Origin of the sequence: Rhodoferax sp. U11-2br (assembly GCF_018619435.1) — a bacterium.
Classification (GTDB): domain Bacteria; phylum Pseudomonadota; class Gammaproteobacteria; order Burkholderiales; family Burkholderiaceae_C; genus Rhodoferax.
In genome coordinates this window covers 1-56,605 of record NZ_JAHFZF010000002.1, presented here as the reverse complement: position 1 = coordinate 56,605, position 56,605 = coordinate 1, and the positions used below count along the sequence as shown (strand labels likewise).

General features: G+C 60.6%; 52 protein-coding genes (1 of these 52 cut by a window edge). 25 read left to right on the top strand and 27 right to left on the bottom strand.

Annotation, left to right across the window (positions count from 1 at the left end; all coding sequences use genetic code 11):
* From KKO72_RS01565 to KKO72_RS01550, 4 genes are all read left to right on the top strand, one after another.
* Nucleotides 1-1,581: the 3' portion of a restriction endonuclease subunit S gene (locus tag KKO72_RS01565; protein ID WP_214934807.1), read on the top strand. Its footprint begins 117 nt before the window's first position; the window shows 1,581 of its 1,698 coding nt (coding positions 118-1,698); the start codon falls outside the window, past its left edge; the stop codon is at nt 1,579-1,581.
* Between the two features lie 67 nt (nt 1,582-1,648).
* Nucleotides 1,649-2,005, top strand: coding sequence for a DsrE/DsrF/TusD sulfur relay family protein (locus tag KKO72_RS01560; RefSeq protein ID WP_214934805.1), 357 nt, complete (start codon nt 1,649-1,651; stop codon nt 2,003-2,005).
* A 108-nt stretch (nt 2,006-2,113) separates the two neighbouring features.
* Nucleotides 2,114-3,238 (top strand): XRE family transcriptional regulator, encoded by a 1,125-nt coding sequence (locus KKO72_RS01555; protein WP_214934803.1) that lies wholly within the window; start codon nt 2,114-2,116, stop codon nt 3,236-3,238.
* Entirely contained in the window at nt 3,235-3,825 is a 591-nt protein-coding gene (locus KKO72_RS01550; RefSeq protein ID WP_214934801.1) for a hypothetical protein, read from the top strand. Before KKO72_RS01555 ends, KKO72_RS01550 begins: the two co-directional genes overlap by 4 nt.
* An 82-nt stretch (nt 3,826-3,907) precedes the next feature.
* Here the strand turns inward: KKO72_RS01550 and KKO72_RS01545 are convergent, their stop codons facing one another.
* The 4 genes from KKO72_RS01545 to dnaA form a co-directional block, all read right to left on the bottom strand.
* Nucleotides 3,908-5,515 carry a heparinase II/III family protein gene (locus tag KKO72_RS01545; RefSeq protein ID WP_214934799.1) on the bottom strand — a complete coding sequence of 536 codons (1,608 nt, stop codon included), beginning with the start codon at nt 5,513-5,515 and terminating at the stop codon, nt 3,908-3,910.
* A 204-nt stretch (nt 5,516-5,719) separates the two neighbouring features.
* The gene (gene gyrB / locus KKO72_RS01540) at nt 5,720-8,323 is read right to left on the bottom strand and encodes a DNA topoisomerase (ATP-hydrolyzing) subunit B (RefSeq protein ID WP_214934797.1); all 2,604 of its coding nucleotides are present in this window, start codon (nt 8,321-8,323) and stop codon (nt 5,720-5,722) included.
* A gap of 149 nt (nt 8,324-8,472) precedes the next feature.
* A complete protein-coding gene (dnaN, locus tag KKO72_RS01535) occupies nt 8,473-9,579 on the bottom strand; it encodes a DNA polymerase III subunit beta (protein WP_180126010.1) in 1,107 nt (368 codons plus the stop codon).
* Between the two features lie 69 nt (nt 9,580-9,648).
* Nucleotides 9,649-11,058 carry a chromosomal replication initiator protein DnaA gene (gene dnaA / locus KKO72_RS01530; RefSeq protein WP_214934795.1) on the bottom strand — a complete coding sequence of 470 codons (1,410 nt, stop codon included), beginning with the start codon at nt 11,056-11,058 and terminating at the stop codon, nt 9,649-9,651.
* 273 nt (nt 11,059-11,331) lie between these two features.
* Here dnaA and rpmH point away from each other — a divergent pair, with 273 nt between their 5' ends.
* Genes rpmH through yidC form a run of 4 tightly spaced genes read left to right on the top strand, consistent with a single transcriptional unit; the run spans nt 11,332 to nt 13,915 of the window.
* Entirely contained in the window at nt 11,332-11,466 is a 135-nt protein-coding gene (gene rpmH / locus KKO72_RS01525; RefSeq protein WP_006299042.1) for a 50S ribosomal protein L34, read from the top strand.
* Nucleotides 11,467-11,520: 54 nt separating this feature from the next.
* Nucleotides 11,521-11,925, top strand: coding sequence for a ribonuclease P protein component (locus tag KKO72_RS01520; protein WP_214934793.1), 405 nt, complete (start codon nt 11,521-11,523; stop codon nt 11,923-11,925).
* A complete protein-coding gene (gene yidD / locus KKO72_RS01515) occupies nt 11,922-12,206 on the top strand; it encodes a membrane protein insertion efficiency factor YidD (protein WP_078364899.1) in 285 nt (94 codons plus the stop codon). Before KKO72_RS01520 ends, yidD begins: the two co-directional genes overlap by 4 nt.
* Nucleotides 12,203-13,915 (top strand): membrane protein insertase YidC, encoded by a 1,713-nt coding sequence (yidC, locus tag KKO72_RS01510; RefSeq protein ID WP_214934791.1) that lies wholly within the window; start codon nt 12,203-12,205, stop codon nt 13,913-13,915. The genes yidD and yidC overlap by 4 nt, the downstream gene beginning before the upstream one ends.
* 59 nt (nt 13,916-13,974) lie before the next feature.
* Here yidC and KKO72_RS01505 read toward each other — a convergent pair whose 3' ends face one another.
* Entirely contained in the window at nt 13,975-14,433 is a 459-nt protein-coding gene (locus KKO72_RS01505) for an Lrp/AsnC ligand binding domain-containing protein (RefSeq protein ID WP_078364897.1), read from the bottom strand.
* Nucleotides 14,434-14,597: 164 nt separating this feature from the next.
* Here KKO72_RS01505 and KKO72_RS01500 point away from each other — a divergent pair, with 164 nt between their 5' ends.
* Entirely contained in the window at nt 14,598-17,603 is a 3,006-nt protein-coding gene (locus tag KKO72_RS01500) for an L-glutamate gamma-semialdehyde dehydrogenase (protein ID WP_214934789.1), read from the top strand.
* Between the two features lie 127 nt (nt 17,604-17,730).
* Nucleotides 17,731-19,356 (top strand): methyl-accepting chemotaxis protein, encoded by a 1,626-nt coding sequence (locus KKO72_RS21230; RefSeq protein WP_214934787.1) that lies wholly within the window; start codon nt 17,731-17,733, stop codon nt 19,354-19,356.
* Nucleotides 19,357-19,370: 14 nt separating this feature from the next.
* Here KKO72_RS21230 and rocF read toward each other — a convergent pair whose 3' ends face one another.
* The 3 genes from rocF to KKO72_RS01480 form a co-directional block, all read right to left on the bottom strand.
* Nucleotides 19,371-20,294 carry an arginase gene (gene rocF, locus KKO72_RS01490; protein ID WP_214934785.1) on the bottom strand — a complete coding sequence of 308 codons (924 nt, stop codon included), beginning with the start codon at nt 20,292-20,294 and terminating at the stop codon, nt 19,371-19,373.
* 18 nt (nt 20,295-20,312) lie between these two features.
* Entirely contained in the window at nt 20,313-21,860 is a 1,548-nt protein-coding gene (locus KKO72_RS01485) for a PAS domain-containing methyl-accepting chemotaxis protein (RefSeq protein ID WP_214934783.1), read from the bottom strand.
* Nucleotides 21,861-22,026: 166 nt separating this feature from the next.
* Entirely contained in the window at nt 22,027-22,491 is a 465-nt protein-coding gene (locus tag KKO72_RS01480; protein WP_214934781.1) for an Lrp/AsnC family transcriptional regulator, read from the bottom strand.
* Nucleotides 22,492-22,629: 138 nt separating this feature from the next.
* Here KKO72_RS01480 and KKO72_RS01475 point away from each other — a divergent pair, with 138 nt between their 5' ends.
* From KKO72_RS01475 to KKO72_RS01455, 5 genes are all read left to right on the top strand, one after another.
* Nucleotides 22,630-23,724, top strand: coding sequence for a saccharopine dehydrogenase family protein (locus KKO72_RS01475; RefSeq protein WP_214934779.1), 1,095 nt, complete (start codon nt 22,630-22,632; stop codon nt 23,722-23,724).
* Between the two features lie 114 nt (nt 23,725-23,838).
* Nucleotides 23,839-25,350, top strand: coding sequence for an aldehyde dehydrogenase family protein (locus KKO72_RS01470; protein WP_214934777.1), 1,512 nt, complete (start codon nt 23,839-23,841; stop codon nt 25,348-25,350).
* A 34-nt stretch (nt 25,351-25,384) separates the two neighbouring features.
* Entirely contained in the window at nt 25,385-25,783 is a 399-nt protein-coding gene (locus KKO72_RS01465) for a rhodanese-like domain-containing protein (RefSeq protein WP_214934775.1), read from the top strand.
* Nucleotides 25,784-26,142: 359 nt separating this feature from the next.
* Nucleotides 26,143-26,901, top strand: a complete 759-nt coding sequence (locus KKO72_RS01460) for a TSUP family transporter (RefSeq protein ID WP_214934773.1) — start codon at nt 26,143-26,145, stop codon at nt 26,899-26,901.
* Nucleotides 26,902-26,951: 50 nt separating this feature from the next.
* Entirely contained in the window at nt 26,952-27,974 is a 1,023-nt protein-coding gene (locus tag KKO72_RS01455) for a diguanylate cyclase (protein ID WP_214934771.1), read from the top strand.
* Here the strand turns inward: KKO72_RS01455 and mrdA are convergent.
* Genes mrdA through KKO72_RS01435 form a run of 4 tightly spaced genes read right to left on the bottom strand, consistent with a single transcriptional unit; the run spans nt 27,961 to nt 32,559 of the window.
* Complete coding sequence (mrdA, locus tag KKO72_RS01450) at nt 27,961-30,045, bottom strand: penicillin-binding protein 2 (RefSeq protein ID WP_214934769.1); 2,085 nt, start codon at nt 30,043-30,045, stop codon at nt 27,961-27,963. The genes KKO72_RS01455 and mrdA overlap by 14 nt on opposite strands.
* A 3-nt stretch (nt 30,046-30,048) precedes the next feature.
* Nucleotides 30,049-30,579, bottom strand: a complete 531-nt coding sequence (gene mreD / locus KKO72_RS01445; RefSeq protein ID WP_214934767.1) for a rod shape-determining protein MreD — start codon at nt 30,577-30,579, stop codon at nt 30,049-30,051.
* The gene (gene mreC / locus KKO72_RS01440) at nt 30,576-31,499 is read right to left on the bottom strand and encodes a rod shape-determining protein MreC (RefSeq protein ID WP_214934765.1); all 924 of its coding nucleotides are present in this window, start codon (nt 31,497-31,499) and stop codon (nt 30,576-30,578) included. Before mreC ends, mreD begins: the two co-directional genes overlap by 4 nt.
* A gap of 16 nt (nt 31,500-31,515) precedes the next feature.
* Nucleotides 31,516-32,559 (bottom strand): rod shape-determining protein, encoded by a 1,044-nt coding sequence (locus KKO72_RS01435; protein ID WP_078364883.1) that lies wholly within the window; start codon nt 32,557-32,559, stop codon nt 31,516-31,518.
* Nucleotides 32,560-32,761: 202 nt separating this feature from the next.
* Here KKO72_RS01435 and gatC point away from each other — a divergent pair, with 202 nt between their 5' ends.
* The 3 genes from gatC to gatB are packed head-to-tail and all read left to right on the top strand — an operon-like array spanning nt 32,762 to nt 36,036.
* The gene (gene gatC / locus KKO72_RS01430) at nt 32,762-33,061 is read left to right on the top strand and encodes an Asp-tRNA(Asn)/Glu-tRNA(Gln) amidotransferase subunit GatC (RefSeq protein WP_214934763.1); all 300 of its coding nucleotides are present in this window, start codon (nt 32,762-32,764) and stop codon (nt 33,059-33,061) included.
* Nucleotides 33,062-33,079: 18 nt separating this feature from the next.
* Complete coding sequence (gene gatA / locus KKO72_RS01425; RefSeq protein ID WP_214934761.1) at nt 33,080-34,552, top strand: Asp-tRNA(Asn)/Glu-tRNA(Gln) amidotransferase subunit GatA; 1,473 nt, start codon at nt 33,080-33,082, stop codon at nt 34,550-34,552.
* 11 nt (nt 34,553-34,563) lie between these two features.
* Entirely contained in the window at nt 34,564-36,036 is a 1,473-nt protein-coding gene (gene gatB, locus KKO72_RS01420; RefSeq protein ID WP_214934759.1) for an Asp-tRNA(Asn)/Glu-tRNA(Gln) amidotransferase subunit GatB, read from the top strand.
* Here the strand turns inward: gatB and KKO72_RS01415 are convergent.
* Nucleotides 36,033-36,719, bottom strand: a complete 687-nt coding sequence (locus KKO72_RS01415) for a DUF4124 domain-containing protein (protein ID WP_214934757.1) — start codon at nt 36,717-36,719, stop codon at nt 36,033-36,035. The two genes, gatB and KKO72_RS01415, sit on opposite strands and share 4 nt — an antisense overlap.
* Nucleotides 36,716-37,426 (bottom strand): orotate phosphoribosyltransferase, encoded by a 711-nt coding sequence (gene pyrE, locus KKO72_RS01410; RefSeq protein ID WP_214934755.1) that lies wholly within the window; start codon nt 37,424-37,426, stop codon nt 36,716-36,718. Before pyrE ends, KKO72_RS01415 begins: the two co-directional genes overlap by 4 nt.
* Before the next feature lie 10 nt (nt 37,427-37,436).
* Here pyrE and KKO72_RS01405 point away from each other — a divergent pair, with 10 nt between their 5' ends.
* The 4 genes from KKO72_RS01405 (at nt 37,437) to KKO72_RS01390 (ending at nt 40,353) form a co-directional block, all read left to right on the top strand.
* A complete protein-coding gene (locus KKO72_RS01405; RefSeq protein ID WP_214934753.1) occupies nt 37,437-38,222 on the top strand; it encodes an exodeoxyribonuclease III in 786 nt (261 codons plus the stop codon).
* A gap of 83 nt (nt 38,223-38,305) precedes the next feature.
* Entirely contained in the window at nt 38,306-39,052 is a 747-nt protein-coding gene (gene fabG / locus KKO72_RS01400) for a 3-oxoacyl-ACP reductase FabG (RefSeq protein WP_214934752.1), read from the top strand.
* 183 nt (nt 39,053-39,235) lie between these two features.
* On the top strand, nt 39,236-39,955 hold the full coding sequence (locus KKO72_RS01395) for a TerC family protein (RefSeq protein ID WP_214934751.1): 720 nt from the start codon (nt 39,236-39,238) through the stop codon (nt 39,953-39,955).
* A 47-nt stretch (nt 39,956-40,002) separates the two neighbouring features.
* Nucleotides 40,003-40,353, top strand: coding sequence for a phage holin family protein (locus KKO72_RS01390; protein WP_214934749.1), 351 nt, complete (start codon nt 40,003-40,005; stop codon nt 40,351-40,353).
* On the opposite strand, the gene KKO72_RS01385 is transcribed toward KKO72_RS01390, so the two are convergent.
* Nucleotides 40,324-41,937, bottom strand: coding sequence for a M48 family metalloprotease (locus KKO72_RS01385; RefSeq protein WP_371736802.1), 1,614 nt, complete (start codon nt 41,935-41,937; stop codon nt 40,324-40,326). The two genes, KKO72_RS01390 and KKO72_RS01385, sit on opposite strands and share 30 nt — an antisense overlap.
* A gap of 138 nt (nt 41,938-42,075) precedes the next feature.
* Between KKO72_RS01385 and moaC the strand changes: the two genes are divergently transcribed.
* Complete coding sequence (gene moaC, locus KKO72_RS01380) at nt 42,076-42,567, top strand: cyclic pyranopterin monophosphate synthase MoaC (protein WP_214934745.1); 492 nt, start codon at nt 42,076-42,078, stop codon at nt 42,565-42,567.
* 12 nt (nt 42,568-42,579) lie between these two features.
* On the opposite strand, the gene KKO72_RS01375 is transcribed toward moaC, so the two are convergent.
* The 4 genes from KKO72_RS01375 to KKO72_RS01360 all read right to left on the bottom strand — a co-directional run bounded on the left by KKO72_RS01375 (nt 42,580) and on the right by KKO72_RS01360 (nt 47,382).
* Nucleotides 42,580-44,157, bottom strand: a complete 1,578-nt coding sequence (locus KKO72_RS01375) for an O-antigen ligase family protein (protein ID WP_214934743.1) — start codon at nt 44,155-44,157, stop codon at nt 42,580-42,582.
* Nucleotides 44,158-44,324: 167 nt separating this feature from the next.
* On the bottom strand, nt 44,325-45,110 hold the full coding sequence (gene tfpZ / locus KKO72_RS01370) for a TfpX/TfpZ family type IV pilin accessory protein (RefSeq protein WP_214934741.1): 786 nt from the start codon (nt 45,108-45,110) through the stop codon (nt 44,325-44,327).
* A 55-nt stretch (nt 45,111-45,165) separates the two neighbouring features.
* Entirely contained in the window at nt 45,166-46,881 is a 1,716-nt protein-coding gene (locus tag KKO72_RS01365; RefSeq protein ID WP_251140390.1) for a PglL family O-oligosaccharyltransferase, read from the bottom strand.
* A gap of 6 nt (nt 46,882-46,887) precedes the next feature.
* Nucleotides 46,888-47,382 carry a pilin gene (locus KKO72_RS01360; RefSeq protein ID WP_214934739.1) on the bottom strand — a complete coding sequence of 165 codons (495 nt, stop codon included), beginning with the start codon at nt 47,380-47,382 and terminating at the stop codon, nt 46,888-46,890.
* A 346-nt stretch (nt 47,383-47,728) separates the two neighbouring features.
* Between KKO72_RS01360 and KKO72_RS01355 the strand changes: the two genes are divergently transcribed.
* A complete protein-coding gene (locus KKO72_RS01355; RefSeq protein WP_214934737.1) occupies nt 47,729-48,187 on the top strand; it encodes a MaoC family dehydratase in 459 nt (152 codons plus the stop codon).
* Here the strand turns inward: KKO72_RS01355 and KKO72_RS01350 are convergent.
* The 3 genes from KKO72_RS01350 to purB are packed head-to-tail and all read right to left on the bottom strand — an operon-like array spanning nt 48,132 to nt 50,948.
* Entirely contained in the window at nt 48,132-48,941 is an 810-nt protein-coding gene (locus KKO72_RS01350) for an enoyl-CoA hydratase (RefSeq protein WP_214934736.1), read from the bottom strand. The two genes, KKO72_RS01355 and KKO72_RS01350, sit on opposite strands and share 56 nt — an antisense overlap.
* A 56-nt stretch (nt 48,942-48,997) precedes the next feature.
* Nucleotides 48,998-49,558 (bottom strand): YaeQ family protein, encoded by a 561-nt coding sequence (locus KKO72_RS01345; RefSeq protein WP_214934734.1) that lies wholly within the window; start codon nt 49,556-49,558, stop codon nt 48,998-49,000.
* Between the two features lie 10 nt (nt 49,559-49,568).
* Nucleotides 49,569-50,948 carry an adenylosuccinate lyase gene (purB, locus tag KKO72_RS01340; protein ID WP_214934732.1) on the bottom strand — a complete coding sequence of 460 codons (1,380 nt, stop codon included), beginning with the start codon at nt 50,946-50,948 and terminating at the stop codon, nt 49,569-49,571.
* Between the two features lie 144 nt (nt 50,949-51,092).
* On the opposite strand from purB, the gene KKO72_RS01335 reads away from it, so the two are divergent.
* Nucleotides 51,093-51,707, top strand: a complete 615-nt coding sequence (locus tag KKO72_RS01335) for a glutathione S-transferase C-terminal domain-containing protein (protein WP_214934730.1) — start codon at nt 51,093-51,095, stop codon at nt 51,705-51,707.
* 116 nt (nt 51,708-51,823) lie between these two features.
* Here KKO72_RS01335 and KKO72_RS01330 read toward each other — a convergent pair whose 3' ends face one another.
* From KKO72_RS01330 to KKO72_RS01310, 5 genes are all read right to left on the bottom strand, one after another.
* Complete coding sequence (locus KKO72_RS01330) at nt 51,824-52,282, bottom strand: nuclear transport factor 2 family protein (protein ID WP_214934728.1); 459 nt, start codon at nt 52,280-52,282, stop codon at nt 51,824-51,826.
* Nucleotides 52,279-53,058 (bottom strand): SDR family oxidoreductase, encoded by a 780-nt coding sequence (locus KKO72_RS01325; RefSeq protein WP_214934727.1) that lies wholly within the window; start codon nt 53,056-53,058, stop codon nt 52,279-52,281. Before KKO72_RS01325 ends, KKO72_RS01330 begins: the two co-directional genes overlap by 4 nt.
* A gap of 72 nt (nt 53,059-53,130) precedes the next feature.
* On the bottom strand, nt 53,131-53,670 hold the full coding sequence (locus KKO72_RS01320; RefSeq protein WP_214934725.1) for a DUF3833 domain-containing protein: 540 nt from the start codon (nt 53,668-53,670) through the stop codon (nt 53,131-53,133).
* On the bottom strand, nt 53,667-54,953 hold the full coding sequence (locus tag KKO72_RS01315) for an MFS transporter (RefSeq protein ID WP_214934723.1): 1,287 nt from the start codon (nt 54,951-54,953) through the stop codon (nt 53,667-53,669). The genes KKO72_RS01320 and KKO72_RS01315 overlap by 4 nt, the downstream gene beginning before the upstream one ends.
* Nucleotides 54,954-55,347: 394 nt before the next feature.
* On the bottom strand, nt 55,348-56,589 hold the full coding sequence (locus KKO72_RS01310; RefSeq protein ID WP_214935114.1) for a cyclopropane-fatty-acyl-phospholipid synthase family protein: 1,242 nt from the start codon (nt 56,587-56,589) through the stop codon (nt 55,348-55,350).
* Between the last annotated feature and the right edge of the window lie 16 nt (nt 56,590-56,605).

The window sequence follows — 56,605 nt, the reverse complement described above, 5'->3', positions numbered from 1 at the left end:
GAGCCCGCGAGTGAACTGCTGAAGAGGATGGGAGCGGAAAAAGACGGGCTGATCGTTGCCAAGAAAATCCGACGCTCAAAACCGCTTGACCCAATTGACGACAACGAATGCGGGTTCGTCTTGCCGAGTAACTGGGAATGGGCACGTCTAGGCAATCTTGGTGATTGGGGCGCGGGTGCCACGCCATCCAGAACCAACAGCAATTACTACGGCGGAAAAATTCCGTGGTTCAAGTCTGGTGAATTAACTGCCGACTTCATTTCAGACTCAGAAGAGACAGTCACCGACGCAGCATTGCGTGACTGCTCGCTCCGATTAAATCAAGTTGGTGATGTACTGATCGCCATGTACGGGGCGACCATTGGTAAAACCTCAATCCTTTCCGTAGTCGCTACGACTAACCAAGCTGTCTGTGCTTGCACGCCTTTCGCGGGCTTATCCAGCGCGTATTTGCTTTTGCTCATGAAGGCGTTGAAGCCATATTTCATCAGCATCGGTGCAGGAGGAGCACAACCCAATATTTCGCGCGAAAAAGTCATTGCAACGGTTATCGGCCTCCCACCCCTCGTCGAACAATCCCGCATCGTCACCCGCGTCGAAGAACTCATGCGGCTGTGCGACGCGCTGGAGGCCAAAGGCCAGCTCGAAGCCGCACAGCACGCCCAACTGGTTGCCACCCTGCTCGGCGCGTTGACCGACAGCGACACCCCCGCCCAACTGGCCGAGAACTGGCAACGTGTGGCCAGTCACTTCGACCTGCTGCTCGACCGACCCCAAGCCGTCGACGCGCTGGAGCAGACCATCCTGCAACTCGCCGTGCGCGGCCTGATCGTCCCCCAAGACCCGCAAGACGAACCCGCCAGCGCCCTGCTGCAAAAAATCCGCGCCGAAAAAGACAAACTCATCGCCGAAGGCAAGATCAAACGCGACAAACCCCTGCCGCCGATTGCCGAGGACGACCAGCCGTTTGCCTTGCCGCCGGGGTGGTGTTGGGCGCGGTTTCCGGAACTTGGAGAGTTTGGTCGAGGCAAGTCCAAGCACCGACCACGCAACGACCCCGCCTTATTCAATCCACCGAAGTACCCACTCATCCAAACCGGAGAGGTTTCGCGCGCCAAGGGCGTTGTTCAGGAAGTCCACTCTTACTACAGCGACCTTGGGCTTGAACAAAGTCGAATGTGGCCGAAGGGAACGCTGTGCATCACGATCGCTGCCAATATTGCGGAGTCGGCCACCCTCGGTTTCGACAGTTGCTTCCCTGACAGCGTCGTAGGCTTTGTGCCTGCGCGCGCAATGGGCAATGTCGAGTACTTCTTGTTGTTTGTGGAAACGGCAAAAGCTGACTTGCTGGCATTTGCCCCTGCTACTGCTCAGAAGAACATCAACCTCGAAATTCTTAGTTCGTTACTCATTCCGCTCCCGCCACTGAACGAATTGGCCCGTATCGTCACCCGAGTCACCCAACTGCGCCAGCTGTGCGCCGAGTTACGCGCCCGCCTGTCGGCCAGCCAATCCACCCAGGCCCAGCTGGCCGAGGCACTGGTGGACAGTGTGGGTGCTGGCGAACCCGTCGTCACCTAGCCGACGCCTACTTTTGCCCAAGCATCCGAGACCACACTTCTGAACCCCGCAACTGTGGAGGAACACCATGCAAAACATCCTCATCATCGTCCACGCAGCGCCTTATGGCAGCGAGCGCTGTCTTTCGGCCCTGCGGCTGGCTACCGCGCTGGTCGGGCGGGAGGGTGACCGGCCGGAGCTTCGTCTGTTTTTGATGTCCGACGCCGTTGTGGCCGGTTTGCCCCATCAGGTGGACGGCAGTGGCAATGGCCTGCAGGGCCTGATGGAACTGCTGGTGAGTGAGGGTGTGCCCATCAAGCTGTGCCGCACCTGCGCCCTGGCGCGTGGCCTAGCAGAGCTGCCGCTGATTCCCGGCGTCTGCATTGGCACGCTGCCAGAGCTGGCCGACTGGACGCTGCAAGCGGACAAGGTGATCACGTTCTGAGCGCGGCCCGCATGTGCGGCTGCAGGATGTGGCATAGAGCATGAAAGCCCCTGGCATTAGCTTGATTAAACTTGATTTACGGCGTTTTGCACCGATAATCTGCTGCTTATGCACAAAGTTATCCACAGTGACAACGTTAAATCTGCCATCCAGAAGCTTGGCTGGACCCAGAAGGAACTGGCCGCGCAGCTTGGTGTTACCGGTCAGGCGGTGACCAACTGGATGAAGGGCACGGATTTCCCGCGCCCTGACAAGCTGCTCAAGCTGGCAACCACCCTGAAGCTGGGGTTTGCCGACCTGGTGCAGTTGCCCCAAGCCGAACAGCCGGTGGTGGCGTTCCGCAAAAAGGCGGGGGCCAAAACAACCGATGCGCATGTTTCCAATGCCATGGCAATGGGCGCCTTGCTCAAGGGGTTGGTTCCATTTTTGCCAACTCTGCCGCAGTTACGCCGACAGTTGATCAGTCCCCCCAATCTTGATTACGCCGCTTTGCAGTCAGTTGCTGCGCAGGTGCGAGCGACTCTGGGTTTGACGCAGGGTGCTGTGTTGCATTACGAGCATCTGTTGGGTGAGTTTGTGGAAAACGGCGCTGTGGTTGTGCCTGTGATGTGGGGCAGCCAGCAAAACCATAAAAATGCGCTGCATATCCTGCTGCCAAAAGAGCGCGTGACTTTTGTTTTGCTGAACTTGGACACGTATCTGGAGGATTTCAAGTTCTGGATGGCGCATGAACTGGCGCATGTGTTCACCCCTGATTTGGCTGGCAAAGAAGAGGGTGAGGACTTTGCCGATGCGTTTGCAGGCGCGTTGTTGTTTCCTGTGGAGTTGGCGCGCACCGTGTATGAAAAGGTGTCCGGCGGCAGCAAGGCCAATGAATCGAAGGTATTGCAAACCTTTGCAGCCGAGCATGGCATCTCGCTGTTCAGCGTGTTCAGTGAAACCAACCGTTTTGCCACAGCCAACGGTCTGCTGCCCTTAAAGCACCAAGCCATCGAGGTGCATGCCATTCGCAACGCGCAGCGCGGAAAGCTGATCAGTGAGCTGCTGTTCGCTCCGTTGCCGCCTGAGCCGTCGGTTTACGTGGCGGCGGCAGAAAAGCAGTTCAAGAGTCCGTTCTTTCAGGCCTTGCGGCGCATGGTGAGTGAACGGCAAACGGGTCCTGGCTATATTCAACAGGTGATGGATATTCCGATGCAGGATGCAGTCGCACTGCATAAGGAATTGATTCGGTGACAACCCAGGTCCTGCTCGACACCAATACCTACCTGCGTCTGGCAAAGCGCATACGCCCGGCGGTAGGGCGAGAGTTCGGGCAGGTACCTTATGTGTTGGTGATTCTGAAAGCGGTAGAGGACGAGGTGTATCGCAATGCACGGTTGCGGTTTCTGAACCCGTGGTTTGACGAACCTGAATTTGTGCAAGAGCGACTGGCCAAGCAAACCCGGCTCAACGCAGCAGAAAAGCAGGACTTGAAGCTGGTGCAGGAGGTGCTGCTGGGGACGGTTCAGCTGGACGTTGCCAAATACACAACGGGTCGTTCACCGCCGGGAGCCACGGATTGCTGGTTGCTGGCTTATGGTCAGGTTAAGGGAGCCATTGTTGTGACCGATGACCTGGGCATGCACACCCTGGCCGCAGATGCTGGGCTCAAGGTGTGGCATGGGTTCGAGTTGCTGGCCAAGCTTCGCACGGCAAAGATCGTCGACAACGATCTGGTTCGGCAGATTTATGACGCGCTGGAGCGCAACAACGACATGACAGACACTTGGCGCGAGGCTAAACACCGGGAGTTCTCAAGAATTTTTGGGAACAAGGATTAGCCCAGTCGGCCACAAGTCATTTCGGACCTGGGCCGACAACGCTGCCCCCTCAAACCCATGGCCCACAGCCTCCCCTCACCCATCAAGCGCGGGAAAATGTGGTGCTCAGTTTCCAGCTGCCATCTGCCGCTGCTTGCCCTGTGACGGTTAATTGCCTGACATTGGGGTTGGGCGCGTCATAGTCCCGCTGGGGGGCGGAGATGTCCGTCACCTCCAACTGCAGTCCGGTGCCTTCAAACTGTATGGCCAGGCGCTTACCTTTTTGTGAGAGAAACACCCGGTGGCCGTCGATGTGGACCTCGGCCTCGGTGTTGATGGCCCATCGGACCAGGGAGCCAGCCTGTGCGCCTTGAATCTCGTCACTCAAAAGCACCGCATCGTCCATGAAGCGGACGCGGCGCGTGGCCTGTTTGACTTGGCCGGGAAGCAGCGCGGGGGTGAGGTCGATCAGCGCTTCGCGCGCTTCAAGCATCCGCAAACTCGCCATGCCCGTGGCGTTGTGCGGCTGCCCCTGGAGTGTCAGCGTGTTGTGGGCTTGCGCTGACAGTCTGAACACTTGCCAGCGGCTGGCGTTTTGCTTCATGTTCCACAGGTCGATGCCTCGGGACTCCAAGCTGTTGTAGTCCTGCATGCCCAGGTCTTTGACCCATCTGACGCCGTCCAGATCCAGCACAAAGCTACCGGCATCCATGTGCGCATGGTTGTGCGCGGCACCCCCCGCCTTGATCGCCAGCCACAAGGCGTTGGGGTCTGTCCAGGACGAGCGCCAGATCGCCACGGGCTGGTCGCCTTGACCGGAAAAGTCCGTTGGAGAGACCTTTCCGGCTGTTTCCATGGGCCACCAGAGTGCGGACAAGGGTGCAAAACGGTCAGACATACCCCGCTTGGCCCGGATCATCTGCCGCATCGCGGTCAGCAGGGCAGGTTGCGCCAGTTCGCGCGCCAGATACACCAAAGCACAGGGGAATCCCGGTCCTTCATTGCTGTCTGCAAAATCAAAGGTTTTGCCCGATGGGCCAATCGCGTGGGCATAAAACTCTGCACTGCGCTTGAAGCCTGGCGCACTCAGAATGTCCCAATCGGTGCCCTTGGCGGTGCGCAGGGCTGCGATGAGCAACACCGAATAGCAGGTTCCGTAGTCCCAATACCCCGGGCCTTCGGGGTAAACGCCGTCGGGACGGTAGGCATGCAGACCAATGGAGACATCTCGTTTGGCCGCAGCAAGAAGGTCTGTCGCCAGCGAAGCCTGGTCCTCTTCTACCGCGAGCGCGCCAAGCGCCATGCCGCCAATACAGACCTGATTCCAGTTGTTTTTGGCCTTGAAGGTTGAATGGCCATGCCGGGCTTGTGTGATGCCTTTGTCGATGATGGCGCCGCGTAGGGTGGCGCGGTCTGCAGTCGTCAAGTCATCCCAAAGCCAGTCATAGGCCAAGGCCATGCCGGCCGTCATTTCAGCAACATCGAGGTAATGCGCTGGGTGCCAGTCGCTGAAGCTGGCCACGTTGAGCATTTCCTGCCGTGCGCGGTCAAAGAACACTGGTTCACCAGTCACCCGGTAGGCAAAGGCCCACTGCAGGCTGCGGCGGATGAATTCCCGGGAGACACCCAGAAGCCGACGGCCCTCCAGCTGACGCGCCAACGGCGCAAGACCGATGTCCTTGCGCGCCCGATCCAGCAAGGTCGTTGCCAAGCGATCCAGATCAGGATCTGCCCGGCGACGTGTGTCCAGAGAAGACCAGTCGTCCCGTGTTGTGAGCAGCTTAGGGTGAGGCGCAGACGCCGCCAAACTGGCAGCCATCACGCCCCTGGGCCTCGTCAGCAACAGGAGTAATGGGCCTGCCGTTGCCAGTAATTGCCGACGACAGAGCGCCACAATACTTGCCCAACAACGACATTAAATATCGATGTTGCCCGCCCGCAGCGCGTTGGTTTCGATAAATTCTCGCCTTGGCTCTACTTCATCACCCATCAGCATGGTGAACACCTTGTCGGCCTCGATCGCGTCGTCAATCTGCACCCGCAGCAAGGTGCGCACGGCCGGGTCCATGGTGGTTTCCCACAGCTGTTCGGGGTTCATTTCGCCCAGCCCTTTGTAGCGCTGGCGGCTGGTGGCGCCTTCGGCCTGGGTGATGAGCCAGTCCATGGCTTCGCGGAAATCCGCCACTTTTTGCTCTTTTTGGCGCTCGCCTTCGCCACGTGTGACCTTGGCGCCTACGCCCAGCAAGCCCTTGAAGGTTTTGGCGGCTTCGGCCAGCGCACCGTAGTCCGCGCCGTGGACAAAGTCTTGTGTGAGCACGCTGCTCTTGATGTTGCCATGTAAGCGGCGGCTGATGCGCAGAATCGGTTTGTCGGTGCGCGCGTCAAACTCCCCGGCCACCTCGGCATCGGGCAAGAAGGCCTGCATCGCGGCGGCAGAGACTTCGGCATCGGCCACGGTGTCGAGGTTGAGCGCCACGCCGTCGGCAATGGCGCGCAGGGCCGACACATCCATGAAGTTACCCAGGCGGGCAATCACGGTCTGCGCCACCTGGTGTTTGCGTGCCAGCTCGGTCAGGGTGTCACCCGTGAGCGATGTGTTGGCCTCACCACCGGTGTGGACGGTGGCGTTCACCAGGGCCACACGCAGCAGGAAGTTGTCCAGGTCGGTCGGGCCTTGCAGGTACAGCTCTTCGCGCCCGGCCTTGACCTTGTACAGCGGCGGCTGGGCGATGTAGATGTGGCCACGCTCCACCAGCTCGGGCATCTGGCGGTAGAAGAAGGTCAGCAGCAGGGTGCGGATGTGGGCGCCGTCCACGTCGGCATCGGTCATGATGATGATGCGGTGGTAACGCAGCTTGGCCACGTCAAAGTCGTCGTTGCCAGTGCTGCCCCCTGCTTTGCCAATGCCGGTGCCTAGAGCGGTGATCAGGGTCAGGATTTCGTTGCTGGTCAGCAGTTTTTCGTAGCGCGCTTTTTCCACATTCAGGATCTTGCCGCGCAGCGGCAGGATCGCCTGGAACTTGCGGTCACGCCCCTGCTTAGCGGAGCCACCGGCGGAGTCCCCTTCGACGATGTAGATCTCGCACATGGCTGGGTCTTTTTCCTGGCAGTCAGCCAGTTTGCCGGGCAGGCCCATGCCGTCAAGCACACCTTTGCGGCGTGTCATGTCGCGTGCTTTGCGGGCGGCTTCGCGGGCGCGCGCGGCTTCGATGATCTTGCCAACGATGATCTTGGCGTCGGCCGGGCGCTCTTGCAGGTAGTCGTACAGCAGCTTGGAGACGATGTCTTCCACCGGGCCGCGCACCTCCGATGACACCAGCTTGTCCTTGGTCTGGCTGCTGAACTTGGGCTCGGGCACCTTGACTGAGAGCACGCAGGTCAGGCCTTCGCGCATGTCGTCGCCGGTGACTTCGACCTTGGCTTTTTTGGCGATTTCGGTGTCGTCGATGTATTTGTTGATGACCCGGGTCATGGCGGCACGCAGGCCGGTCAGGTGGGTGCCACCATCACGCTGGGGGATGTTGTTGGTGAAACACAGCACTTGTTCGTTGTAGCCGCTGTTCCACTGCATCGCCACTTCCACACCGATGTTGGTGTTCTGGTCACTCTGGCGGTCACCCAGGGCGTGGAAGATGTTGGGGTTGAGGATGGTTTTGCCCTTGTTGATGAAGTTGACAAAACCACGCACGCCGTCCGCGCCGGAAAAGTCGTCTTCTTTGCCGGTGCGCTCGTCTTTCAGGCGGATGCGCACACCGTGGTTCAAAAAGCTCAGTTCGCGCAGGCGCTTGGCCAGCACGTCGTAGTGGAAGTCGTTGTTTTGCTGGAAGATGTCGGTGTCGGGCAAGAAGTGCACCTCGGTACCGCGGCGTTCTGTGTCACCAATGACCTTCATCGGCGAGACCTCGATGCCGTCTTGCACATCGGTGATGCGGTTTTGCACAAAACCCTTGCTGAATTCGAGCACATGCACTTTGCCATCGCGGCGCACCGTGAGGCGCAGCATTTTGGAGAGGGCATTGACACAACTCACACCCACACCGTGCAAGCCGCCAGACACCTTGTAGCTGTTCTGGTTGAACTTGCCACCGGCGTGTAACTCGGTCAGCGCGATTTCGGCCGCCGATCGCTTGGGCTCGTGTTTGTCGTCCATCTTGACGCCGGTGGGGATACCGCGCCCGTTGTCCACCACCGACACCGAGTTGTCGGCGTGGATGGTGACCAGAATGTCGTCGCAATGGCCTGCCAGCGACTCGTCAATCGAGTTGTCCACCACCTCAAACACCAGGTGGTGCAGGCCGGTGCCGTCGGATGTGTCGCCGATGTACATGCCCGGGCGTTTGCGCACCGCTTCCAGGCCTTCGAGGATCTGGATCGAGCCTTCGCCGTAGGCCTCGGAGGCGCCGGCCTGGTGCGCGTCGATGGTGGGCTGATAGTTGGAGCTGTCAGCGCTGCCTTCACCCGTGTGAACCCCGCTGTCGGTGGCTTCAGGGGCAGGGATGGGCTTGTTTTCTTCGGTCATGACACACTCTTGATCAGGTTAGACAGGCTTTTGGCGGTCAGCGCTGTCGCAAAACATCGTAAATTTGGGGGAGTCTGGAAACATCAAACCCGCAAGGAACAAGCTGCTCATCGCGGGTTTGGTGGGGTGCACGGGTGCAGCCTGTGCGTCTAGATTCGCATGGGCATCACCACGTACTTGAACGTGTCGTTGTCGGGAATGGTCAGCAAGGCCGAACTGTTGCCGTCGGAGAGTTCAATCTTGACCATCTCCTGGCTCATGTTGGACAGCGCATCAATCAGGTAGGTCACGTTGAAACCAATTTCGATGCTGTCACCGCTGTAGTCGATGTCCAGCTCGTCCACGGCTTCTTCCTGCTCGGCGTTGTTGGCGGCCACACGCAGGGTGCCGGGGTCGATGTTCAGGCGCACACCCTTGAACTTGTCGCTGGTCAGGATGGCGGTGCGCTGCAGGGTGGACAGCAACGCCGCACGGCCCAGGGTGATGCCGTTTTGGTGGTTGCGCGGGATGACGCGGTTGTAGTCCGGGAACTTGCCCTCCACCAGCTTGGTGACAAACTCCATGCCGTCAAAGCTGAATTTGGCCTGGTTGTTGGCAAACTGCATCTCGATGGCGCCTTCGGCATCACTGAGCAGGCGCTGCAATTCCAGCACCGTCTTGCGCGGCAGGATCACCTCTTGTTTGGGCACTTCCACATCCAGCGTGGCGCTGGCAAACGCCAGGCGGTGACCGTCGGTGGAGACCAGGCTCAGCTGCTGGCCTTCGGCCACAAACAGGATGCCGTTGAGGTAATAACGGATGTCGTGCACGGCCATGGCAAAAGACACCTGGCTGAGCAGGTTCTTGAGAGTCTTTTGCGGCACGCTGAACACCGGGCCAAAGTTGGCCGACTCCTGCACCAGCGGGAAGTCTTCGGCGGGCATGGTCTGCAGTGTGAACTTGCTCTTGCCACCTTTGAGGATCAGCTTGGCCGCGCTGGATTCAAGGGACACCACCTGGTCGCTGGGCATGCTGCGCAGGATGTCGATGAGTTTGCGCGCACCCACGGTGGTGGTGAAGTCGCCGGTATCACCGCCCAGATCGGCAGTGGTGCGGATCTGGATCTCGAGGTCGCTGGTGGTGAGCTGCACGCTGGCGCCGGTTTTGCGCAGCATGATGTTGGCCAGAATCGGCAGGGTATGACGCCGCTCCACAATGCCGGAGACTGCCTGCAGCACGGAGAGCACTTTACTTTGGGTGTCTTTGATCACAATCATGTTGTCTTCTTCCGGTCTGTTTCTAATGGATTGGTCGATGTGTTGCGGCTATTTTCCCACTCATTTGTTTCAACCTTTGAGGGTCTGCTCCAGCACGTGCAACTGCTGGTTGAGCTCCGTCAATTGTTGGCGTTCCCCCCCTATTTTTCGCACCGCATGCAACACCGTGGTGTGGTCGCGCCCGCCAAACAACTCGCCGATTTCCGGCAGGCTCTTTTGTGTCAACTCCTTGGCCAGGTACATGGCAATCTGGCGCGGCCGGGCGATGCTGGCCGGGCGCTTTTTGGAGTACATGTCGGCGATCTTGATTTTGTAGTAGTCGGCCACCGTTTTCTGGATGTTTTCCACAGAAATCTGCCTGTTCTGGATCGACAGAAGGTCGCGTAGCGCCTCGCGTGCCAGCGCAATCGAGATCTCTTTCTGGTTGAAGCGTGAATAGGCCAGAATTTTGCGCAGGGCGCCTTCAAGCTCGCGCACGTTCGAGCGCACATTCTTGGCGACAAAAAACGCCACCTCTTCCGGCATCACGATGCCTTCGGCATGTGCCTTGTTGATCAGAATCGCCACCCGCATTTCCAGCTCGGGCGGCTCGATGGCCACCGTCAAACCCGAATCAAAGCGCGAGACGAGTCGCTCGTGGATGTCGGCCAGGCCTTTGGGGTAGGTGTCGCTGGTCATCACGATGTGTGATTTGCGGGCCAGCAAGGCCTCAAAGGCGTTGAAAAACTCTTCCTGGGTGCGTTCCTTGTTTGCAAAAAACTGCACGTCATCGATCAGCAGCAGGTCCAGCGAGTGGTAACGCTCTTTGAACTCGTCGAACGCTTTGCGCTGGTAGGCTTTCACCACATCGGTCACAAATTGTTCGGCATGGATGTAGAGCACCTTGGCGTTGGGTCGCTCACTGATCAGCTGGTTACCCACAGCGTGCATCAAATGGGTTTTGCCCAAGCCGACACCGCCGTAAATGAACAGTGGGTTGTACAGATGGCCGGGCATACCAGCCACATGCATGGCTGCAGCGCGCGCCATGCGGTTGGCACTACCCTCGACCAGGGCGTCAAAGGTCAACGCGGCATTGAGCCGGCTTTTGAGGGGCTCGTTGCTGTTGCTGTTGTCCGGTCTGGGGGCGGCCGCCTGGCCCGGCGCATTGGCGGGTTTACCGAGCAGGGGTGCCCTGGGGGTCGGCTCACGTGCGGCCAAAGCCAGTTCAATGCTGACGGGTTGCCCGGTGAGGCGCTCCATCAGGGCGGCCAGGCGGGCGCTGTATTGCGCCCGGATCCAGTCCATCTTGAAACGGTTGGCGACAAAAATCGTGACTTTAGACAGGTCGTCAGAGACCTGTGCTGTCAGTGGTTTGATCCAGGTCTGGAACTGTTGGTCAGGCAACTCCTGCGCCAGTTGTTCGATGCAGGTCTGCCAAAAATCGGGGCTGGCCAGGACCTCGTGGGTGTCTGGCTGCGGTGGGGATCCCTGCGTCATGTGGTGTCAGCTTGGTGTGGATAGTTTTAAATTGTTGTGCCCTGTATTCTAATTTATCAAAGCCTTATCCACACCCCGTGGCAACCCGCAAATCTTGCTGCTGGCAGGCAGTTGCGAGCATCGATGAAAGTAGTAGTGAACCGCTGGTCACAAAAATTTGCGATAATCTGCGGTTCCCTGAACATTTCAGGAGAAAACCGAACGTCGGTTGATTTGGCACGGGCACTTGTTCCGTGGAGCAATCAGCTGCTTTAGCCTCTTAGGATTTCCAAAATGAAACGCACATACCAACCCTCCAAAATTCGTCGCGCTCGCACCCACGGCTTTTTGGTCCGCATGAAAACCCGTGGCGGCCGCGCTGTGATCAATGCGCGCCGCGCCAAGGGTCGCAAGCGTCTGGCTGTCTAAATCCCGTCGCGAGATGGGTCAGCGGCTGTCCAGCCTTCTCCACGCGGCCTGACCTTGCAGCGTCTTGCAAACCGCCCACAGTTCCAGGCGGTATTGGCTGGCTCCACTTTGGCGCGAACCCCTCACTTTGCCTTGCATTGCGTGGCCCTGCATGCCAACCAAACCGATGAAGCCCGTCAGCCACTGTTCGCGGTGGACGATGTCTGGCTGGGCGCCATGGTGCCCAAACGCTGGGCCAAACGTGCGGTCACCCGCAATACCATCAAGCGCCAGGTGTACGCCGTGAGTCAGGACTTTGCCTCTTCCCTGACGCGGTCTGCCCATGTGGTGCGACTGCGCAGCGGTTTTGATCGCCAGCACTTTGTCAGTGCCACATCTGAGGTGCTGAAAGCGGCGGTGCGCAGTGAGTTGCAGCAGTTGTTTGCTCGGGCCGTGGCAGCACGCCCGCAACAGCCATGATGGCGCGTCTGTTGATCGGCCTGGTCAAAGGCTACCGGCTGTTTTTGAGCCCGTCGCTGGGGTCGGCTTGTCGTTTTGAGCCGACCTGTTCTGCGTATGCCCTGCAAGCTTTGCAAACCCATGGTGCGGCCCAAGGCAGCTACCTCACGCTCAGGCGTCTGGGGCGTTGCCATCCTTGGTGTGAGGGGGGGCTCGACCCCGTCCCGCCGCCCAACACTGTTTCTCCGCGTCGCCTGTTGACCCGGTTGATCTCAACTTCCCCTGAAAAGAAGTCTTCATGAACGATATTCGGCGCACTATGTTGTGGGTGGTCTTTGGCATGTCTCTGGTCATGCTATGGGACCAATGGCAGGTCTACAACGGGCGAAAAACGACCTTTTTCCCGAGCCCGACCCCGGTGGTGGCCCAAGGTGCCAGCGCAACTCCGGCCAGTGGCGTGCCAAGCGCGGTACCCACTGCTGCAAATACTGCAGCTAATAGCTCAGATATAGCCAAGGCTACGAGCGGTTTGCCTGCACAAGATGTGGCGAAAGTCGCGCATGAGCAAGTGGTTGTCCAGAACGATGTGCTGAAGGTCACCTTTGACACCGAAGGTGGTTCGGTGGTGCGTACCGAGTTCCTCAAACACATCGACATGGCGGACAAGTCCCGCAACTTTGTGTTGCTCGATGACAGCCCATCGCGGGTTTACCTGGCCCAGTCGGGTCTGATTGCGGCCAACGGCGGCCCGGCTTTGCCCACCCACAAGGCCGTGATGACCCTGGCACCCGGTGAGCGCAGCCTCAAAGACGGCAGCCAGTCGCTCGAAGTGCGGTTTGAATCACCTGAGGTTGGTGGTGTCAAGCTGGTCAAGACCTACACCTTCCAACGCGGCAGTTATGCCCTGGCGGTGAAACACGAGATTGTGAATGTGGGTAACTCGCCCGTGGTGCCTCAGCTGTACCTGCAATTGGTGCGTGACGGTAACAAGCCGCCGGGTGAGTCAAGCTTCTACTCCACCTTCACCGGCCCGGCGATTTACACCGATGCCAAGAAGTACCAAAAAGTGACCTTTGAAGACATCGAGAAGAACAAGGTCGATGTCGAAAAAACCGCTACCAACGGTTATGTGGCCATGGTGCAGCATTACTTTGCCAGCGCTTGGCTGCTCGGTGATGGCATCCACCGTGACCTGTTCCTGCGCAAGGTTGACACCAATTTGTACTCGGTGGGCATGATTGCACCGCTGGCCGAGCTGGCACCGGGTGAACGCAAGACACTCGACACCACCTTGTTTGCCGGCCCGCAAGAAGAAGGTGTGCTGAGCTCCCTGACCCCGGGTCTGGAGTTGGTCAAGGACTACGGCTGGCTGACCATGCTGGCCAAGCCGCTGTACTGGTTGCTGGTCCAGCTGCACAGCGTGATTGCCAACTGGGGTTGGTCGATCATGGCGCTGGTGCTGCTGCTCAAGATCGCGTTTTACTGGCTCAATGCCAAGGCCTATGCCAGCATGGCCAAGATGAAGGCGGTCAATCCTAAGGTGACCGAGATGCGCGAGCGCCTCAAGGACAACCCGCAAAAGATGCAGCAGGAGATGATGCGCATCTACCGCGAGGAGAAAGTCAACCCCTTGGGCGGCTGCTTCCCGATCATGATCCAGATTCCGGTGTTCATTGCGCTGTACTGGGTGTTGTTGTCGAGTGTGGAAATGCGCAACACACCGTGGCTGGGCTGGATCCATGACTTGTCCTCACCCGATCCGTTCTACATCCTGCCGATCATCATGACGCTGACCACGGTGTTGCAGACCTCGCTGAACCCGGCACCGCCAGACCCCTTGCAAGCCAAGATGATGTGGTTCATGCCGCTGGCCTTCAGCGTGATGTTCTTCTTCTTCCCCTCGGGCCTGGTGTTGTACTGGATCACCAACAACATCTTGTCGATTGCCCAGCAGTGGGTCATCAACACCCGCATGGGTGTGCCACCGAAGTTCCATTTCCCGAAGTTCTAAACCCCTAAGCGCCAGCGCAACACACCTGTTGAGCTGGCGCAGCACCATCCGGGGGCCGGTTACACCGGCAAGTGGGTGGTGTTCTTGACCTCTTCCATCACCGCATACGTGCGTGTCTCGCGCACACCCGGCAGCTGCCACAACACGGTGCCAGCAAACTCGCGGTAGGCATTCATATCGGCCATGCGGGTTTTAAGCAGGTAGTCAAAGCCACCGGCCACCATGTGGCACTCCAAAATCTCGGCGCGCACCTGCACCGCTGCCTTGAAGGCCTCAAACACGTTGGGTGTGGTTTTGTCCAGCAGCACCTCCACAAACACCATCAGCCCGGCACCCAGTTTGACCGGGTCCAGCCGCGCCTCGTAGCCTTGAATCACGCCGTCTTTGGTCAGCCGCTGCACCCGCGCCAGCACGGCGGTGGGTGACAGGGTGACCAGTTCGGCCAGTTTGAGGTTGCTGATGCGGCCATCCTCTTGCAAGGCGTGCAGGATTTTGCGGTCAATGCGGTCGAGTTCCATGGTGTTCGGGGATTTGTCTTGTCTCAGTGGCGGTCAGAGCGTCTCAACATGCCCGGTAACGCCGGATAGATGAATTAATCACTATATCAAATCAAAAATAAGGTGAAAAATTCACCATATAAACCGACAACATAGCGCTTTTATTTGTTGCCGGAGTTTTCCCCATGTTGCTGACCCAACGCTTGCCTGAACCGTATCGTCCCGAAGCCGCCATCGTTGCCCAGCGGCTGACTTCCCTGGGCCAAGCGCTGGACTGGGTGGCCGTGGCCCGCGTGGCCGCACCCTGGGTGCAGGCGGTGCGCGACAACCCACCGCCGTTCTGGGCGATGGAAAGCCTGCTCAAGGAGTACCCGATCAGCAGTGCCGAGGGTCTGGCCCTGATGCGTCTGGCCGAAGCCCTGCTGCGTGTGCCCGATGCTGAAACCGCCATCGCGCTGACCGCCGACCAGCTGGGCCGCGCGGACTTTGAGGGCAGCAGCGACAAGGTGATCTCGCGCCTGTCGAGCACTGCCATCGCGCTGAGCAAACACTTCCTGCCCACGATGGGTGGCAAGGCTGGTGAACCCGGTCTGCTGGCCAAGCTGGGCGCGCGCACCGTGGTGGCTGCGACTTTGCGTGCGGTGCAGTTGCTGGGCCGCCAGTTTGTGCTGGGCCAGACCATGGCTGAGGGCATGGCTGAAGCGGTATCGGCCAAAAAGAAGACACCCAATTTGCGCTACAGCTACGACATGCTGGGTGAAGGCTCTCGCACCGATGCCGATGCGCTGACCCATTTGAAGAGTTACCAAAATGCTATTGCCGCGATAGCTACCACCTCAAGCACGACAGGGGCTTGTGAGGATAATGATGGTATATCCATCAAACTCAGCGCCTTGCACCCGCGTTATGAATACGCCCAGGTGGACCGGGTTTTGGCCGAGCTGGTGCCACGCGTCTGGGGCCTGTGCGAGCAAGCGGCGCGCGCCAACATCAACCTGACCATCGACGCCGAAGAGGTGGAGCGCCTGGAACTCTCGCTGGCCGTGTTCGAGGCGCTGCTGGCCAAGGTGGCCGAGCACTGCCCGCAGTGGCGCGGTTTTGGCCTGGCAATGCAGTCCTACCAAACCAATGCGCTGGAGTTGGTCCAGCATGTGATCGCCCTGGCGCGCCAGTACAAGCTGCGCTTGATGTGCCGCCTGGTCAAAGGTGCGTATTGGGACGCCGAAATCAAACGCGCCCAGGAGCTGGGCCTGCCCCACTACCCTGTGTTCACCCACAAACACCACACCGATGTGTCCTACCTGGCCTGTGCCAAGGCGCTGCTGGAGGCGCCCGACGCGCTCTACCCGCAATTTGCCAGCCACAACGCCGCCACCATCGCCGCCATTTTGCAGATGGCAGACAAGACAGGTGCCCCGTTTGAATTGCAGCGCCTGCACGGCATGGGTGAAGGCGTCCACGACGAGGTGCTCAAAAATCCGCAGATCGCCTGCCGCGTCTACGCCCCGGTTGGCGCCCACAAGGACCTGCTGGCCTACCTGGTGCGCCGCCTGCTGGAAAACGGCGCCAACTCCTCGTTTGTGCACCAGCTTGCTGATGAAACCCTGCCGGTTGCTGACCTGCTGGTCTCACCGCTGCGCCAGGAACCCCATCCGTCGCTGCCTCTGCCATTGGCCTTGTTTGGCACACAGCGTCCCAACAGCGGCGGCCTGGACCTGACCGTGCCCGCGATGCGCGACAGCCTGTTGGCCGCCTACGCCAGAACGCAGGTGCCCAGTGTGTCGGTGTTTGATGCCAAATTGGTCTCTGGCCCTCTAGCAATAAGCACTACCAGCTACAAAACGTGGAGCAAGATGGCGGTGGCTGAGCGCGCCGCCACGCTGCGAAAGTCTGCCGATGCGCTGCAGTCCCAGCTGCCGCAGTTCTGTGCCTTGTTGGTCAAAGAAGCTTTCAAGACCTGGAACGACGCCATCAGCGAGGTGCGCGAAGCCATCGACTTCCTGCGTTATTACGCGACCCAGGCCGAGGCCATCATGCAGCCGCGAACCCTGCCGGGCAAAGAGGGCAACACGGTGCTGGGCATCACCGGTGAAAGCAACGAGCTGTTTTTGACGGGCCGTGGCGCCTGGGTTTGTATCAGTCCCTGGAACTTCCCGCTGGCCATCTTCACCGGCCAGATCGCCGCCGCCCTGGTCACCGGCAACACCGTGCTGGCCAAACCGGCCGAACAAACCCCTGGTGTGGCGCTGGCGATGGTCAAACTGATGCACGCCGCTGGCGTGCCCGAAGGTGCGTTGCAGCTCTTGCACGGCCCGGGTGAAACCGTCGGTGCCGTCCTGGTGGCCGCGCCGGGTGTGGCCGGTGTGGTGTTCACCGGCAGCACCCAGGTTGCCAAAACCATCAACCGGGCGCTGGCCGCCAAAGATGGCCCCATCGTGCCGCTGATCGCCGAAACCGGTGGCATCAATGCCATGCTGGTCGACAGCACCGCGCTGCCCGAGCAGGTGTGCGACGCGGTGATGCAGTCGGCCTTCCGTAGCGCGGGCCAACGCTGCTCAGCCTTGCGCCTGCTGTGCCTGCACGAAGAAATTGCCGACCATGTGATCGAGATGATCTGCGGCGCCGCACGCGAATTGGTCACGGGTGACCCGTCCGACTTGGCCACCGATCTGGGTCCGGTGATCGACGCCGAGGCCTTTGCTGGTATCCAGCAACAGCTGAAGCGTTTGGACTCAGAGGCAAAACGCCTTCCAGCCCAATCAGAAAAAACGCAAGCAGCTACAAATAAAGTTGCAAACCTGATTGCGCCGCAAGCCTATGAGGTGGCGAACATCAGCGACCTGAAGCAGGAAATTTTTGGCCCGGTGTTGCACATCGTGCGCTGGACCGGTGACCCGCTCAAAGTTATCGAGCAGATCAACGGACTCGGTTACGGCCTGACGATTGGCATCCAGACCCGCATCGACAGCCGCGCTCAAGCCCTGGCGCACGCCGCCCACATTGGCAACGTCTACATCAACCGCAACCAGATCGGCGCGGTGGTGGGGGTGCAGCCGTTTGGCGGCGAAGGCCTGTCAGGCACCGGCCCCAAAGCCGGTGGCCCGCACTACCTGTACCGATTCTGCGCCGAGCAGACCATCACCATCAACACCACGGCGGCGGGGGGGAATGCGGCTTTGCTGGCGGGGTGAGCCACAAGGAACGCAGCGATTGGGTTGAGGTGGCTGCGGTGCCCAAGAGGGGGTAGTCGTTGTGGCATAGTCCGGGCCAACCGGCTCGTGGCACCTGACCACCCACCGGCATACCCAGGAGACAGACATGACCCACAACGTGGCAGACACAACACCGGTAGACACGTTTGGTGACCGGATCATTTTGCTGGCCATTGGGCTCAGCGCGGTAGCGGCGCTGATTCTGGGCGCCCAGTTTGTGGACACCGCGCTCGCGGTGGGTGCAACAGTGGCTTTTGTGTTGCTGGCGGGTGTGGTGTATGCCAGCGCCAAAGGCACGACGCTGAGCCGCTTTGTGCTGACCTTTGTGCTGGTGGGCCTGGTGGTGTTGCATATCCAGCTGGCGCAAGGCATGTTGGAGTTCCACTTTGGGGTGTTCGTCACCTTGGCACTGTTGCTGGTGTACCGGGACTGGCGCATCATCATTTTTGGTGCCGCCATGTACGCGGTGCACCATGTGTTGTTTGACCGCCTGCAAGCAGCAGGTTATGGCCTGTACTGCCTGACAGAGCCCAACTTCAAAGTCATTGTCCTGCACGCGGTGTATGTGGTGGTGCAGTCGGGCGTCGAAATTGTGCTGGTGACCGGCATGGCGCGTGCGGCGCAGGCCGGGGAAGAGTTGGCGGTGCTGGTATCGCGCATCAACCAGACCGATGGCATCTCGCTCAATGTGTCCGGGGTTGCCACAGGCACCCCCTCCAGTCAGGCCCTCAAGACCACTTTGGAGCGCATGGACGTTGCGGTGTCGGCGGTACGTACCGGCTCCCACAGCATTGAGCTGGCCGCCGCAGAAATAGCCAGTGGTAACCAGGACCTGAGTGACCGCACCGAGCAGACCGCCAGCAACCTGCAGCGCACCGCCAGCAGCATGGCCAGCCTGACCCAGATCGTCACCCAGTCGGCCGACAACGCCCGCCAGGCCAACCAGCTGGCCATGAACGCCAGCAGTGTGGCGGCTCAGGGCGGACAAGTGGTTGGACAGGTGGTGGAAACCATGCGCGGCATCAACGAAGCCTCGCGCAAGATTGGTGACATCATCAGTGTGATCGACGGCATTGCCTTCCAGACCAACATCCTGGCCTTGAACGCGGCAGTGGAAGCGGCCCGCGCCGGGGAACAGGGCCGGGGGTTTGCGGTGGTGGCGTCTGAGGTGCGCTCCCTGGCCGGACGTAGTGCCGAGGCCGCCAAAGAGATCAAAACCCTGATCAACACCAGCGTTGAGCGGGTGGAGCTGGGCAGCACGCTGGTGGACCAGGCTGGCACCACCATGACCGAGGTGGTTGACGCCATCCGCCGCGTGACCGACATCATGGGCGAAATCAGCGCTGCCAGCAGTGAACAGGCCTCCGGTGTGGCCAGTGTCAGCGAAGCAGTGACACAAATGGACCAGGCCACGCAGCAAAACGCCGCGCTGGTAGAACAGATGGCCGCCGCTGCCGGTGGTTTGCGTACACAAGCCCAGGAGCTGGTGCAAACCGTGGCTGTTTTCAAGGGCAGCAGCACCGCTGGGGCGCGGCCGTCGGTGCCGACCAAACAGGCGCCGCCGCGTCGCCCGGTACCTCAGCCCATTGGCACAGCCCGGCCCAAGTTACTGTCAGCAGCCAAACCCGGGCGGTCAGAAGCTGCCAGTCCGACCGCCAAGGCCTTGCCCAAACCGACGCCTCAGGCGCCCGCAGCACAAGCCAGTACCGAAGGTGAATGGGAAAGCTTCTGACCCAGTGAATGCGCTCAGGCCGCCGCTTTGCGCATCAGGGTGCTTTTGCCAAACAGCGACTCGATCAGGTCCACCGCGACCTCGGCGGTTTTGTTACGCACATCAAAGGCCGGGTTGAGCTCCATCACATCGAGGGAGGCCAGTCGCCCGGTGTCGGCGATCATCTCCATACACAGCTGGGCCTCACGGTAGGTCGGGCCACCACGCACCGTGGTGCCGACACCTGGCGCGATGTCGGGGTCGAGAAAATCGACGTCGAAACTCACATGCAGGTGGGTGTTGGCGTCCACCAGCGCCAGTGCCAGCTCCATCGCGGCACGCATGCCCATCTCGTCGATGAAACGCATGTCAAACACATCCAGACCGGCTTCGTGCACCAGGCGTTTTTCACCGGCGTCGACGCTGCGGATGCCAATCTGGCGCACCCATTTGGGGTTGATCGCAGGCACCTGGCCACCGATGCTGGTCAGCACGTCCGGCCCGTAGCCGCAGAGGCAAGCCACCGGCATGCCGTGGATGTTGCCGCTGGGGGTCAAGGCGTTGGTGTTGAAGTCGGCATGTGCGTCCAGCCACAACACGCGCAGCTTCTTGCCCACCTGACGGCAATGCCGGGCCACCGCGCTGATGGAGCCCAGGCCCAGGCAGTGGTCACCGCCAAGCAGGATCGGCAGGCGCTCATTCTGCAACTCGGCATACACCGCGTTGTGCACCGCCTGGTTCCAGGCCACCACCTGGTCCAGGTGACGGTAACCATCCACCGGTGGTAACCAGGGGTTGCTGGGGCCGCTCAGATTGCCCCGGTCGATCACATCCAGACCGTGGCTTTGTAACACCGGGATGAGGTTGGCCACACGCAGGGCTTCGGGGCCCATGCTGGCACCGCGGCTGCCCGCGCCAATGTCGGTGGGTGCACCGATGAGAGAGATTTGGGTTGTCATGGGCCGCACTGTACCGTGCTATGACGAGAACACCTTGACCGCACCCACCAGACGCTGGGCCTGTTCACCCAGGCTGGCCGCAGCCGCACTGCTTTCCTCCACCATGGCGGCGTTTTGTTGTGTCATGTCGTCGAGCTGGGCCACCGCTTGCCCGACTTGAGCAATGCCTTGTGATTGCTCTTTGGATGCCAGTGTGATCTCGCGCATGAGGTCGTTGACATGGTTGACCTGACTCACCAGGTCGGCCATGGTCTGGCCGGCCTGGGCCACCAGTTTCGAGCCACTCTCGACCTGTCGGACCGAGTCGTCGATCAGGGCTTTGATCTCCTTGGCCGCTGCGGCTGAGCGGCCAGCCAGGCTACGCACTTCGGAGGCCACCACGGCAAACCCCCGGCCCTGCTCTCCGGCCCGGGCCGCCTCGACCGCGGCGTTCAAAGCGAGGATGTTGGTCTGGAAGGCAATGCCGTCAATCACGCTGATGATGTCGGCTATTTTGCGGCTGGCGCTGGTGATTTGTGTCATGGTGGCGTCCACCAGATCCATGTTGTTGCCACCTTGGGCCACCACCTCGGTGGCGTTCTGCACCAGGGAACTGGCATGCAGGGCGGTGTCTGCGTTTTGCTTGACCGAGGCGGTTTGCTGTTCCATGGCCGCCGCGGTTTCTTCGAGGTTGGAGGCAGCTTGCTCCGTCCGGGCGGAGAGGTCGCTGGCCGCCGCCGCAATTTCCTGGCTGGCTACCTGCACGCCCGAGGCCTGCTCAAACACATCGGCCACCAGAGACTGCAGATTCAGACCGGACTGGTTGACGGAGCGGGCGATTTGCCCAATGTCGTCCACCCGGTTGAGGTTGAGGTCGGGCGCCGATTCACCGGTCGCCACCTGTTGTGCAGCCGCCCTGATGTGCCGCAGGGGGGTGGTGATTTGCTGTTCCATGAAGACGTCGGCCAGCAACAGGCTCAGAGCCAGCGCAGCACCGCTGACCAGCAGCACCGCCGGACCCGAACCTGAGCTGGCCAGCACCGAACCGGTGACCAGACCCACACCGAGCAGCGGCAGGCGCACACGCCAGGCGGTGGGAAGCAGCTGCAAGCTGCTGGTCCAGCGCATCAACCCGGTGCGCACCACCAAGCCCCTGTGGAACGCCAGCCCGGTCGCCTTGCCCGCCTTGAAACGGGCATAGAGCTGCGCAGCGGCATCAATCTCCTGGCGCGGGGGATGGGTGCGCACCGACAGATACCCGGTGAGCTGGCCTTTGCGCCGCATTGGTGCAGCGTTGGCGCAAACCCAGTAGTGGTCCCCATTCTGGCGCCGGTTTTTCACCACCGCGCGCCATGATTGACCCTCTTTGAGGGTGCGCCACATGTCTTCAAAGGCCTCCACCGGCATGTCCGGGTGGCGCACCAAATTGTGCGGCTGGCCTATCAGCTCATGCATTGCATAACCGCTGGTGCGCACAAACGCCGCATTGGCGTAGGTGATGGTGCCCTTCTGGTTGGTGGTCGACAGCAGGGTTTCGGCAGCTGGAAACTGGAATTCCTGCTGGCTCACGGGGAGGTTGGTACGCATGGCGGGAAGACTCTCGGTTATGGCAGGCAGAGGCCTGTTCCAACGATTTACAAAAAACGAAACAGTATTTTACTTTTTCTGCAAGGACCGTGCCAGAGATTGGGTGAAAGGCCAGAACGTGCACAGATGCCGATCTGCGCTGGCGCGGGGCCGCCGTTCTTTTTCTTTAGGTGCGCTCGATCTTCCAGGCCAGTGCCACCGAGGTGGTGGTTTTCACCACACCTTCGAGGTTGCGGATGTCATCGAGCAGGGTGTTGAGCCGCACTGCCGATTCGGCGCGCAGCAGCAGCACATAGTCAAACTCGCCACTCACAGCGCACAGCTGGCGCACCTCGGGCATGCGCTGCAGCTGCTCCTCGATGCCACGCCCGGCCTTAGGCTGAACCGTCAGGCCAACAAAAGCCTGCAGGCCCTGGTTAAGCATGTCTTGCGCCAGGCGCACGGTGTAGCCGGCAATGACGCCTTCGCGCTCCAGGCGGTTCAGGCGCGACAACACCGTGGTGCGTGCGGTTCCGAGCTGGCGCGCCAGGTTGGCGGCCGATTCACGCGCGTTGAGCTGCAACAGCGCCAGCAGTTGGCGATCCAGGGCGTCGCGCAGAACAGGTGGAGTGGGCAAGCTGCTTGGGTTCATGGCTTTTAAAAATTGACGTTATGACAATATGGTCATCATAGTGTCTGTTTTAAAAGCAATTATGTCCAATAAACTACCACTTTCGACACACAGGAGACCTAAACTGGGTCCATCTCGTCCATGTTCAAGGAGCAAGTCATGCGTGTTGTTTTAATGGGTGCCGGTCACATCGGTCAAACCATTGCGGCCTGGTTGTCACACAGTGGTGACTACACCGTCAAGGTGGTGGATTGCAGTGTGGTGGCGCTCAAGGCACTGGCCCACCTGCCGGTGGAAACGGCGCTGATCGACACCTCGGACGTGGCTGAATTGCGTGACAGCATGACGGGGTATGACGCCGTCATCAACGCCTTGCCCTACCACCTGGCGCTGACTGTCGCCACCCAGGCCAAGGCCGCTGGATGTCACTATTTTGATTTGACCGAAGACGTGGCCGCCACACGCGGCATCATGGCCCTGGCCGAGGGCGCTAAAACCGCCTTCATGCCGCAGTGTGGGCTGGCGCCGGGTTTCATTGGCATCGTGGCCCACCACCTGAGCCAGAAGTTCACCGAGTTGCACGAGGTCAAGATGCGTGTCGGTGCGCTGCCGGCCTTCCCCACCAACTCGCTCAAGTACAACCTGACCTGGAGCGTGGACGGCCTGATCAACGAGTACTGCCACCCCTGCGAAGCCATCCGGGACGGCAACGTGATCGAGGTGCTGCCGCTCGAAGGCATGGAACATTTCAGCCTGGACGGCACCGAGTACGAGGCCTTCAACACCTCCGGCGGCCTGGGCACCCTGTGCGACACGCTCAAGGGCAAGGTCCAGACGCTGGACTACAAGACCGTGCGTTACCCCGGCCACGGCGCCATCATGAAGATGCTGCTGCAGGAGCTGGGCATGCAGCACGACCAGGAAACCCTCAAGGCGATCCTGCGCAAATCCGTGCCGCTCACGATGCAGGACGTGGTACTGGTGTTTGTGACCGTCAGTGGTGAATGTGACGGCAAGTTCATGCAAGAGGTGTTTGCCCGCAAGATTTTTGCTGACCGCAGTGAGACCAACCCGATGAGTGCGATCCAGATCACCACGGCGGCCGGCATCTGCGGCGCCATCGATCTGTTCCGTGAGAAAAAGCTGCCTCAGTCGGGCTTCATCAAACAGGAGCAGGTGGCCCTGCCCGACCTGCTGGCTAACCGCTTTGGTTGCGCTTACCAGCAGTCGCGCCAGGTCGAGTCGATTGGTTGAGTTGGCCTCTGGGCGCAGCGGCGCTGGCTGACCCAGTCAGCCGAAGTATTGTGGATAAAACGGCCTCTAGACCTTATAAAATCAGGGCTAATAGCACCTTTTTCAGGAGCAATCATGCCAACCTTTGTCACCGAACTGATGGCCTCTCTGGGCGTGGACCCCCACGTGTTGCAAGGCGGTGACCTGGCCACGGTGTCGCCGATCGACGGCCAGCTGCTGGCCCAGGTCCACAGCACACCCCTGAACCAGGTGGCCCATGCCGCCGTGCGTGCCCATGGTGCTTTTTTGCGTTGGCGTGTGGTGCCCGCACCGCAGCGTGGTGAACTGGTGCGCCTGTTGGGTGAGGAGTTGCGTGCCCACAAGCAGGCCCTGGGTCAGCTTGTGACGCTGGAAGTGGGCAAAGTCTCTTCCGAAGGCCTGGGTGAGGTGCAGGAGATGATCGACATCTGCGACTTCGCCGTGGGCCTGTCGCGCCAGCTCTGCGGTTCAACCATGGCCAGCGAGCGCCCCGGCCACCGCATGATGGAAACCTGGCACCCGCTGGGTGCGGTGGGTGTCATCACCGCCTTCAACTTCCCGGTGGCGGTCTGGGCCTGGAACGCGGCCTTGGCGCTGGTCTGTGGCAATGCGGTGGTCTGGAAACCGTCCGAGAAAGCGCCTCTGTGTGCACTGGCGGTGCAGGCCCTGTTTGAGCGCGCCTGTGTGCGTTTTGGCCAACCGGAGCTCAGCCGCGACCTGAGCCAGCTGCTGCTGGGTCACGCTGATGTTGGCCAGGCGCTGGTGGACCACCCCAAAGTGGCGCTGGTGTCGGCCACCGGCAGCACCCGCATGGGCCGGGCCGTGGGCCAGGCAGTTGCAGCACGGTTTGGCCGCAGCCTGCTGGAGCTGGGTGGCAACAACGCCATCGTTGTGGCGCCCAGTGCCGACCTGGACATGGCGGTGCGTGCGGTGGCTTTTGCCGCAGCGGGTACGGCGGGCCAGCGCTGCACCACCGCACGGCGCCTGATCGTGCATGCGGATGTTTATGGTGATCTGGTCGCGCGGCTCAAGAAGGCGTACGCCAGTTTCAGGATCGGTGCACCCACCGAGCCTGGCACCCTGCTGGGCCCGCTGATCGACCAGGCCGCGTTTGAGGCCATGCAGCAGGCGTTGGTCCTGGCGCGCCAGCAAGGGGGGGTGGTCACCGGGGGTGAACGGGTGTTGCAAGCGCAGTACCCGCAGGCGTTTTACGTCAGCGCCGCCTTGGTTGAGATGCCCGTGCAGACCGAGGTGGTGCGCCACGAGACCTTTGCGCCCATCCTCTACATCCTGAGCTACCAGACGCTGGCCCAGGCCATCGCGCTCAACAATGACGTGCCGCAAGGCCTGTCGTCGAGCATTTTCACCAACGACCTGCGTGAGGCGGAAAGTTTCCTGTCGGCGGCCGGGTCGGACTGTGGCATCAGCAATGTGAACATCGGCACCTCGGGTGCTGAAATTGGGGGTGCTTTTGGTGGAGAGAAAGAAACCGGCGGTGGCCGCGAAAGTGGCTCGGACGCCTGGCGCGCCTACATGCGCCGAGCCACCAACACCATCAACTACTCCAGCGCGCTGCCGCTGGCGCAGGGCGTCAGATTTGACCTGTGAGTGTTGGACCCATTTTCCAAACAAGGTGAACCGCATGACTTGCACAAAGTGGCTTCAGTCCGCATGGGTGGGTGTTGTGCTGACCGTTTCGGTTGGCACCTGGGCCGGTGTGGCCAGCGTCGATGTCAAGCAGGTCGCCGCCCTGCAAAGCCAGGGTGCGCTGGTGATTGATGTGCGGGAGCCCCATGAATACGCCCAGAGCCATGCGCCCGGCACCATGCTGATTCCGTTGGGCCAGCTGGAGAGCCGCCTGTCCGAGATCCGTGCCCACCAGAACCAGCCGGTGGTGCTGTTCTGCCGCAGCGGTCAACGCTCGGCCCGTGCCCAGGAGATCCTGACCAGGGCCGGTTTCACCAAGGCGGTGAACATGGAGGGTGGTCTGATCGCCTGGAGCAGGGCGGGCTTGCCAGTGGTGACGGGCGAGGCCAAGTAGTCTTGCGGCTGCGGGCCACATAAGCCCACAAGGCACCCGATTCCTAGACACAGATCAAGGGTAAACCTGAAAAGGGTATGTCCCGATGGCCGCAGACCGCTGTGGCGCGTACAGTTGAACCATCACCCGGGCGCTACGCCCAGGCATGGTGAGAGGCCCCAGGAGACAGACCCGACGAGGTCACACAAAAAAACAGAGACAAGGCACCGGCAAACCCGGTGCCTTTTTTAATGGCTGCGCCGCCCATCGAGGGGTGACCGGGTTATATGAAAAATAGGCTTTCATCCCTTATCTAACAAGGGTCAATAGCTATACAAAAAGAAGCTGGCCGAGGCGTGGCCAATGCGACAATGGCCACCATGGAATTACTCATTGTGTCGTTGGCCAGTCTGTTTGCCGGTTTTGTCGATGCCATCGTTGGTGGCGGTGGCCTGATCCTGGTGCCTGCCCTGTTTGCCGCTTTTCCCACCGCCCACCCGGCCACCCTGTTTGGCACCAACAAAGGGGCATCGCTGTGGGGTACGGCCTTTGCCACCTGGCAATACAGCCGCCGGGTGCAGATACGGTGGGTCGCCCTGTGGCCAGCCGCCGTGGCGGGCCTGGTGGCCTCGTTTGCCGGGGCCTGGCTGGTGACGGTGGTTTCACCAGATTTTTTGCGCAAGGTATTACCGCTGGTGTTGCTGGCGGTGCTGCTCTACACGCTGGCCAAAAAGGAACTGGGCCGCACCCATGTACCGCGTTTTGCGGGTGGACAGGAGCAGCTGGCGGCGGCCGCGATTGGTCTGGTCATTGGGTTTTATGACGGCTTTTTTGGCCCGGGCACAGGCAGTTTTCTGGTGTTTTTGTTTGTGCGGGTGCTGGGTTACGACTTTCTGAGCGCCTCGGCGGCGGCCAAACTGGTGAACTGCGCCACCAATGTCGCGGCGCTGGTGCTGTTCATCAGCAAAGGGCACATCTGGTGGCACTTTGTGCTGGTGATGGCCTTGGCCAATGTGCTGGGCAGCCTGCTGGGCACCCGGCTGGCGCTCAAACATGGCACCGGCTTTGTGCGAGGGGTGTTCCTGGTGGTGGTCAGTGCGCTCATCTTGAAGACCAGTTATGACGCCTTTTTGCGCTGAGTGGCTATCATGGTGGCTTTGACAGTCGACTCTTCCTTCGAAAGTTGATCTTGCGCTACTCACAGTCGAAAGAACAAAGCGCCGAGCTGCTGCGCATCGTGCTGGCGCGCATGGGCCAGCACGATGCGGCCTTCAATCCACTCACCTACACCGTCTGGTTCGAGTACGCCGCTGGAACCAACACCCGCTTGAACCATGCGATGGACCTGCTGATGCGCGGTGGTCGCCGGCTCACCGATGATGACCTGTTGATGTTGTACCAGGCCCATGTGGCGGATCTGGATCCCCAGGCGATGCAGCGCATTGGCAACGAGTTGCAGAAGGTCATGGTCACCCTGGCCGATGCCGCAGGCAGTACCGGTAACAGCGCTGACCAATTCAGCGCGCAGCTCGACACCCTGGCCGCCAATTTGCAAACCCTCAACAACACACTGACGGCACCGATGGTGCTTCAGGTGATGGAGAGCACGGCACGTATGCGCAGCTCAGCCCATGCGCTGGAGTCGGATGTCAAGGGCAGTCAGAGCGAAATCCAGCGCCTGCAGAACGAACTCAACCGGGTGCGCGACGAGTCGCTGATCGACACGCTGACCCAGGTGCTCAACCGCAAAGGGTTTGATCAGAGGCTGGCTGCGATGCTGGCGCGGCCAGCCACCGAGGCGCGTCAACACGGCCTGATCATGTTTGACATTGACCATTTCAAGGTCGTCAATGACACCCATGGCCACATCAAGGGTGACCGTGTGCTGCAAGCCGTGGGTGAGGTGTTCAAAACCTGTCTCCCCACGGATGGAACGCTGAGTGTGGCGCGTTACGGGGGTGAGGAATTTGCCGTGCTGGTGCCCGACACCACTTTGGAGGAGTGTCTCAAGGTGGCTGAGCAGGTACGTGCCCGCACCAAGGCGCTCAAGATCCGTGACCGGCGTACCCAGGCGCTGGTGCTGACGGTCACGATGTCCGGAGGGATGGCGCTGGCCCAGCCCGAGGATGACACCCACAGCCTGACAGCTCGCGCTGATGCTGCGCTGTACCGGTCCAAGCAGGACGGGCGCGACCGAATCACCTGCGCGTGAGCGGGCTGGTTGCGCTGGCGGCTGGCGCGGCGGACGCAGCCACGGCGCCCGATGTGGCTGCACTGACCGCCCCCGCAGCCTGAGAGGCTGCCGCACTGGCGGCCAAGGCGGCTGCATTGGGCAGGCCTGAAACGCTGGCCAGAGTCACCTCGCTTGCCAATCGTGGTTTGCCAATCGGCGCTGTGGCCTGACCGCGGCTGACGGCCGCCAGGTCTTCCTCGCTGGGGTATTGTCCAAGCAGCCAGTAGTCAAATACACGTCTGGCAATGGGGGCCGCCGCCGTGGAACCAAACCCCGCGTTTTCAACAATCAAGGCCAGCGCAATCTTGGGGTCTTCCGCTGGCGCAAAGGCGATGTAGAGCGAGTGGTCACGTTTACGCTCTTCCGTGCGGATGGCACTGTATTTTTCGTTTTTGCCCAGCGACACAGCTTGTGCGGTGCCGGTCTTGCCACCACTGAGGTAGCTGGCACCGGCAAAAACGCGCGAGGAGGTGCCCTCTTGCGCCACACCCATCATGGCACGCCGGATGGTGTCCACATGTTCCGGTTTGAATCCCAGATTCACCGCCGGATCGGCCGCCAGAGGTGACTCGACCCGGGTTTGGGCATCTTGTGTGGCAATCACCAGCCTGGGTTTGTGTTTGAAGCCGCCGTTGGCCAGCGTGGCGATGGCCTGCGCCAGCTGCAGCATGGTGAAACTGTTGTAACCCTGCCCGATACCGAGCGAGATGGTTTCACCCGCATACCATTTTTGTTGTTCCGGGCGTTTGAAATAGCTGCGTTTCCAGGCCTGGTTGGGTAACACCCCCCGCACTTCGCCGTGGATGTCGATGCCCGTGATCTGTCCAAAACCCAGCGGGGCCATGAAGTCGTGCATCGTCTCCACACCGAGTTCGTTGGCCAGCGAGTAGAAATAGGCGTTGCTGGAGTAGAGGATCGCGGCGCGCATGTCCATGATGCCGGTGCGATCGGTCTCGGGGCTGCCAAAACGGTGGCCGCCAAACATGTAGAAGCCTGGGTCATTGACCAATGTGCTGGCGTTGCGTTTGCCGGTGGTCAGGGCGGCCAAGGCCATGAAGGGTTTGTAAGTGGAGCCTGGTGGGTAGGTGCCACGCAATGCCCGGTTGAGCAGAGGTTTGTCGATGGACTCGTTGAGCAAAGCCCAGTTGTCCTGGTCGATGCCTTCCACAAACAGGTTGGGGTCGAAGGTGGGCTTGCTGACGAAGGCCAGCACTTCACCGGTCTTGGGATCGATGGCCACCAGCGCACCGCGGCGCTCGCCATAGAGGTCCTCGATGAGTTTTTGCAGCTTGATGTCGATCGACAACTTGATGGTGTTGCCAGGTGTCGACGGCAGGCTGGTCAGGCGCCGGGTGGCGCGCCCACCGGCTGAGGTTTCCATCGAGTCCACACCGGTGATGCCGTGCAACTGGGGCTCGAAACTCTGCTCCACACCGAGTTTGCCGATGTAGTCGGTGCCACGGTAATTGGCCGGGTCTTCGGAGTTTTCCAGCTCTTCTTTTTCAGCCGCGTTGATGCGTCCGATGTAACCGATCACATGGCTGGCCAGCGCACCATACGGGTAGTTGCGAAACAGGCGGGCTTTGATGTCCACACCCGGGAAGCGGTAGCGTTGTGCACCAAAGCGGGCGACCTCTTCGTCGGTGAGTCGGCTGCGCAGTGGCAAGGACTCAAAACTGCGGGCCTCTTCACGCAATTTTTTGAAACGTTTGCGATCCCGCGGTGTGATGTCAATCACCTTGGCCAGATCATCGATCGTCTGCTCCAGGTTGGCCACCTTGGATGGCGTGACCTCCAGCGTGTAGGCAGAATAGTTGGTGGCCAGCACCACCCCGTTGCGATCCAGAATCAGGCCCCGGTTGGGCACGATCGGCACGATGGCGGTGCGGTTGTTTTCAGCCTGCGCCTGCAGGTCTTCGTGGCGTGTGACCTGCAGGTACACCAACCGTGCCGCTACCAGGCCAAAACACCCCACCACCACGATACTGGCCACCAACACCCGCAGGCGAAAACGCGACAGCTCGGCCTGAACGTTGCGGATCACCGTCATGGTTTAGAGCGGACGGTTGTCATCACGGTCTGGCGCCTGGCGCTGCGGCAGCAACAACAGCACACTCACCACCGGCCACAGTATGGTCTCAATCAGCGGGGACAACACCACCGACCACCCGGGGAAATACTCCCCGGTCAGCAGCCGGATGATCAAGGTCAGTGCGTGTGCGGCGGCAAACAGCGGCAGCAATTGCAGCGCCTGACTTGGCACCGAGAACCACAAAATCCGCCGGTGAATACCGATGGCCAGAAAACTCAAGGCACTGTAGGCCAGAGCATGCTGACCCAGCAACGCGCTCTGGTGGACATCCATCGCCAGTCCCAACAAAAAGGCCGCCCCCACCCCAATCCGCTGAGGCTGGTGAATGGCCCAGAACACCAGGATCAACGCCACCAGATCCGGCAGCCAGGCGGCACGCCCCCACAGCCCCATGTTTTGCAGCATGTTCAGCGCCACCGCCGTGATCAGGCTGCCCCATATGAACCAGGGATTGGCTGGCAACAGCAACTGCTGGCCACGCGGCATCATCATGGTTTACCCCCTTTGGCTTTGGCAATTGGGACGCTGGGGGTGGGCTCAGGCCGCGCCAGGATGTGCCCGGTCAGCGGCTGCAGCACCAGCACATGCAGGCTGCCAGCGGTAGCGGCCACCGGGATGCAGCGCACCCGTGCGAAGGCAGAATCTGCGCCACGTTCGATTTTGTCCACCCGTGCCACCTGCAGCCCCGGGGGGTAGACACCGTCCACACCGCTGGTGGTCAACAGGTCTCCGGCTTGCAGGTCCACGTTGGCGTCCAGAAAACGCAGTTCCAGTGAACCCTTGCCCGGGGTGTCATCCCCAAAAGCCAGGGCGCGCAGACCGGTGCGGGCGTTAAGCACCGGAATGGCCTGGTTGCGGTCGGTGATCAGCGTGACTTCACTGACCAGTGGGTAAACACGTGTGACCTGGCCCAGCACACCGAGTTCGTCCAGCACTGGCGAGCCAGCCTGCACCGCTGCCAGCGCGCCTTTGTCGATGATGACCTTGCGGGTAAAAGGATCGGCCGCGTCATACAGGACCTGCGCCGCCAGGGCGGGTGTGTTGGCCCGTTCACGCAGGCCCAGCAAGGCGCGCAATCGGGCATTTTCCTGGCCGAGCTGCTCCACCTGTTGGGCGCGTTGGGATTGCAGGCCCAATTGGTATTGCGCCGCCGCTTCGTTGGCCTGGGATGTGCTCAGCGCATCAAAGTATTTGCCACCGTCACGCGCCCAGATCACTGGCTGCAGCATGGTCCATTGCAAGGGGTAAATCACCGTGGCAATGGCAGCACGAACCGGCTTGATGAGGCTGAAACGGTTGTCTGCAACCATCAGCAGCACCGCCAGCACACCAAAAAAAACCAATTTGGACAGGGCAGACGGCCCCTGCCGGAAGAATGGCGGCGGTGATCTGTCCAGCGTACCCAGTGGCATCGCTGACTCCCGGTGATTATTCGCTGGTGAAGATGGAGCCCAGACGTTCCATCTGGTCCAGCGCGATACCGCAGCCACGCACCACACAGGTCAGCGGGTCTTCAGCCACTAGCACCGGCAGGCCGGTTTCTTCGGCCAGCAGGCGGTCCAGGTCACGCAGCAGGGCGCCGCCACCGGTGAGCATCATGCCGCGGTCGGCAATGTCGGCACCGAGTTCGGGCGGGGTTTGTTCCAGCGCGTTCTTGACGGCCGAAACGATGTTGTTGATCGGGTCGGTCAGGGCTTCGAGGATTTCGTTGCTGGAAATCGTGAAGCTGCGTGGCACACCTTCAGACAGGTTGCGCCCGCGCACTTCCATCTCGCGCACCTCGCTGCCCGGAAAAGCCGAGCCGATGTTCTTCTTGATCATCTCGGCGGTGGGTTCACCAATGAGCATGCCGTAATTGCGGCGGATGTAGTTGATGATGGCCTCGTCAAACTTGTCGCCACCGACCCGCACACTGCCCTTGTAGACCATGCCGCCCAGCGAGATCACGCCCACTTCGGTGGTACCACCACCAATGTCGACCACCATCGAGCCGCTGGCTTCAGACACCGGCAAGCCGGCGCCAATGGCTGCCGCCATGGGTTCTTCAATCAGGTACACATCGCTGGCACCGGCGCCCAGCGCACTTTCACGGATGGCGCGGCGCTCGACCTGGGTCGAGCCGCAGGGCACACAAATGATGATGCGCGGGCTGGGCCGAAACACCGAACGCGGGTGCACCATCTTGATAAATTGTTTGAGCATCTGCTCAGTGACGGTGAAGTCGGCGATAACTCCGTCTTTCATCGGGCGGATCGCCTCGATGTTGCCAGGCACCTTGCCCAGCATGGCTTTGGCTTCCTTGCCAACCGCCTGGATGGTCTTTTTGCCTTGGGGGCCACCTTCGTGGCGGATCGCCACCACTGAGGGTTCGTCCAGCACAATACCCTTGTCACGTACGTAAATCAGGGTGTTGGCGGTGCCCAGGTCAATGGCGAGGTCAGTGGAGAAATACTGACGGAATGCTCCAAACATGAATCGGTCCTCTCGGGTACAAACGGCGCTTCGGCTCGATTGTCACCCTGTAATGTGTTCAAAATGGTGGGATTTCGGCAATAAACCATGCCGTTTTGGACTGCTGTCCAAAGGCGGGATAATACCCTATCACCCCCGCACAAGCCGTGCCCAGGGGTTGCTGACACCCTGATTTACACCCTGTTGCAACCAAAATAAAGCCATGTCTCTGACCCTTGCTGATATCGACCGTCTGGCGCATCTGGCGCGGCTTGGTCTCCAACCCGATGAGCGCACACGCCTGTGCTCCCAACTCAATGATTTTTTCGGCGTGGTTGAAAAAATGCGTCTGGTGGACACCACGGGCCTGGTGCCCTTGGCGCATCCGGTCGATGTGGCAGGCAACATGGCGCTGCGCCTGCGTGATGACGTGGTGAGTGAACCCAACCAGCGCGACGCCAACCAGCAGAGTGCACCAGCGGTCGAGTCCGGCCTGTTCCTGGTGCCCAAGGTCATCGAATAAGCCAACCCCATTTTTATCATGACGCAATCTACCGATCTTCACGATCTGACCGTGGCCGAACTGGCCAGCGCGCTGCGTGACCGCAAGGTCTCTGCGGTTGAAACCGCGCAGCATTTCCTGGCGCGTGCCCAGTCACACACCGATTTGGGTGCTTTTCTGGAAACCAATACAGATGCCACGCTGGCCCAGGCTCGTGCCGCTGACGCACGTTTGGCCGCTGGCAGCGCTGGTGTCCTCGAAGGTGTGCCGATGGCGCACAAGGACATTTTTGTCACCCGCGATTTCGCCACCACAGCGGGCTCGCGCATGCTGGACGGTTACCACTCACCGTTTGACGCCACGGTGGTGTCACGGCTGGCCGATGCCGGTGTTGTCACCCTGGGCAAGCTCAACTGTGACGAATTTGCCATGGGCTCGGCCAACGAAAACTCGGCGTTTGGCCCGGTGAAAAACCCCTGGGACATCACCCGCACACCGGGTGGGTCCTCCGGCGGCAGCGCCGCCGCGGTCGCTGCCCGATTGACGCCAGTCGCCACGGGTACCGACACCGGTGGCTCGATCCGTCAACCCGCCTCGTTTTGCGGCATCACCGGCATCAAGCCGACTTATGGGCGGGCCTCAAGATACGGCATGGTGGCTTTTGCCTCCAGCCTCGACCAGGCCGGCGTGCTGGCGCGCAGCGCGCAGGACTGCGCCCTGGTGCTTTCCAGCATGTGTGGTCCAGACCCGGAGCGGGATTCGACCTCGCTCGATGTGCCTGCCGAGGATTTCACACGCACGCTGGCGGAGCCGATCAAGGGCCTGCGTATTGGTGTACCCGCCGAGTTTTTTGGTGAAGGCCTGGCACCGGATGTGCGTGCTGCAGTGGACGCCGCGCTGAAAGAATACGAGGCGCTGGGCGCCCGGCTGGTGCCGATCTCGCTGCCGCGCACCGAGCTGTCGATTCCGGTCTACTACATCATTGCGCCTGCCGAGGCGTCAAGCAACCTGAGTCGTTTTGACGGGGTGAAGTTTGGCCACCGCGCCAAAGAGTTCAAGGACCTCAACGACATGTACGAACAGACCCGCGCCGAAGGGTTTGGCGACGAGGTCAAGCGCCGCATCATGATCGGCACCTATGTGCTGTCGCACGGCTATTACGACGCCTATTACCTGCAGGCGCAGAAGATTCGCCGCATGATTGCCGACGACTTCCAGCAAGCCTTCCAGCAATGTGATGTGATCGCCGGGCCGGTGGCACCCACGGTGGCCTGGGCGCTGGGCGGCCATGGCAATGACCCGCTGGCTGATTACCTGGCTGACATCTTCACCTTGCCAGCCTCGCTGGCGGGGCTGCCCGGCATGAGCCTGCCGGTGGGTTTTGGCGCTGGCAACCTGCCGGTGGGTTTGCAGCTGATTGGCAACCACCTGAGCGAATCACGCCTGCTCAATGTGGCACACCGCTTCCAGCAGGCCACCGACTGGCATACCCGTCGCCCGCAAGGTATCTGAGAAAATACACCATGACTGATACAAAATATGTAGCACAAAAGCCCCTGCTGGTAAGGGGTTATGAGGTCGTGATTGGTTTCGAGACCCACGCCCAGCTGTCCACCCGGTCCAAGATCTTCAGCCGGGCGGCTACCGCCTTTGGTGCCGAGCCCAACACCCAGGCCTGCGCAGTGGATCTGGCCTTGCCTGGCACGCTGCCGGTGATGAACAAGGGCGCGGTGGAGCGGGCCATTGAGCTTGGCCTGGCCCTGGGCTCGCACATTGCACCACGCAGCATTTTTGCCCGCAAGAACTACTTCTACCCCGATCTGCCCAAGGGTTACCAGATCAGCCAGTTCGAGATCCCGGTGGTTCAGGGCGGCTCGGTTGAGTTTTATTTGGCTGACGAGAAAAAATCGGTGCGCTTGGTGCGCGCCCATCTCGAAGAAGACGCGGGCAAGTCCTTGCACGAAGACTTCATCGGTCAGACCGGCATCGACCTGAACCGCGCCGGCACACCGCTGCTGGAGATCGTCACCGAGCCCGACATGCGCTCCACCGCTGAGGCGGTCGCCTACGCCAAAGAGCTGCACAAGATCGTCACCTGGATCGGCATCTGCGACGGCAACATGCAAGAAGGCAGCTTCCGCTGTGACGCCAATGTGTCGGTGCGCAAACCCGGTGAACCGCTGGGCACCCGGCGCGAGATCAAGAACCTCAACAGCTTCAAGTTCATGCAGCAGGCGATCGACTACGAGATCCGCTGGCAGATCGACGAAATTGAGGATGGCCGCGCCATCCAGCAGGCCACCGTGTTGTTCAACCCCGACACCGGTGAAACCCGCGCAATGCGCAGCAAGGAAGACGCTGCCGACTACCGCTATTTCCCTGACCCGGATCTGCCACCGCTGGTGATTGCGCCCGAGTGGGTGGAGCGCGTGCGTGCTGGCATGACCGAGCTGCCGCGTGTCATGGCGGCGCGTTTTGTCAAAGACCACGGTTTATCGGATTACGATGCCACAGCCCTGACCCAGAGCCGGGATATTGCTAGCTATTTTGAAGCGGCTACTACCGCTTGCGGCCAGCCCAAATTGGTCGGCAACTGGATCATGGGTGAGATCTCGCGGCGTCTGAATGCCGCTGAATCTGACATCAGCGCCTGCCCGGTCACACCCGCACAGCTGGGGCAACTCGTGACTCGGATTCAGGACGGCACCATCTCCAACAATGCGGCCAAACAGGTGATGGATGTGCTGTGGGTCGACCCACAAACCGAGGTGGATGCTGTGATTGAGGCCAAAGGCCTCAAACAAAGCAACGACACCGGCGCGCTGGAGAAGATTGTGGACACCGTGCTCGCCGCCAACCCGAAAAACGTGGACGAGTTCCGTGCGGGCAATGCCAAGGCGCTCAACGCGCTGGTGGGCCAGATCATGAAAGCCAGCCAAGGCAAGGCCAACCCGCAGCTGGTCAACGAGCTGCTGAAGAAAAAACTCGCTGCTTAGTCGGGTTTGGGCGCGGTGGCCTGCTGCCACAGCGGCATCAGGCGCTGCTGCTCGACTTCAAAGCGGGCGTTGACCCGCGTGATCTCGGCATCTTTGTCGGCCAGAAACCGGCCCTGCGCGGCCAGGGTCTGGTTGACCTCATCGATCTGACGCTTGAGCCGCAGCGGCGCGCGGCTGGGGTCTTTGGCATAAAAGGCCATCTCATCCAACAGCTTGGTCTTTTGGGCTTGCAGGTCGGTGACCTGGACCTGTGCCGTTTGTTTGACGCGGTTGATGTGGTCCAGCGCGTTGGCCCGCTCCAGCTGGTGGGCGCTTTGCGTTGGGTAACGGATCAGCAGGGCGCGGTCACGGCGTTTTTCTTCTTCCAGCAAAGCGCGTTGCGCCTGTTCGGCCTTCTCTTTGGCTTCCTGTTCGGCGCGCTCCTTGGCGGTCAAGGTCGGGCCAATCCGGGTTTTCACGGTGCCGCTGGGGTTGAGGATTTTTTGTTCACGGTCACGGCACTCGGCAATCGGGCGGTCCGAGGTCAGCTTGCGCCCCCGGGCATCCAGGCAGGTATAGATCTCAGGCGTAGGTAGCTGCGCCTGCACCGCCCCGTGGCCCAGCGCCGCCAGCCAGCCCAGCACCAGCCCACCAGCCAAACCGCCACCGCGTTGCCACAACCCGGGAGCGTGGGCCTGGGTCATGCGCCATCTGCCCCGTAGCGTGCGCGGTAGGCAGCGACCCGTTCGTGGGCATCGGCCAGCCCGGGCACACGGTGGTGTTGCAGGTACTGCAGCAAATCGTTGAGTTTTGCCACTGAGCAGACTTGCAGACCGAGCTGGTTCTGCACATATTGCACCGCGCTGTGTTCGACGTCCTGGCCGTTTTCCGTGGCTTTTTCCTGGCGGTCCAGCGCGATCACCACCGCATGCGCGGTGGCACCCGCCTGCTGGATCAACGCAATGGACTCGCGCACGGCCGTGCCTGCAGACATGACGTCGTCGACGATCAGCACCCGGCCCTGCAGTGGCGCACCCACCAGCGAGCCACCTTCGCCATGGTCCTTGGCTTCCTTGCGGTTGTAGGCAAAAGGCACGTTGCGGCCCAAGCGCGCCAGCTCCACGGCCAGTACGGCGCCCAGCGGAATGCCCTTGTAGGCAGGGCCAAAAATCATGTCGAATTCGATGCCGCTGCCTAGCAGACGCTGCGCATAGAATTGCGCCAATTTGCCCAGCTTGGCACCGTCGTCGAACAGGCCGGCATTGAAAAAGTAGGGGCTCAAGCGGCCGGCTTTGGTTTTGAATTCACCAAAGCGCAGCACACCGCTGGCCACCGCAAACTGCACAAAGTCTTGCGCCAGACTGTCCTGGCCCGGGCTGGAACAGGTTTCGATTTCGACACACTCTGACATGGGGAATTCCTTGTTCAAATTGACCAGCCTGAACCTCAATGGTATTCGCTCCGCCACCAGCAAGGGCTTGGAGGCATGGATCGACAAAACCGCGCCTGATTGTATTTGTGTACAAGAGGTCAAGGCGCAGGCCCCCGACCTGGCTGACCGCTTTGAGCAGCTGGCGGGTTTGACGGGTTACTTCCATCTGGCCGACAAAAAAGGTTACTCCGGCGTGGGCATCTACAGCCGCCAGGAACCCAGCGAGGTCATCGCCGGGTTTGACGGCGCCGAGTTTGATACCGAGGGCCGCTACCTGGAGCTCCGTTTTGACACCCCTACGGTCCGGCGCTCCATCATCAGCTGTTACTTTCCCAGTGGTTCGTCGGGTGAAGAGCGCCAGCAGGCCAAGTTCCGGTTTCTGGACCTGATCTACCCGCATCTGCAACAGCTCAAGGCGCAACGCGAGTTCATCGTGTGCAGCGACGTCAACATCGCCCACAAAGAGATTGACCTCAAGAACTGGAAAAGCAACCAGAAGAACTCAGGCTTTTTGCCCGAAGAGCGGGCCTGGATGACCAAGCTGCTGGGCGAAGGCGGCCTGGTGGACGTCTACCGCCAACTGCACCCCACGGCCACCGACGAGGCCTATACCTGGTGGAGCAACCGCGGCCAGGCTTATGCCAAGAATGTGGGGTGGCGGCTGGACTACCACCTGGCGACACCGCAACTGGCTGCCTGTGCCCACGCGGTGGCGATCTACAAGGCTGAGAAATTCTCGGATCACGCGCCAATTACCGTGGATTACGACTTTTAAAGCTTGTTATCGCTGTCAACTTGGTGCAATCTCCGGGTTCTAGAATCTTTGGGGCTTTTACTCACCAACCACCGGGGATCATCATGACAGCACGTCTCAGCAACAAGGTTTCCATCATCACCGGCGCGGCGCAGGGCATTGGCCTGGCCACCGCCATCAAGTTCGCCCAGGAAGGCGCCATCGTGATTGTTTGTGACGTCAAACAAGAGGCGGTGGACGAGGCAGTCGCCCAATGCCGCGCCTTGGGCGCCACCGTCGAAGGGTTTGTCATGGATGTCACCCAGCGCCCTGTGGTGGATGAGGTGGTGGCTCAGGTCAAGGCCAAGTTTGGCCGCATCGACGTGTTGGTCAACAATGCTGGCATCACGCAAGACGCCCGCTTGCAAAAAATGACCGAAGCGCAGTTCGACAAGGTGATTGATGTGAACCTGAAGGGTGTGTTCCATTGCACCCAAGCGGTCGCGGATGGCATGGTGGCCCAGGGCAGCGGCGTGATTCTGAACGCCAGCTCGGTGGTGGGCCTGTATGGCAACTTTGGCCAGACCAACTACGCCGCGACCAAATTTGGTGTGATCGGTTTCACCAAGACCTGGAGCCGCGAGCTCGGCCCCAAGGGTGTGCGCACCAATGCTGTGGCGCCTGGCTTCATCACCACGCCGATGGTGGCCGCCATGCCCGCTGAAGTGCTGGCCAAGATGGCTGAGAAGGTGGCCTCGCGCCGCCTGGGCAAACCCGAAGAAATCGCCAATGTCTACGCTTTCCTGGCCAGTGACGAAGCCAGCTACATCAATGGTGAAGTCATCGAAGTCTCGGGCGGCATCTCGCTGTAACAGACCTCGGCTGTGCCACAGCCCGCGTCAGTGTTGTGTGTACACCCCCGTCAGCCCTGGCCAAATACCACCTGGCCCAGGGCTGTGTGTTTTCTGGATGCCATTTTGCGCAAGTGTTGACGTGGTGCAAGGTGTTTCACGTGGCAAGGTGCAAGATGGCGGTTTTGAACTGACCTAACACCTATGGAACTGTTTTCTGCCACCTGGTGGTGGGCCCTGCTGGCCATTGTGCTGATTGATCTGGTGCTGGCCGGAGACAACGCGATCGTGATTGCGCTGGCAGCGCGCAATTTGCCCCCCCATCTGCAAAACCTGGCGGTGGTCTCGGGCACCGTTGGTGCGATTGCGGTGCGCGCCATGTTGGCGTTTGGCACGGTCTGGCTGCTGCATATCCCGGGGCTGCTGTTGCTGGGCGGGCTCGGTCTGATCTGGGTGGCCTACCAGCTGCTGGCCGACGATACCGACGAAACCCCGGCCGACCCGGTGGCCAACACCTTTTGGGCCGCCATGAAAACCATCATCGTGGCCGACGCGCTGATGGGTGTTGACAACGTGCTCGGCGTGGTGGGTGCGGCGCACGGTGCGCTGGAGCTGGTGGTCATTGGTTTGCTCATCAGTCTGCCGATTGTGCTGTTTGGCAGCGCCTTGGTACTCAGGCTGGTGCAGCGGTTTCCGCTCATTGTCCAGCTGGGTGGTGCGGTGCTGGCCTTGACCGCCGCCAAGATGATTGTGAGTGAACCGGTGCTCAACGGCGTGTTTGGTCCATTTCACGGCGATGTCCTGGCCTCCCCCTGGCAAACAACGGCGCGCTGGGTGGTGTATGTGCTGGTGGTGGGCGGGGTGATGATGGCTGGCTGGTGGAAAAAACGCGGCGCCCAGGTCAGCCAACAACTGGTGGGTTAAACCCCTTGCAGCCTGGGCAGATCAGGTTTTGGGGTTAAGCTGCCCCCATGAAACTTATCCTCAAATGGTTGCTCAGCGCCGCCGCCCTGCTGTGTGTGGCCTATCTCTATCCCGGCGTGGTGGTTGGCAGCTTTGGTGCGGCCATGAAAGCTGCGCTGGTGATCGGGCTGTTCAACATGGTGTTGCGTCCGGTGCTGGTGCTGCTCACCTTGCCCGTGACCTTGGTCACGCTGGGGCTGTTCCTGTTTGTCATCAATGCCCTGATGTTCTGGGCCGCCTCAGGGGTGTTGGAGGGCTTTCACGTGCAAGGCTTTGGTGCGGCGCTGCTGGGCTCGCTGATTTACTCCGTGCTGGGCATTGTGATTGACTCAGTGTTTGAGCGCCTGCTGTTTAAGTAAGTCCGCGATCTGGCGCTGGCGTGTGTCGATGATGGACGCGTCGATGTGGTCGGCCGCCCGACCCAGTGCCTCGTTGCTGCGCATCAGGTCTTGTGCGGCGCGCAGCCGGTCCATCGCGCCGTTGTAGTCCAGCCGCGCAGCTTGCGCCTCGGCCTCGGCGCGCAGGGCACGCAGGCCCTGTTGCTGGGCCCCATACAAACCTGCCAGCGTCTGCCAGACCAGGGCGTCCTGCGGCTGGCTGCTGAGCCAGGTTTGCAGGTTCTGGATACTTTGACCCAAGATGTCAGCCTGTTTGAGCTGCAAGGCCAATTGGGCCTGCAAGATCAGCAGCGGGCGGCGCATCTGGGCCAGCGGCAAGCTGGCGCCCTGGGTCAAGCCCAGGCTGGTCGCCAGACTCGTCAGTTGTGCTGGTGTCAGGTCACGTGCGTTCAGGTCAATCTCTGCACCCAGCCAGCGTACCGTCGCCGTCGCCTGCTTATCCACCGCCGTCAGGGCTTGCAGCCGGGCCAGATAACGCCGCGCTTGCACCGGTTCGCGCAGCAGGCTGGCGGCCAGCGCGGCGCCATAGAGCGTGCCCGCCTGTTGTGCTACAGGCAGCACGCGTGAGCCAGCATCATCGGCTTGTGCCAGCCAGCTGCGCAAGGCATCCACACCGGGGTTGGACAAGACCTTGGCGCGGGTGCTCATCATGGCGTGCAGCAGGGTGGGTGCGATAGCCACCGCATGCGGCGCACCCAGGGGCAGGCGCGACTGCATGTCGGCGATGCGCTCGGTGGTCAGCGGGTGGCTGCGCAGGTAGGGGTAGTTGCCGCTGTCGTTGAGCCGTGCGGCCTGCTGCAGCTTGTCAAACATGGTGACAAAACCCAGCGGGTCAAAACCGGCCTGGGTCATCACACCAAAACCGACACGGTCGGCCTCGCGTTCCATGTCGCGTGAAAAATTGAGCTGGTTTTGCGCCGCCACGGCCTGCCCGCCTACCATCAGCGCACTGCCCGCGTCGGCGCTTTTGCTGGCGGCCAGTGCGCCCAGGATCATGGCGCCGATCAGCCAGGGTGTTTGTGCGCTGTCTTTGGCAATCAGGCGCGAGATATGCCGCTGTGTCACGTGGCTGAGCTCGTGCCCCAGCACCGAGGCCAGCTCGTCGCGGCTGCTCACCACCGCCAGCAGCCCCAGATTCACCCCCAGGTAACCACCGGGCAGGGCAAAGGCGTTGACCGTGCGGTCGCGCCCCAGCATGATGTGCCAGGCAAAACGTTCGTCCAGCTCGGGTGTCAGTTCGCCACGCAGGCGGGCAGCGGCCAGCAGCGGCTGCCAGACCCCTTGCACATAGTCGGCCAACACCGGGTCATCCAGGTAATCGGGGTCACGAAACAGCTCGGCCGCAATGCGGTCACCCAGGCGGCGCTCTTCGGCGCTGGCCAGGGCGCTGCCGTCACCGAGCTGCGGCAAGCTTGACGAGGCACTGTCGGTGCTGCCGGGCACGGGTGTCTGGGCTGTCAGGCTGGCGGGCAGCCAGGCACAAGTTAATGCAAAAAAAATAGCTATACGCCCTTTATTGATAAGGGCTAGAGGCCGATTTTTCATAAATAGTTTGCGAGGCATACAGTCCCCAGAAGGTCCATAGTTAGCGCCTGTGGTGCGCGTCAGCCCGTATGATGCCAGCCGCGTGTAAAGGTTCGGTCCTACCGGCCTGCCCAGCCACCCATCTTGAAACGGTATGTCATGAGCACCCTCACCCATTTTGACGCACAAGGTCAGGCCCACATGGTCGATGTGGCCAGCAAGGCCGCCACCCACCGTGTGGCAGTGGCCGCAGGCCGCATCGAGATGCGGCCCGACACCTTGGCGCTGATCACCGGCGGCAGTGCCAAAAAAGGCGATGTCCTGGGCATCGCCCGCGTGGCCGGTATCATGGCGGCCAAAAAAACCAGCGAACTCATCCCGCTGTGCCACCCGCTGGCGCTGACCCGGGTAGCTATCGAGTTTGAAGTGATTCAGGCTGATTCAACAAGGGCTAGCGCCGTTTTCTGCGCCGTGACCGCAGAAACCGTGGGCCCCACCGGCGTTGAGATGGAAGCCCTGACCGCACTGCAGGTGGTGCTGCTGACCATTTACGACATGTGCAAGGCGGTAGACCGTGGCATGGTCATCACCGGCTGCCAGCTGCTGGAAAAACATGGCGGCAAGTCGGGGCATTTTGTGGCGGGTGGGTAGGCACCGGTTTGTTCACAGTGCGGGCGCTGCCGCGCCATGTTTGGCAGCCCAGACCGCATAGTCCTTGGGAAACGCCGCCCGGTACCGCGCAGCGTAAAAAGCCAGCTCATCGTGACGACCCAGCAGCAAGGCGCTGTTGAGCAGCAGCTCCACCACGCGGGACTCGGGTGAAAAGTGCAGCATGTTTTTGGCCAGGGTGTTGATGGCAGGCGCATTGGCGGGGGTCAGCGTGGTGATGGTCAGCTCGGCAAAACCCACCGGATCCTGGTACAGCCAGACACCGCGAATTTTGTCCAGCGTGCGCTCGCGGTAGGCGCTGGCGCGTTGGTCCGGGTCCAGATAGATCTGGCTGGCCAAGTAATAGTTCCAATAGGCAAAACTGCAATAAGCTAACAAAAAAATAGCAGATAAACCATATAAATAAAGGGCTGTGGCACAATAACGTTTGTAAGCGCATGCCAAGCCGCCATGGGGCGGTACCCACCACAGCAGCCACAGACTCAAGGCCGCAGCGATCTGGAACGGCCCGTACCACAGCGGGTACTCCAGCAGGCTGTGTAACGTAATCACCGCCAGCACACCCCAGGCCAATTGGCGAGTCGGGTGGCGCTCGCGCCAGGGCTGGCCACGCCACAGCAGCCACAGGGCCAGGCCACACAGCGCCAGCGCCATGGGCAGACCCAGCTCCACCGCCAGATGCAGCGGCAGGTTGTGGGCGTTGTCCAGGATGTCACAAAACCGGGTGCCCGGGTACAGGGTGATGAAGTGGGCGTAGTCCAGTTCACCCCAGCCCCAACCCGTCCACGGCTTGAGAGTGATCAGATGCAGCACATTGCCCCACAGCGTGAGTCGGCTGGCGCAGGTGGCATCACCCGCCCGCAGACGTGCCCAGGCGCCGCTGCTGAGAGGGTCCAGCCCGGCCAACCACGGCAGGGCAACACTTGCCACCGCGTAGGCACTCAGCGCCGCCAGCAGCACCTTGAACACGCGGCGCGCCTGGGGTCTGGGCACCTTGCGCTGCCACCACAGGCTCAGCAGCAGAATCAGCACCAGCTGCAACAGCCCGGTGCGTGACGCCGAGGCGGCATTGCCCGCACCCAACAAGACCCCAGCGACCAGCACCAGCGTCAGCCGTGCCGACGGCCACGCCGAGCGCGGCTGGCTCGGCCGCAGCCGCAGCATCCCCACCGGCGCCGCAGTCGTGGTGTAAGACGCCGAGCGGGCCACCAGCCACAACAGCGCCACCAGCCCGATGCTCAGCAGCGTGGCAAACTGGTTGCGCTGGCGCAGGTTGCCAAACGCCTGGCCCAGCTCGGTGTGGTTGACCCAGATGCCAAACACAGCCGTCTTGCCAAAGTACTGCAACAGACCCAGCACCGCGCTCAACACCGCCGCCAGCGCCCAGGCCAACACCACGGCTTTCACCATCTGCTGGTTTTCACCGCGCTGCCGATCAAAGACCAGCGTCAGCAGCACCCCGGCCGCACAGGCCCAGGCAAACAACAACGGCCCCACCTGCGCCGTGGGGCCGGGTGAAAAAGGGTTCAGCCAGGGGAGTAGGATGAAGAGGAAGGCGGCTGCGGTGGGCATTGATGACAGTGGAACAGCTTCTGACAGTGCATCAGCCTCAGAGGCTGTTGATCCAACTTGCAACCGTTAGTCTAGAGCAAGTCGCGTCGGATCGGCTATTTCGAGGCATAGGAACACACTTGATCACAAAAACGTTTGGCCGATGCCAGAAGTAATGGTCTGTTCCATCAAAACGAATCCACCGGAACAAAGGCGATGATCCCGGCAGTATTGATATCAATCAGCACGGTCCAGAACGTGTTGCGACCAACCATGGGGACATACCCTACATCCGTCACTGCTGTAACTGTAGACGGTGTAAGTGACGCTTGGATGGCCCGATCTATCTCGGCAGAGCGCGCGGGGAAACGAGTTTTTAGTTCTGCCAGCGATCTTGCACTTTTCAATATTTCCGATTTTGCATCTTCGTACCTTTGCCACAAATCTGGTCGGGCGCTAAGAGGTAAGCCTTGAACTGCAGCCATAGTCGCGTCAAAGCTCTCTTTTGAATCCTTGAACGCACGCACCGATAAAAGTGTGGGGCCCATGAGCGGTAGCTGTCTCAATTCTGCTGGTGCCTTGCCTAACAACTCAGCGGGTATATCAACCGCATGCACGACACGAAAACGGTCGATCTCAAAAACCAGGTGCACTGGCCGAGCAACAGCTACTGTCCACAATCCATACGCCAGGGCTACCAATTGCAAAAGCCCAATGACAGATAGATCACGATACAACTCCCGGTTGGGCTTGTTTCGGTTGAAGACCACCAGTGTCATCAGTGGACCCATGATTACGTCCACTGAAACCACCAGCAAAAACAGATTGCGTCCGCCGGAAATCTCCCAGTATGGGGCGGGATACCAAACAAAAAAAACCAGCAACGCGGCTAGTCCAGCGAGGGTCAAGCTGATGCCCAAATGAATGGCAGTAGCTTTCAAGCGATCTTTCCAAAAACTGGACTCCATCTGCATGCTCTTGGTGTTAAGTTGAATAAGGTTTCGTGACAAAAATATGCGCTCAGCTCGCTCACGGTGTCACGACGAGAGAAAGCTCCGGATATTTTTCGCTTTGTAATCCCCTTAATACGCTGACAGCCGCTTGATAGTAATGCTCTCCGTACATGCCGCGAATCACAGCCATCTGTTTTGTTGCTGCTACGGGTTTGCCGTTCAAACCCAATGCCAAGGCATAACGCAAAGCCAGACTTCCGTAAGGAAAGCGCGACGAAGTCTTACGAAGGTTCTCCAGTTCCTTTTCTCCCATACCTGGTGAAGCTTGTTGCCGAGCCGCAGTCAACATGGCCCCCAGATGCGACAGCATCCAGATATTTGGCGCTTTGTACTCAGTTGGGGTTTGACCGATGTGCAAGTTCTCAAAACGGACAATACGAAAGTCCTCCTCAACCTGGAGGTATTCATAGACGATGTACCCGCCAAGCGCGAACCATACCGCCAGTGCACTACCAACCCAACGGACATTGAGTTTGACGGTTTTGGTCCGCTGATGAGATGCCTCCACGATTCCAACCATCAACCCAGCTGTGAGCAAAAAGTACGAGTAGGCAAACGGATACTCCACCATACTGTGCACAGCAATAGGCAACAAGCACGCCATGGCATAAACAGAGCTGAGGTGGGTTGCACCCCGCATACGCGAGACAAACCAGTAGGCACACACCAAGGTCAGCAACAACCCCAGCGGGATACCATTCCAGGCAAGGATATCCAGCACAATATTGTGTGCATTGGTGTAAGTCATGTTGCCAGGCACAACCAAGCCTCCGGCGGCATGCGCTGTTGGTGTCTGGTTCCATCCATAACCGAACCATGGCGCCTGGCTGATGCCACTGAGCACCTGCTTCCATATGGTAAGGCGAGCACTGTCAACGCCCACATTCATGCTGCGGGCATCGGTCATCAGCAATATTTCTTGGACACGGGGCAGTCGCTGAACCATCACCCCGTAGGCCAGCAGCCAGACCACCACATACCTCGGCGCCAGCCGCGATGGTGTGACGCTGCTTTTCCAGACCAGTAAAACTGCCACCACCACCGCACTCAACAGGCCTGCGCGAGACTGTGCAAGAACCAAGGCAATGGTCATGAACGCAATACCAAGAATCAAGCCCAACCGACCAATACGTTTGCGCTCAAACGTCCAGGCCAGGCTGATCATGCCCATCAGTAACAAGCTTGCCAATTGATTGGGTTGACCCAAGTTGCCCATGGCACGGTCACCCAAATCGGTTTGCACCGCGTACATCGCCAGAATCTCTTGTAGATTTAGCCACTGCAGCAGACCAATCGCTGCAGACACCAGGGCAACAAACCAGAGCACATAAAACACGGACGCTAACGCCCCATGACCCTTAGTAGTATCCAAGGCGTACCCATACCCAATCCAAATCGCAGCCGCCAGTCCGCAAAGGTACAGCGATGTAATCAACGCATCGCCCGCAAACAGGCTGATGCCCAGCAAGTATTGAAACCACGGTAACAGCGCCGTAGCTGCCACCCAAAAAACAATGCGAGGAGCTAGGACATTTGCGGTCGTCCTTCGGTTAAGACATTGGCTGGCATGCAGCAAACCAATGCCGACTAAGGCCAAGGCCTCGGAATGGAAATTTGCCCAAGGCCGGTAGTGGTCATAAGCAAGCCACGCCAGCGCGAAACAAATGACACCAAAGACGCGAGAAAGTGAAGCTGGCATAAAAAAAGCGGCCGAAGCCGCTTTTGAAAACATTAAAACTTACGATGAACGGCAAGAACCGGGCAAGAATTTAGCCAAAACGGTGCCGGGACCGCACTGCCATCCGCTAATTGTTCCGCCCAAAACAGGAGCCGTGCAAGTTGCGAAAGTTGTTGCGTTGCCGTTTGAGCAAGGCTGCATGAAAATAGTCCCATTTGCGCCCGTAGCGATGCCTTGGGACGTAATTGTCACTCGACCTGGATTTGTTGCGGCGGTGCCTGACGTCGCTACAGATGCAACGTATTTTGTGCCAGACCCGACGCTAACTTCGCATCCCCAACCGTTGTCAGCAATGGTAGAACCTGACGATGCAGATTGATAAGTTTCCGTGATGCTGGTACGGCAAGCAGAACCGGCAAGGATGACCTCAGAAATCTTGGCACGTGCCGTGTAATCCTGATAAGCTGGCAACGCCACGGCCGCCAAAATCCCGATGATTGCAACCACAATCATCAATTCGATCAGGGTAAAACCCTGTTGCATAGAACGCTTCATGACTAGCTCCTTGAGGTGAAGAATAAAAAACGGTAACCCTGCCCAGTCAGCAGCTTCCGTGCCAGGGATGTTAGCGGGCTTGGGGTGGCTTTCCAAGTGACTTTTTAGCCAAATGCGCGTAAAAAGTCCTGTAAATGCCAAGCCATTTTTGTCACTCTGTGCACTTTATCTGACAATTTTCGTCACTTCATTGAGGTGTGAACCATGTTTGTGGAGGTGCATAGGTTTGCCAGGCTTTGTGTGAACCCATCATCTGGCAAGTGGGTGCAAAGACCTGGGTCGACGGAGGGCGTACAACCCATTGGCATGGCATGACAATCTGCGAATCCCTATCCAAGGACTCTCCATGAACGAACAAAACGGTTATGACATTGAAGACCTGCATGTGGGCAAAAGCGCCAGCTTTGCCAAAACCATCACCGAGGCCGACATCCTGCTGTTCAGCGCGGTGTCGGGGGATGTCAATGCGCTGCATGTGAATGAGGAGTACGCTGCCAGCACACCGTTCAAGGGGCGTATTGCCCATGGCATGTTGTCGGCCAGCTTGATCTCAGCCGTGCTGGCCAACCGTCTGCCCGGCCCTGGCACGATTTATCTGGAGCAGAACCTGAAGTTTCTGGCTCCAGTGCGCCCGGGTGACACCGTGCATGCCACCGTGACCGTGCTGGAGATTGGTGACAAGGGCCGGGTCACGCTGCAAACCACCTGCCGCGTTAAAGATGTGGTGGTGATCGACGGCCAGGCCCAGGTCAAGATTGGCTCATCGGTGCGCCGCGCTGCCAGTTTGGCGGTCGCTTCTCAATAAAGGCCTGCACGCCCTCCACGGCGCTGTCATCCATCATATTGCAGGCCATGGTCTGCGCGGCGTCCAGGTAGGCGGCTTCGATGCCGTTTTCCAACTGGCGGTAAAACAAGCTTTTGCCGAGTGTGATCGCAGCGCGGGGTTTGGCCAGGATGTTATCGACCAGGCGGGCCAACTCGGCGTCTAGCTGGTCGGGCTCGGCCACCCGGTTGACTAAGCCTTCTGCCAGGGCTTTCTGGGCGCTGATGAATTCGCCAGTGACCAGCATCTCGAACGCGGCCTTGCGCCCCAGGTTGCGTGACAAGGCCACACCGGGTGTGCTGCAGAACAGGCCCAGATTGACACCACTGACAGCAAAGCGTGCATTGCTGGCCGCTACCGCCAGGTCACACATCGCCACCAGCTGGCAACCCGCCGCTGTGGCAATGCCCTGTACGCGGGCGATCACCGGCACCGGGAACTTCTGAATGCGCATCATCAGCCTGGCGCATTGTTTGAACAGTGCCTGGTAGTAACTGTGTGAAGGTTGGGCGCGCATTTCGCGCAGGTCGTGCCCGGCGCAAAAGGCTTTGCCAGCGGCGGCAATCACCACCACAGACACGCTGTCATCCGTAGCGAGGTTGTCGAGCTCCTGCTGCAGGGCGGACATCAGCGCCTCGGACAAGGCGTTGAAAGCGTCCGGGCGGTTCAGTGTCAGGGTGACCAGGCCACGGGCATCGCGGCTGGTGAGGACAAGCTGTAAATCAGAAGTGGTCATGGCAGGGGCAGCAGTGGGAGGTGCCCCTTTGTATCAAGAACCTGGTCTTGACGCCACTATTTCCAGCGCAGCGGCTCGATGTCGACGTTGTGCTTGCCGTCGCCCAGCATCAATACACCCTCCTGGATCGTGGCTTGCAGCGCCATGCTGCGCTGTGCCAGCGGCACCAAAGCCTGGGCGGTGCTGCTGGGGATACGCCAGACCTGCAGCTTGTCAAGCCGGGTGAGTTTGCTCTCAATCCCTTTCCACCAGATGTCGGCGGCCTGGCCAAAGGCGTACAGCACGACCGCGTCGGCTTTGTTGCAGGCTTTGGACAGCGGTTTGTCTTCGGGCTGGCCAACTTCGATCCACAGGCGCGTCAGCCCTGTGAAGTCGCGCAGCCAGACATCAGGCTCGTCCGGGTCACTCAGACCAGCGCCAAAAGCCAGTATGCCGTCGCCCCCACACACACTTTGCAGCTGGTGCGCCTGCAGTGCCAGCGCACACAGGCGCACCATCATGCGTTCATCGGTTTCGCTGGGGTGACGCGCCAGCGTCAGGGTCTGGTCGGCGTAATAACTGTGGTCAATGTCAGCAATCTGCAGGCTGGCTTTGAAAATGGTGGATTTGGTGGCCATCAGGGGCTGCTTACACGCGTCGGGCCAGGTCGGTCGCCTTGCCGGTGTAGCTGCCGGGCGTCATGGCCAGAAGACGGGTTTTCTCAGACTCGGGAATGCTCAGCTTGCTGATGAAACCCTGCATGAGTTCGCGTGTCATCGGGGCGCCACGGGTGAATTCCTTGAGCTGTTCATACGGCTCGGGCAGGCCAAAACGGCGCATCACGGTCTGGATGGGTTCGGCCAGCACTTCCCAGGAGGCATCCAGATCCGCAGCGATGGCCGCCTCGTTGAGTTCCAGCTTGCCCAGGCCAGTGGCCAGCGACTGGTAGGCCAGCACGGTGTAACCGAGTGCCACACCCATGTTGCGCAGCACGGTGCTGTCGGTCAGGTCGCGCTGAAAGCGGCTGATCGGCAGTTTTTCTGACAGATGGCGCAGCACTGCGTTGGCCAGGCCCAGGTTGCCCTCGGCGTTCTCGAAGTCAATCGGGTTGACCTTGTGCGGCATGGTGGACGAACCCACTTCGCCCTTCTTGAGCTTTTGCTTGAAGTAGCCATGCGAGACATAACCCCAGACGTCGCGCGCCCAGTCGATCAGGATGGTGTTGGTGCGTGCCACCGCGTCAAACAACTCGGCCATGTAGTCGTGTGGTTCGATCTGGATGCTGTAGGGCTGGAACGTGAGGCCCAGGCCAAGCGGCTCGGGGCTCTCGATGACCTTGCGGCTGAAGGCCTCCCAGTCAAACTCGGGCCAGGCCGACAGGTGGGCGTTGTAGTTGCCCACCGCGCCGTTCATCTTGGCCAGCAGCTGTACCCGGGCAATTCTGTCGCGTGCCGCCACCAGGCGCACCACCACGTTGGCGATTTCCTTGCCGACGGTGGTCGGGCTGGCGGTCTGGCCGTGCGTGCGGCTGAGCATCGGCACGGCGGCAAACTCGTGTGCCATCTCGCGCAGTTTGTTGATGATGCCGTCCAGCGCGGGCAGCAAGACCTGGTCACGGCCGTTTTTGAGCTGCAAGGCGTGGCTGGTGTTGTTGATGTCTTCGCTGGTGCAGCCAAAGTGCACAAACTCCTGTGCAGCTAAAAGTTCGGGGCGGGCCTCGAACTTGGCCTTGAGCCAGTATTCGACCGCCTTCACGTCGTGGTTGGTGGTTTTTTCGATGTCTTTGATGGCCAGGCCGTCGGTGGCCGAGAAGTTCTTGACCAGACTGAGCAAATAGGTGCGTGCACCTGGTGACAAAGGCTTGAACTCGGCAAAGCCGCAGTCGCTCAGGGCGATGAACCAGGCGACTTCAACCTGCACCCGGCGGTGCATGTAGCCCAACTCGCTCATGGCGGGGCGCAGTTTGGCAAGTTTGGCGGCGTAGCGGCCGTCCAGAGGTGAGAGGGCGGAGATGGCGTGGGTACTCATGGGCAAGATTGTAGGGGCGCACTGTGTGTTCAGTCTTGGCTGCACATGCGGATGGGGCATTGCCCAGACCTGTCAGCTCAGATTCATCTCGACGGATAAAATTCGGCCAAACAACCACGATCACTGATCACCTACCACATGCCCATGAAACTCATTGGATCCAATACCAGCCCCTACGTTCGTAAGGTGCGCATCGTCATGGCCGAGAAAAAACTCGACTATGACTACGTGTTGGAGGACGTGTGGAGCGCTGGTACCGAGATTGCTCAGTCCAACCCGCTGGGCAAGGTGCCTTGCCTGGTGCTGGAGAACGGTGATGTCATTTTTGACTCGCGTGTGATCGTCGAGTACTTTGACACCCTGTCCCCGGTGGGCAAGCTGATCCCGCCGGTGGGGCGTGAACGTGCCGAGGTCAAAACCTGGGAGGCTCTGGCCGACGGTCTGCTGGACGCTGCCATTCTTGCGCGGTTGGAAGCCGCCTGGGGCGGGCGCACCAAGGCGCAGCGCAGCCAGGCCTGGATAGACCGGCAGCTCGACAAAGTCAATGCCGCGCTGCAAGCCATGAGCAAGGGCCTGGGCGACAAGGCCTACTACACCGGCACCCACCCGGGCCTGGCCGACATCGCGGTCGGAGTGGCGTTGGGTTACCTGGACTTCCGTTTTGCCCAGATCAACTGGCGCGAGGCGCATCCCAACCTGCACAAGCTCTACGACAAGCTGGCGCAACGCCCCAGCTTTATCGACACCCAACCGGTTTGATGATCGGCTAAGAACCGCCCCAGCGTCGTTGCGTGGTATTGCCGTACTGAGCTGCGTCGACGCGCCTAGTCGGAGCCGGCTTTGAGCCAGCCCGCTACTCAGCAGGCACTCGCTGTTTACGAACTGGCGCGGCGCTTGAGCCAGCGCATCAGGCCACCCAGCACGGGCAATTTCTCGTACAACTCCTCAGCAGCATCCCAGTAGTCGCGGTGTAGGGTGATGAACCCAGCCTCGTTGAGCACCAGATGGGTTGCACCCAAGATGGTCTGGGTCTGGCCGGTTTTGAAACCTTTGAAGCAAAACCTGAACTCCCAGGTCAGAAAACACTGCTGGCCCTGCAGCACTTGAGTGGTTACCACAAAACGCGGCTGCTCCAGCTGCACAAACATGTGGGCAAAGATGTGCTGGATGGCTGGGATGCCCACCACCTCATTGAACGGGTCCTTAAAACGGGCCTGCGGCTCGTAAAACTCACCCAGGTGGTCGAGGTTGTGTGGCGACACGGCTTCAAAAAACTGCACCATGCGTTCGATGGCCGCAGTGTAGTCGGCGGTTGGCAGGGTAGTGGTGCTCATTGCGTGACTTTCTGAACCAGTTGGAAATAGACGCGGTAGGGCAGCACGCGCAGCAGCTTGAGCCACAGCGTGAACCGTTTTGGAAAGTGGATCTCGAACCGCCCCTTGGCCCAGCCCGACAAAATCGCCTGTGCGGCCTGGTCCGGGCTCAAGAGCGCGGGCATCTTGAAGTCGTTCTGCGCGGTCAGTGGTGTCTCGACAAACCCTGGATTGATGATCGACACCCCAAGACCCAATGGATGCAGGTCCAGGTACAGCGCTTCGGCCAGGTTGATCAGCGCCGCTTTGGTCGGGCCATAGGCCAGGCTGTTGGGCAAGCCACCGTAACCCGCCACACTGCCCACCAGGCTGATGTGGCCCTGGCCACGCGCACGCAGGGCGGGCAAGACAGCGTCGAGCATGTACAAAGCGCCCAGGTAATTGACCTCCACATGGCGCTGCATGTTGGCCGCGTCCAGCGTGTCGGCGCGCATCGGCTCGTAATGGCCGGCGCAGTACAGCACGCAGTCAAGCGGGCCTTGGGCCAGCAGGCTGGTTGCGGCCTGTTGCAGTGCGGCCTGATCGGTGGCGTCCAGCGGCAAGGCCTGGCACAGCGGGTGGGCTTGCGCCAGCGCCTGCAAGGCGGACGCTTTGCGCGCCGACACCACCACCCGCGCACCCTGGGCCAACAAGGCCCGCGCGGTGGCAGCACCAATGCCGCTGCTGGCGCCCACAATCCAGACGGTTTTGCCTCGCCAGTCGGTCAGAAGCGGGTTCAGGGGGCTGAGTAGGGACATGGCTTGCTTTATAAATAATAGCTACCTGCCCTTATCAATAAAGGGCTAGAGGCCAACTTGGTTTGTAAGGTGTTAAACCGAATGTTTGGTGAACGCCAGCGTGACCTCGCCCAGGCGAATCCCGAACTTGCGCATCGTGGCCTTGTTGAGCATCACGGTGTCGGTCATCAAGTACATCCAGTCGTCAAACTGCACCTCGTAGACCTTGCCGTCCACCGGCAGCGACAGCGTGTAGGTCCAGTGGAAGGCATTGCCACGCGTCTGGCCGCTGGCTTGGCCCACCACATCGTCGGCACGGCCGGTGTAGCGGCCATCGGGCAGCTGGGTCAGGCGCCAGATGCGTTTTTGTGTGGTGCCATCGGAGTAAGTGAAAGATTCATCTAGCACCCCCTCGTTGCCACTCCAGCTGCACAACATCAGCACGGTGAAGCGTTTCACCACCGCGCCCGAACGGTCGGTGAAGAGCCCGTAGGCCGTGAGCTGGCCGTTGAAGTAGCTGCGCAGATCCAACACCGGGGTCTGGCTGGCGTAACTCTCGATGTCTTGGGAGGCGCAGCCACTCAAGGCCAGGCCAGCGGCGGCGCTGGCTGATAGGAGCAATCGTCGTTTCATGGTCTCTTTCGGATGAGGAGGAGGTAGAGCAGGCCAGCGGCCAGCGTTTTGAGCAGGCAAGGCAACACGCAATAGGCCAGGGTCAGGGTGCGCAAGGCTTCGGGGTCGGTGGCGCCGGGTGTGTAGCCCAGCAGGCCCAGCGCAGGCAGCGCCAGCCCGGCGGCCAGGGCCAGGTTGAGCTTGCTGGCAAAGGCCCACCAGCCAAAGTAAGCCCCCTCCAGCTGCTGCTGATCACCGCTGCGCTGGATGACACCCGCGAGCAAAGCCGCAGGCAGGGCCAGGTCCGTGCCCAGCGCCACACCCGAGAGGGCACACACGGCAACAAATTCGGCCACGTCGCCCGCACCCAGACCTGCAGCAAAGGCAAACACGCCAATCGCCAGCAACATGCCCAGCCCCCAGGTGCGCACCAGACCCAGACGAGCCACCACTTTGAGCCACAACGGGATGCTCAGCGCGGCGGAGACAAAATAACTGCCTAAAAAGAGCGGCTCGGCACTGGCGGGCGCCTGCAACCTGTCCTGCACAAAAAACAGCAGCAGGGTGGCGGGAATCGCGCTGGCAATGCCATTGACCATGAACACGGCTAACAAGCGCCTGAACCGGGCACGCCGCCAGGGCAGCCACAAACGACCAGCGGCAGGCTGGTAGACCAGCACACCACTGGCCTGCGGCCTGGGCCCACTGTGCCAGGCCAGCCAACCGCCCACACTCACTACCAACAAGATAGCGGCTGTGGCAGGTAAACCGAGGGCGACAGGCGAAATCGATGCAATGACCACACCCAGCAACCCCAGCCCCTCGCGCCAAGCGACCACGCGGCTGCGGTAAAGCGCATCCCCACCCAGCCGTGCGCCCCATGCCTGGTGCAGGATGGTTAACGCGCTGAACGCGGTGGTGGTCAGCAGCAGCGTGGCACCGAGCCACAACAGCAGCTGGCTGGGGCTGTGGTGCAGCGCGGCGGGCGGGAAAAACAGCAAGGCAAACCCGCTGCACAGCAGCACGGCGGCCAGCGCAGCCCAGCGCAGCACCCGGGCTGGCGCACTTTGTGCCGCGTGATCGTGCTGGTGCAGGCCATCGGCCCAGCGCCCGAGCAGTGGGTCGATCAGGGTGTCAAACAGGCGCACGGCCACCAGCACCGCACCGAGCGTGGCCAGCGGCACACCAAAGCTGCGGGCGTAGTGGTTGGGCAGCAGCACATACAGCGGCAGTGCCACAAAGGCCAGCGGTAGCCCCATCAGGCCGTAGCGCCAGCCTTGTTGCCAGGTGAGTGGGGTGCTCATGGCGTGTGGCCCAGATAAGAGCCAAACAAAGCTTCAGCGTTGCTTGTGGTCGCGAGTGGCAGAGTTCCGGGATGTCTTGCGTCTCGAGTGGCAGTGGGCGGGGTAGAGCGGGCCACCTCAGACGCGCTGCGCTTTGCGACATCGGTGTCCCGCCATACCCCACCCACTGCTGTGAGCGTCTGGGGCCACAAGCGTTCAACAACCGGATTTCCGCAAGGCAGCGATACCAACCCCGTCTCAGGCGAGGCGGGGGCAGGCCGTAGGCCGATGTCGCAAAGCGCAGCGCGACTGAGGCCCGCGGCCTGCCCCTGCTTCGCCGACCACATCGGCAGGCACGTCATGGAATGGCTCCGGACTTCCATAGACCACGCGTTGTCACGGACGTCGTCCTGAATCAATCCGCACGTTTGCGCAACGTGTACTGCAGCACGTCAATGTTGTTTTCCAGAAACGCGGCCTCGCAGTAGGCTAGGTAAAACTCCCAGATGTGCATGAAGCGTTCGTCAAAGCCAGTGGCCAGCACCTCGACACGGCGGCTCAGGAAGGCGTCGCGCCAGCGTTTGAGGGTTTCGCCATAGTCGTGGCCAAAGGCGTATTCGTCCACCACCTCCAACCCTGCCGCTGCCGCTTGGGCGCGGAACTCACGTGGGCAAGGCAGGCAGCCGCCCGGAAAGATGTACTGCTGGATGAAGTCGGTGGAGTTGACATAGCGGTCAAACAAGGCGTCGTCGATCACGATGCTCTGCACACAGGCGCGCCCACCGGGTTTGAGCAACTTGGCCAGGGTTGCAAAGTAGGTTGGCCAGTACTCGCGCCCCACCGCTTCGATCATCTCGATCGAGCAGATCGCATCAAACGGTGCGTCGTTGATGTCGCGGTAATCCTGCAGCCGCAGATCGGCCTGCTGGCCCACACCCAAGCGCGCCATGCGGTTCTGGGCAAAGGCCAGTTGCTCGGTGCTGAGCGTCACGCCGGTGATGTGGGCGCCAAATTCGGTGGTGGCTTTTTCTGCCAGTGCGCCCCAGCCGCAGCCAATTTCCAGCACCCGGTCGCCAGCCTTCACCCCGGCCATGCTGAGCGCGCGGCGCACCTTGGTATGTTGGGCCTGGGCCATGGGCTGGGTGATGTCGCCGCCAAAAATAGCGGCTGAGTAGTTCATGGTGTCGTCCAGCCAGAGCTTGTAGAAGGCATTGCCCAGGTCGTAATGGGCGTGGATGTTTTTCTGGCTGTTCGCCTTGGTGTTGCGGTGCATCAGGTGTTTGATGCGGTACAGCAGCCGACCCAGCCAGGTGCCATAGATCACACCTTCGACCTCGGTGCGGTTTTTGATCAACACGCGCAGCAGCTCGGTCAGGTTCGGGGTGCTCCAGTCACCGGCGATGAAACTCTCGGCAAAACCGATGTCGCCTGACTTGAGCGCGGCGCTGAACGGCGTCCAGTTGTGCAACACCAGGGTGGCATGTGGCAGCGTCTGTTGGCCAAAACGCTGCATGCTGCCATCGGGCAACTGCACGGTGAGGCTGCCATGCTGCAGTTTTTGCAGCAGCTTGAAAACTGTGCGTGCGGGTCTGGGGCAGTTTTGGGGCAAAACAAAAACGCTCGCCCGACTGGTCGTGCTGCTGTGGGTGGGGGGCATGGCGGGTGACCTCAAC

Excerpts from the sequence above, each read along its gene's own strand:
- KKO72_RS01560 (WP_214934805.1), top strand. The coding sequence starts at position 1,649 with ATGCAAAACATCCTCATCATCGTCCACGCAGCGCCTTATGGCAGCGAG.
- KKO72_RS01555 (WP_214934803.1), top strand. The coding sequence starts at position 2,114 with ATGCACAAAGTTATCCACAGTGACAACGTTAAATCTGCCATCCAGAAG.
- gyrB (WP_214934797.1), bottom strand. The coding sequence starts at position 8,323 with ATGACCGAAGAAAACAAGCCCATCCCTGCCCCTGAAGCCACCGACAGC.
- dnaN (WP_180126010.1), bottom strand. The coding sequence starts at position 9,579 with ATGATTGTGATCAAAGACACCCAAAGTAAAGTGCTCTCCGTGCTGCAG.
- dnaA (WP_214934795.1), bottom strand. The coding sequence starts at position 11,058 with ATGACGCAGGGATCCCCACCGCAGCCAGACACCCACGAGGTCCTGGCC.
- rpmH (WP_006299042.1), top strand. The coding sequence starts at position 11,332 with ATGAAACGCACATACCAACCCTCCAAAATTCGTCGCGCTCGCACCCAC.
- yidD (WP_078364899.1), top strand. The coding sequence starts at position 11,922 with ATGATGGCGCGTCTGTTGATCGGCCTGGTCAAAGGCTACCGGCTGTTT.
- yidC (WP_214934791.1), top strand. The coding sequence starts at position 12,203 with ATGAACGATATTCGGCGCACTATGTTGTGGGTGGTCTTTGGCATGTCT.
- KKO72_RS01505 (WP_078364897.1), bottom strand. The coding sequence starts at position 14,433 with ATGGAACTCGACCGCATTGACCGCAAAATCCTGCACGCCTTGCAAGAG.
- KKO72_RS01500 (WP_214934789.1), top strand. The coding sequence starts at position 14,598 with ATGTTGCTGACCCAACGCTTGCCTGAACCGTATCGTCCCGAAGCCGCC.
- KKO72_RS21230 (WP_214934787.1), top strand. The coding sequence starts at position 17,731 with ATGACCCACAACGTGGCAGACACAACACCGGTAGACACGTTTGGTGAC.
- rocF (WP_214934785.1), bottom strand. The coding sequence starts at position 20,294 with ATGACAACCCAAATCTCTCTCATCGGTGCACCCACCGACATTGGCGCG.
- KKO72_RS01485 (WP_214934783.1), bottom strand. The coding sequence starts at position 21,860 with ATGCGTACCAACCTCCCCGTGAGCCAGCAGGAATTCCAGTTTCCAGCT.
- KKO72_RS01480 (WP_214934781.1), bottom strand. The coding sequence starts at position 22,491 with ATGAACCCAAGCAGCTTGCCCACTCCACCTGTTCTGCGCGACGCCCTG.
- KKO72_RS01475 (WP_214934779.1), top strand. The coding sequence starts at position 22,630 with ATGCGTGTTGTTTTAATGGGTGCCGGTCACATCGGTCAAACCATTGCG.
- KKO72_RS01470 (WP_214934777.1), top strand. The coding sequence starts at position 23,839 with ATGCCAACCTTTGTCACCGAACTGATGGCCTCTCTGGGCGTGGACCCC.
- KKO72_RS01465 (WP_214934775.1), top strand. The coding sequence starts at position 25,385 with ATGACTTGCACAAAGTGGCTTCAGTCCGCATGGGTGGGTGTTGTGCTG.
- KKO72_RS01460 (WP_214934773.1), top strand. The coding sequence starts at position 26,143 with ATGGAATTACTCATTGTGTCGTTGGCCAGTCTGTTTGCCGGTTTTGTC.
- mrdA (WP_214934769.1), bottom strand. The coding sequence starts at position 30,045 with ATGACGGTGATCCGCAACGTTCAGGCCGAGCTGTCGCGTTTTCGCCTG.
- mreD (WP_214934767.1), bottom strand. The coding sequence starts at position 30,579 with ATGATGATGCCGCGTGGCCAGCAGTTGCTGTTGCCAGCCAATCCCTGG.
- mreC (WP_214934765.1), bottom strand. The coding sequence starts at position 31,499 with ATGCCACTGGGTACGCTGGACAGATCACCGCCGCCATTCTTCCGGCAG.
- KKO72_RS01435 (WP_078364883.1), bottom strand. The coding sequence starts at position 32,559 with ATGTTTGGAGCATTCCGTCAGTATTTCTCCACTGACCTCGCCATTGAC.
- gatC (WP_214934763.1), top strand. The coding sequence starts at position 32,762 with ATGTCTCTGACCCTTGCTGATATCGACCGTCTGGCGCATCTGGCGCGG.
- gatA (WP_214934761.1), top strand. The coding sequence starts at position 33,080 with ATGACGCAATCTACCGATCTTCACGATCTGACCGTGGCCGAACTGGCC.
- gatB (WP_214934759.1), top strand. The coding sequence starts at position 34,564 with ATGACTGATACAAAATATGTAGCACAAAAGCCCCTGCTGGTAAGGGGT.
- KKO72_RS01415 (WP_214934757.1), bottom strand. The coding sequence starts at position 36,719 with ATGACCCAGGCCCACGCTCCCGGGTTGTGGCAACGCGGTGGCGGTTTG.
- pyrE (WP_214934755.1), bottom strand. The coding sequence starts at position 37,426 with ATGTCAGAGTGTGTCGAAATCGAAACCTGTTCCAGCCCGGGCCAGGAC.
- fabG (WP_214934752.1), top strand. The coding sequence starts at position 38,306 with ATGACAGCACGTCTCAGCAACAAGGTTTCCATCATCACCGGCGCGGCG.
- KKO72_RS01395 (WP_214934751.1), top strand. The coding sequence starts at position 39,236 with ATGGAACTGTTTTCTGCCACCTGGTGGTGGGCCCTGCTGGCCATTGTG.
- KKO72_RS01390 (WP_214934749.1), top strand. The coding sequence starts at position 40,003 with ATGAAACTTATCCTCAAATGGTTGCTCAGCGCCGCCGCCCTGCTGTGT.
- KKO72_RS01385 (WP_371736802.1), bottom strand. The coding sequence starts at position 41,937 with ATGAAAAATCGGCCTCTAGCCCTTATCAATAAAGGGCGTATAGCTATT.
- moaC (WP_214934745.1), top strand. The coding sequence starts at position 42,076 with ATGAGCACCCTCACCCATTTTGACGCACAAGGTCAGGCCCACATGGTC.
- KKO72_RS01375 (WP_214934743.1), bottom strand. The coding sequence starts at position 44,157 with ATGCCCACCGCAGCCGCCTTCCTCTTCATCCTACTCCCCTGGCTGAAC.
- tfpZ (WP_214934741.1), bottom strand. The coding sequence starts at position 45,110 with ATGCAGATGGAGTCCAGTTTTTGGAAAGATCGCTTGAAAGCTACTGCC.
- KKO72_RS01365 (WP_251140390.1), bottom strand. The coding sequence starts at position 46,881 with ATGTTTTCAAAAGCGGCTTCGGCCGCTTTTTTTATGCCAGCTTCACTT.
- KKO72_RS01360 (WP_214934739.1), bottom strand. The coding sequence starts at position 47,382 with ATGAAGCGTTCTATGCAACAGGGTTTTACCCTGATCGAATTGATGATT.
- KKO72_RS01355 (WP_214934737.1), top strand. The coding sequence starts at position 47,729 with ATGAACGAACAAAACGGTTATGACATTGAAGACCTGCATGTGGGCAAA.
- KKO72_RS01350 (WP_214934736.1), bottom strand. The coding sequence starts at position 48,941 with ATGACCACTTCTGATTTACAGCTTGTCCTCACCAGCCGCGATGCCCGT.
- KKO72_RS01345 (WP_214934734.1), bottom strand. The coding sequence starts at position 49,558 with ATGGCCACCAAATCCACCATTTTCAAAGCCAGCCTGCAGATTGCTGAC.
- purB (WP_214934732.1), bottom strand. The coding sequence starts at position 50,948 with ATGAGTACCCACGCCATCTCCGCCCTCTCACCTCTGGACGGCCGCTAC.
- KKO72_RS01335 (WP_214934730.1), top strand. The coding sequence starts at position 51,093 with ATGAAACTCATTGGATCCAATACCAGCCCCTACGTTCGTAAGGTGCGC.
- KKO72_RS01330 (WP_214934728.1), bottom strand. The coding sequence starts at position 52,282 with ATGAGCACCACTACCCTGCCAACCGCCGACTACACTGCGGCCATCGAA.
- KKO72_RS01325 (WP_214934727.1), bottom strand. The coding sequence starts at position 53,058 with ATGTCCCTACTCAGCCCCCTGAACCCGCTTCTGACCGACTGGCGAGGC.
- KKO72_RS01320 (WP_214934725.1), bottom strand. The coding sequence starts at position 53,670 with ATGAAACGACGATTGCTCCTATCAGCCAGCGCCGCCGCTGGCCTGGCC.
- KKO72_RS01315 (WP_214934723.1), bottom strand. The coding sequence starts at position 54,953 with ATGAGCACCCCACTCACCTGGCAACAAGGCTGGCGCTACGGCCTGATG.
- KKO72_RS01310 (WP_214935114.1), bottom strand. The coding sequence starts at position 56,589 with ATGCCCCCCACCCACAGCAGCACGACCAGTCGGGCGAGCGTTTTTGTT.